The 57,193-nt window shown below is 71.3% G+C and carries 51 protein-coding genes (2 of these 51 only partly in view); 31 read left to right on the top strand and 20 right to left on the bottom strand.

All coding sequences use genetic code 11. The features are described 5' to 3' along the window. Positions 1-458, top strand: partial view of a cysteine--1-D-myo-inosityl 2-amino-2-deoxy-alpha-D-glucopyranoside ligase gene (gene mshC / locus ACIG3E_RS30880; RefSeq protein WP_399622847.1) — the final stretch only. Its footprint begins 772 nt before the window's first position; 458 of the gene's 1,230 nt are visible here — the last part of the coding sequence; its start codon lies off the left edge, out of view; it ends in the stop codon at positions 456-458. Between the two features lie 146 nt (positions 459-604). On the opposite strand, the gene ACIG3E_RS30875 is transcribed toward mshC, so the two are convergent. From ACIG3E_RS30875 to ACIG3E_RS30840, 8 genes are all read right to left on the bottom strand, one after another. Beyond that, complete coding sequence (locus tag ACIG3E_RS30875; RefSeq protein WP_399622846.1) at positions 605-1,309, bottom strand: hypothetical protein; 705 nt, start codon at positions 1,307-1,309, stop codon at positions 605-607. Between the two features lie 74 nt (positions 1,310-1,383). Beyond that, positions 1,384-3,138, bottom strand: coding sequence for a S8 family peptidase (locus ACIG3E_RS30870; protein WP_399622845.1), 1,755 nt, complete (start codon positions 3,136-3,138; stop codon positions 1,384-1,386). Positions 3,139-3,432: 294 nt separating this feature from the next. After that, entirely contained in the window at positions 3,433-4,644 is a 1,212-nt protein-coding gene (locus tag ACIG3E_RS30865) for a PAC2 family protein (RefSeq protein WP_399622844.1), read from the bottom strand. A 158-nt stretch (positions 4,645-4,802) separates the two neighbouring features. Beyond that, positions 4,803-5,474 carry a FadR/GntR family transcriptional regulator gene (locus tag ACIG3E_RS30860; protein ID WP_399622843.1) on the bottom strand — a complete coding sequence of 224 codons (672 nt, stop codon included), beginning with the start codon at positions 5,472-5,474 and terminating at the stop codon, positions 4,803-4,805. A 114-nt stretch (positions 5,475-5,588) separates the two neighbouring features. Then, positions 5,589-6,341 carry a ferredoxin reductase gene (locus tag ACIG3E_RS30855; protein ID WP_399622842.1) on the bottom strand — a complete coding sequence of 251 codons (753 nt, stop codon included), beginning with the start codon at positions 6,339-6,341 and terminating at the stop codon, positions 5,589-5,591. Further along, positions 6,334-6,963 (bottom strand): sulfite oxidase-like oxidoreductase, encoded by a 630-nt coding sequence (locus ACIG3E_RS30850; RefSeq protein ID WP_399622841.1) that lies wholly within the window; start codon positions 6,961-6,963, stop codon positions 6,334-6,336. The genes ACIG3E_RS30855 and ACIG3E_RS30850 overlap by 8 nt, the downstream gene beginning before the upstream one ends. After that, positions 6,960-8,282: an amidohydrolase gene (locus ACIG3E_RS30845; RefSeq protein WP_399622840.1), complete on the bottom strand. Its 1,323-nt coding sequence runs from the start codon at positions 8,280-8,282 to the stop codon at positions 6,960-6,962. The genes ACIG3E_RS30850 and ACIG3E_RS30845 overlap by 4 nt, the downstream gene beginning before the upstream one ends. A 37-nt stretch (positions 8,283-8,319) precedes the next feature. Continuing rightward, complete coding sequence (locus tag ACIG3E_RS30840) at positions 8,320-9,111, bottom strand: purine-nucleoside phosphorylase (protein ID WP_399622839.1); 792 nt, start codon at positions 9,109-9,111, stop codon at positions 8,320-8,322. A 188-nt stretch (positions 9,112-9,299) separates the two neighbouring features. On the opposite strand from ACIG3E_RS30840, the gene mtnA reads away from it, so the two are divergent. After that, positions 9,300-10,343, top strand: coding sequence for an S-methyl-5-thioribose-1-phosphate isomerase (mtnA, locus tag ACIG3E_RS30835; RefSeq protein ID WP_399622838.1), 1,044 nt, complete (start codon positions 9,300-9,302; stop codon positions 10,341-10,343). Positions 10,344-10,355: 12 nt separating this feature from the next. Here mtnA and mtnB read toward each other — a convergent pair whose 3' ends face one another. The 8 genes from mtnB to ACIG3E_RS30795 form a co-directional block, all read right to left on the bottom strand. Further along, positions 10,356-10,949, bottom strand: a complete 594-nt coding sequence (mtnB, locus tag ACIG3E_RS30830; RefSeq protein WP_399622868.1) for a methylthioribulose 1-phosphate dehydratase — start codon at positions 10,947-10,949, stop codon at positions 10,356-10,358. A 56-nt stretch (positions 10,950-11,005) separates the two neighbouring features. Next, complete coding sequence (mtnC, locus tag ACIG3E_RS30825; RefSeq protein WP_399622837.1) at positions 11,006-11,728, bottom strand: acireductone synthase; 723 nt, start codon at positions 11,726-11,728, stop codon at positions 11,006-11,008. After that, positions 11,725-12,318, bottom strand: coding sequence for a 1,2-dihydroxy-3-keto-5-methylthiopentene dioxygenase (locus tag ACIG3E_RS30820; RefSeq protein WP_399622836.1), 594 nt, complete (start codon positions 12,316-12,318; stop codon positions 11,725-11,727). Before ACIG3E_RS30820 ends, mtnC begins: the two co-directional genes overlap by 4 nt. Before the next feature lie 79 nt (positions 12,319-12,397). After that, complete coding sequence (locus ACIG3E_RS30815; RefSeq protein WP_399622835.1) at positions 12,398-13,462, bottom strand: LLM class flavin-dependent oxidoreductase; 1,065 nt, start codon at positions 13,460-13,462, stop codon at positions 12,398-12,400. A gap of 115 nt (positions 13,463-13,577) precedes the next feature. Continuing rightward, complete coding sequence (locus ACIG3E_RS30810; protein WP_399622834.1) at positions 13,578-15,197, bottom strand: FAD-dependent oxidoreductase; 1,620 nt, start codon at positions 15,195-15,197, stop codon at positions 13,578-13,580. A 30-nt stretch (positions 15,198-15,227) separates the two neighbouring features. Next, a complete protein-coding gene (gene glpK, locus ACIG3E_RS30805; protein WP_399622833.1) occupies positions 15,228-16,766 on the bottom strand; it encodes a glycerol kinase GlpK in 1,539 nt (512 codons plus the stop codon). Between the two features lie 46 nt (positions 16,767-16,812). Further along, a complete protein-coding gene (locus ACIG3E_RS30800; protein ID WP_399622832.1) occupies positions 16,813-17,598 on the bottom strand; it encodes an MIP/aquaporin family protein in 786 nt (261 codons plus the stop codon). Between the two features lie 392 nt (positions 17,599-17,990). Continuing rightward, positions 17,991-18,755, bottom strand: a complete 765-nt coding sequence (locus tag ACIG3E_RS30795) for an IclR family transcriptional regulator (protein WP_242715813.1) — start codon at positions 18,753-18,755, stop codon at positions 17,991-17,993. Positions 18,756-19,053: 298 nt separating this feature from the next. Between ACIG3E_RS30795 and metH the strand changes: the two genes are divergently transcribed. From metH to ACIG3E_RS30775, 4 genes are all read left to right on the top strand, one after another. Continuing rightward, positions 19,054-22,584, top strand: a complete 3,531-nt coding sequence (gene metH / locus ACIG3E_RS30790; protein ID WP_399622831.1) for a methionine synthase — start codon at positions 19,054-19,056, stop codon at positions 22,582-22,584. 123 nt (positions 22,585-22,707) lie between these two features. Further along, positions 22,708-23,418, top strand: a complete 711-nt coding sequence (locus tag ACIG3E_RS30785) for an HAD family hydrolase (protein ID WP_399622830.1) — start codon at positions 22,708-22,710, stop codon at positions 23,416-23,418. A 415-nt stretch (positions 23,419-23,833) separates the two neighbouring features. Next, complete coding sequence (locus ACIG3E_RS30780; protein WP_399622829.1) at positions 23,834-25,444, top strand: ABC transporter substrate-binding protein; 1,611 nt, start codon at positions 23,834-23,836, stop codon at positions 25,442-25,444. Between the two features lie 43 nt (positions 25,445-25,487). After that, the gene (locus ACIG3E_RS30775) at positions 25,488-27,065 is read left to right on the top strand and encodes an ABC transporter substrate-binding protein (RefSeq protein WP_399622828.1); all 1,578 of its coding nucleotides are present in this window, start codon (positions 25,488-25,490) and stop codon (positions 27,063-27,065) included. Between the two features lie 98 nt (positions 27,066-27,163). On the opposite strand, the gene ACIG3E_RS30770 is transcribed toward ACIG3E_RS30775, so the two are convergent. Beyond that, on the bottom strand, positions 27,164-27,835 hold the full coding sequence (locus tag ACIG3E_RS30770; protein ID WP_016639462.1) for a response regulator transcription factor: 672 nt from the start codon (positions 27,833-27,835) through the stop codon (positions 27,164-27,166). A gap of 15 nt (positions 27,836-27,850) precedes the next feature. Next, positions 27,851-28,741: a RecB family exonuclease gene (locus tag ACIG3E_RS30765; RefSeq protein ID WP_399622827.1), complete on the bottom strand. Its 891-nt coding sequence runs from the start codon at positions 28,739-28,741 to the stop codon at positions 27,851-27,853. A 131-nt stretch (positions 28,742-28,872) separates the two neighbouring features. On the opposite strand from ACIG3E_RS30765, the gene ACIG3E_RS30760 reads away from it, so the two are divergent. The 3 genes from ACIG3E_RS30760 to ACIG3E_RS30750 all read left to right on the top strand — a co-directional run bounded on the left by ACIG3E_RS30760 (position 28,873) and on the right by ACIG3E_RS30750 (position 32,498). Further along, positions 28,873-30,723 (top strand): site-2 protease family protein, encoded by a 1,851-nt coding sequence (locus ACIG3E_RS30760; RefSeq protein WP_399622826.1) that lies wholly within the window; start codon positions 28,873-28,875, stop codon positions 30,721-30,723. Between the two features lie 56 nt (positions 30,724-30,779). Next, the gene (locus tag ACIG3E_RS30755; RefSeq protein WP_138958700.1) at positions 30,780-31,682 is read left to right on the top strand and encodes a tRNA (adenine-N1)-methyltransferase; all 903 of its coding nucleotides are present in this window, start codon (positions 30,780-30,782) and stop codon (positions 31,680-31,682) included. Positions 31,683-31,913: 231 nt separating this feature from the next. Next, positions 31,914-32,498: a hypothetical protein gene (locus ACIG3E_RS30750; protein WP_399622825.1), complete on the top strand. Its 585-nt coding sequence runs from the start codon at positions 31,914-31,916 to the stop codon at positions 32,496-32,498. Positions 32,499-32,627: 129 nt separating this feature from the next. On the opposite strand, the gene ACIG3E_RS30745 is transcribed toward ACIG3E_RS30750, so the two are convergent. After that, entirely contained in the window at positions 32,628-32,942 is a 315-nt protein-coding gene (locus ACIG3E_RS30745) for a ferredoxin (RefSeq protein WP_138958699.1), read from the bottom strand. A gap of 254 nt (positions 32,943-33,196) precedes the next feature. On the opposite strand from ACIG3E_RS30745, the gene arc reads away from it, so the two are divergent. From arc to prcA, 6 genes are all read left to right on the top strand, one after another. Continuing rightward, positions 33,197-34,963 (top strand): proteasome ATPase, encoded by a 1,767-nt coding sequence (gene arc, locus ACIG3E_RS30740; protein ID WP_399622824.1) that lies wholly within the window; start codon positions 33,197-33,199, stop codon positions 34,961-34,963. A 259-nt stretch (positions 34,964-35,222) separates the two neighbouring features. Then, complete coding sequence (gene dop, locus ACIG3E_RS30735) at positions 35,223-36,734, top strand: depupylase/deamidase Dop (RefSeq protein WP_399622823.1); 1,512 nt, start codon at positions 35,223-35,225, stop codon at positions 36,732-36,734. Between the two features lie 131 nt (positions 36,735-36,865). Beyond that, on the top strand, positions 36,866-37,084 hold the full coding sequence (locus ACIG3E_RS30730; protein WP_006350198.1) for a ubiquitin-like protein Pup: 219 nt from the start codon (positions 36,866-36,868) through the stop codon (positions 37,082-37,084). A gap of 6 nt (positions 37,085-37,090) precedes the next feature. After that, entirely contained in the window at positions 37,091-37,696 is a 606-nt protein-coding gene (locus tag ACIG3E_RS30725; RefSeq protein WP_399622822.1) for an endonuclease VII domain-containing protein, read from the top strand. Next, positions 37,648-38,493 carry a proteasome subunit beta gene (gene prcB, locus ACIG3E_RS30720; protein ID WP_030684327.1) on the top strand — a complete coding sequence of 282 codons (846 nt, stop codon included), beginning with the start codon at positions 37,648-37,650 and terminating at the stop codon, positions 38,491-38,493. The genes ACIG3E_RS30725 and prcB overlap by 49 nt, the downstream gene beginning before the upstream one ends. Positions 38,494-38,541: 48 nt before the next feature. After that, positions 38,542-39,312 (top strand): proteasome subunit alpha, encoded by a 771-nt coding sequence (gene prcA, locus ACIG3E_RS30715; RefSeq protein WP_399622821.1) that lies wholly within the window; start codon positions 38,542-38,544, stop codon positions 39,310-39,312. A 45-nt stretch (positions 39,313-39,357) separates the two neighbouring features. Here prcA and ACIG3E_RS30710 read toward each other — a convergent pair whose 3' ends face one another. Further along, positions 39,358-40,419, bottom strand: a complete 1,062-nt coding sequence (locus ACIG3E_RS30710) for a LacI family DNA-binding transcriptional regulator (RefSeq protein ID WP_399622820.1) — start codon at positions 40,417-40,419, stop codon at positions 39,358-39,360. A gap of 144 nt (positions 40,420-40,563) precedes the next feature. Between ACIG3E_RS30710 and ACIG3E_RS30705 the strand changes: the two genes are divergently transcribed. The 16 genes from ACIG3E_RS30705 to ACIG3E_RS30630 form a co-directional block, all read left to right on the top strand. After that, the gene (locus ACIG3E_RS30705; RefSeq protein ID WP_399622819.1) at positions 40,564-41,838 is read left to right on the top strand and encodes an MFS transporter; all 1,275 of its coding nucleotides are present in this window, start codon (positions 40,564-40,566) and stop codon (positions 41,836-41,838) included. Positions 41,839-41,847: 9 nt separating this feature from the next. Further along, the gene (gene pafA / locus ACIG3E_RS30700) at positions 41,848-43,209 is read left to right on the top strand and encodes a Pup--protein ligase (RefSeq protein WP_138958692.1); all 1,362 of its coding nucleotides are present in this window, start codon (positions 41,848-41,850) and stop codon (positions 43,207-43,209) included. A gap of 174 nt (positions 43,210-43,383) precedes the next feature. Next, positions 43,384-44,376 carry an FKBP-type peptidyl-prolyl cis-trans isomerase gene (locus tag ACIG3E_RS30695; protein WP_399622818.1) on the top strand — a complete coding sequence of 331 codons (993 nt, stop codon included), beginning with the start codon at positions 43,384-43,386 and terminating at the stop codon, positions 44,374-44,376. Between the two features lie 59 nt (positions 44,377-44,435). Beyond that, positions 44,436-44,810 carry an FKBP-type peptidyl-prolyl cis-trans isomerase gene (locus tag ACIG3E_RS30690; protein WP_399622817.1) on the top strand — a complete coding sequence of 125 codons (375 nt, stop codon included), beginning with the start codon at positions 44,436-44,438 and terminating at the stop codon, positions 44,808-44,810. Between the two features lie 254 nt (positions 44,811-45,064). Beyond that, positions 45,065-46,102: a helix-turn-helix transcriptional regulator gene (locus tag ACIG3E_RS30685; protein ID WP_399622816.1), complete on the top strand. Its 1,038-nt coding sequence runs from the start codon at positions 45,065-45,067 to the stop codon at positions 46,100-46,102. A 17-nt stretch (positions 46,103-46,119) separates the two neighbouring features. Next, positions 46,120-47,136, top strand: coding sequence for a helix-turn-helix transcriptional regulator (locus ACIG3E_RS30680; protein ID WP_399622815.1), 1,017 nt, complete (start codon positions 46,120-46,122; stop codon positions 47,134-47,136). 826 nt (positions 47,137-47,962) lie between these two features. Beyond that, a complete protein-coding gene (locus tag ACIG3E_RS30675) occupies positions 47,963-48,205 on the top strand; it encodes a phage terminase large subunit family protein (protein WP_242715765.1) in 243 nt (80 codons plus the stop codon). Between the two features lie 9 nt (positions 48,206-48,214). Beyond that, positions 48,215-48,412: a hypothetical protein gene (locus tag ACIG3E_RS30670; protein WP_399622814.1), complete on the top strand. Its 198-nt coding sequence runs from the start codon at positions 48,215-48,217 to the stop codon at positions 48,410-48,412. Positions 48,413-48,747: 335 nt separating this feature from the next. Beyond that, a complete protein-coding gene (gene tatA, locus ACIG3E_RS30665) occupies positions 48,748-49,035 on the top strand; it encodes a Sec-independent protein translocase subunit TatA (RefSeq protein ID WP_138958688.1) in 288 nt (95 codons plus the stop codon). Between the two features lie 95 nt (positions 49,036-49,130). Beyond that, the gene (gene tatC, locus ACIG3E_RS30660; RefSeq protein WP_399622867.1) at positions 49,131-50,027 is read left to right on the top strand and encodes a twin-arginine translocase subunit TatC; all 897 of its coding nucleotides are present in this window, start codon (positions 49,131-49,133) and stop codon (positions 50,025-50,027) included. 102 nt (positions 50,028-50,129) lie between these two features. Further along, the gene (locus tag ACIG3E_RS30655; protein WP_399622813.1) at positions 50,130-51,020 is read left to right on the top strand and encodes a diacylglycerol kinase; all 891 of its coding nucleotides are present in this window, start codon (positions 50,130-50,132) and stop codon (positions 51,018-51,020) included. Positions 51,021-51,091: 71 nt separating this feature from the next. After that, positions 51,092-53,932, top strand: coding sequence for a DEAD/DEAH box helicase (locus ACIG3E_RS30650; RefSeq protein ID WP_399622812.1), 2,841 nt, complete (start codon positions 51,092-51,094; stop codon positions 53,930-53,932). A 639-nt stretch (positions 53,933-54,571) separates the two neighbouring features. Next, positions 54,572-56,200 (top strand): ATP-binding protein, encoded by a 1,629-nt coding sequence (locus ACIG3E_RS30645; RefSeq protein ID WP_399622811.1) that lies wholly within the window; start codon positions 54,572-54,574, stop codon positions 56,198-56,200. After that, positions 56,197-56,604 carry a roadblock/LC7 domain-containing protein gene (locus ACIG3E_RS30640; protein WP_399622810.1) on the top strand — a complete coding sequence of 136 codons (408 nt, stop codon included), beginning with the start codon at positions 56,197-56,199 and terminating at the stop codon, positions 56,602-56,604. The genes ACIG3E_RS30645 and ACIG3E_RS30640 overlap by 4 nt, the downstream gene beginning before the upstream one ends. Next, positions 56,601-57,020 (top strand): DUF742 domain-containing protein, encoded by a 420-nt coding sequence (locus tag ACIG3E_RS30635; RefSeq protein WP_366789695.1) that lies wholly within the window; start codon positions 56,601-56,603, stop codon positions 57,018-57,020. Before ACIG3E_RS30640 ends, ACIG3E_RS30635 begins: the two co-directional genes overlap by 4 nt. Beyond that, a protein-coding gene (locus ACIG3E_RS30630) for a GTP-binding protein (protein WP_399622809.1) crosses the window boundary here: on the top strand, positions 57,001-57,193 show its start. It continues 437 nt past the right edge of the window; the window shows 193 of its 630 coding nt (coding positions 1-193); the start codon lies at positions 57,001-57,003; its stop codon lies beyond the right edge, outside the window. The genes ACIG3E_RS30635 and ACIG3E_RS30630 overlap by 20 nt, the downstream gene beginning before the upstream one ends.

Here is a 57,193-nt window from a genome sequence, read left to right as displayed (position 1 = left end):
CGTCGCACGCCCAGGCCCTGACCGGGGAGCACCCCTTCGCCAAGGCGTACGTCCACGCCGGGATGGTCGCGCTCGACGGCGCCAAGATGTCCAAGTCCAAGGGCAATCTGGTGTTCGTGTCGAAGCTGCGGCGCGACGGGGTCGACCCCGCCGCCATCCGGCTCGCGCTCCTGTCCCACCACTACCGCGCCGACTGGGAGTGGACCGACCAGGTCCTCCAGGACGCCGTCGAGCGCCTCGGGCGCTGGCGCGCCGCCGTGTCCCGGCCGGACGGGCCGTCCGCCGAGCACCTCGTCGAGGAGCTGCGCGAGGCCCTCGCCAACGACCTGGACGCGCCCGCCGCGCTCGCCGCCGTGGACCGCTGGGCCGCCCGTCAGGACGCCGAGGGCGGCACGGACGAGGGGGCGCCCGGCGTGGTGTCGCGCGCCGTCGACGCCCTGCTCGGCGTGGCCCTGTAAGCACGCTTACGTGGCCCTGTAGGCATGCTTGCGTGGCCTTGTCAGCACACCCGTAGGCCACGCGGACAGACGCGAGCGGCGCCGGGCGGGAAGAACTCCGCCCGGCGCCGCCGTCTCACCGGTGCCTCAGCCGTCCGCCGTACGGATCACCTGGTGATCACGATGGCGAGCAGGATGCCCGGGTTGTTGGTGTCGTAGTAGCCGATGACCGGCTGCCCGTACGCGAACGCCTCCTGCACCTGGTCACGGGTGCGGTCGAGCGGGTTGATGAAGACGCGCCAGTCGCCGTCCACGTGCAGATAGAGCAGCGTGGCCTGGCCGGGCAGCGGCTGGATGACGTCCCAGAAGCTCTCCGCCACGTTGCCCGACAGGGCCTGGGTGGAGATCGTGGGCGCCTGCGCCTGCGGGACCTGCTGCTGGCCGAGCTGCTGGAGCAGCTGCTGGAACGGCTGCTGCTGGCCGAGCTGCTGCATCTGCTGGCGCAGGTGCGGCGGGATCTGCTGGCCCTGGACCTGCTGGCCCATGCCCTGCTGACCCGGCATCTGCTGGCCGATGCCCTGCTGACCGAACGGCTGCTGCTGGCCCATGCCCTGCTGGCCGAACGGCCGCTGCTGGCCGATCTGGCCCTGCTGCCCCATCTGCGGCGGCGCGGTGCTCGGGCCCTGCTGGCCGAAGGGCTGCTGGCCGTACTGCTGCTGCGAGAAGGGCTGCTGCGAGAACGGCTGTTGTTGGGACTGCTGCTGGAACGGCTGCTGCTGGCCGAACGGCTGCTGTTGGCCGTACTGCTGCGAGCCGGAGGGCTGCTGACCGTACTGCTGGCCCAGCTGACTCATTTGCGGGGTGGTGCTCATGCGGGTGCCACCTTCCCTCAATGGTCGGTCCGTTTGCCGTGCTTCGTGCGCTTGCCGTGTGTCTGGCGTGGTGTTCAGCCCGTGACGACCAGGCCGACGACCTCGTCGTCCGAGAACCAGACACGGACGTCGGGAGAACCGCCCGCGAAGGCGGAGTGCACCGCCTGGCGGGTCTCCGGGGTCGGATGGTTCAGGTTGCGCCACTCCCCGGCCACGAAGAGCCGCAGGCGCGGCGGGAGTTCCGGCGGATACGGGAGCAGCTCGTCCCAGTAGCGCTCGGCGCGGCCCGAGCCCACCGCCGACGGCAGCAGCTTGGTGACCGCCGCCTTGATGTCGGGGCGGTTGCCGATCCGCTGCGACGCCGGGCGGCCCGGCGCGTCCTGCTGCGGCGAACCCGTGGCCCGAAGGACCGCACGCGCGCGTGCGGACGTCATCGGCTGCTGGCCCGCCGCCTTGAGCATGCCCTGGAGCGAGACGAGCGCGCCGACCACGATCGGGGACGCCGCCGACGTGCCGGAGAACGTGTCGGTGTACCAGGCGATCTCCTCCACACCGCCCTGGAGGTCGCCCGGCTGGTTCCAGAAGCCGCCGGTCGTCGTGGTCTCGCGGCCCCAGCCCTGCGCGTCGACGCGCGCCCCGTAGTTGGAGAACGCCAGGCGCGAGCGGTCCGGGCCGTGGTCGCGGCCGTGCGTACCGGGCGGCGGCGCGCCCGCGCCGACCAGGACGGCGTCGGACGACGGGTTCGACGGGTTGAACGGGTTGCGCCACCAGGACGGGAACTCGTCCGGACGGCGCTCGTACCGGGCGTCGTCGAGCGACTCGGCGCCGTTGCCCGCCGCCCCGACGACGACGATGCCCTTCGCGGTGGCGTAGCGGACCGCCGCGTAGTCGTCGGGCCACCACTCGACGGCGATGTAGCCGCGCTGGTCGTCGCGGTCCTCGAAGTCGAACCTCGGTCCCGGCCGGTGCAGTTCGATGAGGATGACGTCGCCGGGCGCGAGCCGGTCCGCGGCCGCGTGGATGGTCGCCGCCGTGCCGCTGGGCAGGAAGGACGCGGCCGCCGTCACGGCGTCCGGCACGATGCCGGTGATGCCGAAGGGGCTGCGGTCGCCGCCCAGCACGCCGATCACGGCCGTGCCGTGGTTGCGCCAGGACAGGTCCTGGACCGGGGTGCCGATGACCACGCCCGCGAGCCGCGCGGACAGGTCCTCGTGGCTGAGCTGCCAGGCGCCTTCGATGTCGATGACGGTCACGCCGTCACCGCCGCCGCCGAGCCGCTGCCAGGCCCACTGCGCGTCCACGCCCTCGGGGGCCGGGCGCAGATAGCCCTGGCGGCCGGTGAAGTCGGGGGTGACCGGAGCGCCTTCCTTGCGGCGCCGGCCCTCGTCGGGCTCGCTGCCGCCGCCCTGCCGCCCGATGGCGCCGAGGGTGGCGGGGACGGCACCGGGCTTGACGTACGCCGTGTCGATGCCGGGCAGCGCCGCGATCCGCGCGCGCAGCTCCGGGGCCCGGTCCTCGCTGCCGCGCACCCGGTAGAAGAGGGTCAGGTCGGGCACGTCGTCCAGGGTGCCCGCCGCTGCCGCCTGGAGCCGGTCCTCGCTGCCGAACAGCGGCTCCAGGGTGAGTTGTTCGTCGCTGAGGAACATGTTCAGGGCCGAGAGGTCGGCGCCTGTCGCCGAGCGGACACCGTGCTCCTGGGCGCGCAGCCGGGCCTCCGGCCGTGCGACGACGATGAGTTCCTGCTCGGTCGCCCGATAGGTGAATCCCGCGCCGTCCGGTCCAGGGCCGCTGCCTCCCGGATCGTCGCCCTGCCGCACCTGGTCGGTCATCGCTTCACCGCTCCCTTCGGTTGCCGCACCCCGGGCGTTCGGTCGCTGCACACCCTGCTACCGCTCGGCCGGAACGTCCAGACCCCTTTCCCGCAACTGTGTTTGAACAGAAGTTGATGAGGGAACCGTGTGCAATTCATCGACAATCCCGTGTCACGTCGCAAACCGGCCAAAGGTCGCGAGACGGGTGGGGCGGGAGCACAGGAACGGGAGCGCAGGAAGGGGCGGCACCCACGTGGGTGCCGCCCCTTCCTGCTGCCGGGCGGGCCGGTGCGTCCCGGGGGACGCGGCCGCTCAGTCCTCGGAGGAATCCCCGGGCTCGGCGTCCGGCTCCGCCGGGTCCGGCGCGGTCGTGTCCGCGGCGGCCGGGTCCGAGGCCGTGGTGTCCGCGGCGGTCGGACCGTCCTCCGGCCCGGCGTCCGCGGCGCCGACCGCCTTGTCGCCGGCCTTGTCTTCGACCTCGGCCGTGTCGTCCGCCTCGGCCTTGTCCTCCGGCGACGGCTTCGCCGCGGATCCGGTGCCGGGCTCCGGGCCCGGGTCCGGGCGCGGCTGCGGCTTCGGCGGGCGGGTGCGCTCGCTGGGGGCGTCCCGCAGATAGGCCGCGCCCTCGCCCTCGGACGCCACGCCGCCGACCTGGCCGGGGCCGCCGACCTGGCCCGGGCCGCCCCCGTCGCGCCGCCGCAGATAGCGCTCGAACTCGCGGGCGATGGCTTCGCCCGAGGCCTCCGGCAGCTCCGCGGTGTCCCGCGCCTCCTCCAGGGACTGCACGTACTCGGCGACCTCGCTGTCCTCGGCCGCTAGCTGGTCGACGCCCAGCTGCCAGGCGCGCGCGTCCTCCGTCAGCTCGCCGAGGGGGATCCTGAGGTCGATCAGGTCCTCCAGGCGGTTGAGCAGCGCGAGCGTCGCCTTCGGGTTCGGCGGCTGCGAGACGTAGTGCGGCACGGCCGCCCACAGGCTGACCGCGGGCACGCCCGCGTGCGTGCACGCCTCCTGGAGGATGCCGACGATGCCCGTCGGGCCCTCGTACTTGGTCTCCTCCAGGTCCATGCTGCGCGCCAGGTCCGGATCGGAGGTGACGCCGCTGACCGGGACCGGCCGGGTGTGCGGGGTGTCACCGAGCAGCGCGCCCATGATCACGACCAGTTCGACGCCCAGCTCGTGGGCGAAGCCGAGGAGTTCGTTGCAGAACGAACGCCAGCGCATGGACGGCTCGATGCCCCGGACCAGGACCAGGTCGCGCGGCTTCTCGCCGCCGACACGGACGACCGAGAGCCGGGTCGTCGGCCACGTGATCTTGCGCACGCCGCCGTCCAGCCACACCGTGGGGCGGTTGACCTGGAAGTCGTAGTAGTCCTCGGCGTCCAGTGCCGCGAAGACCTCGCCCTTCCACTCCTTGTCGAGATGCGCGACCGCGGTGGAGGCGGCGTCGCCGGCGTCGTTCCAGCCCTCGAACGCGGCCACCATGACCGGGTCGATCAGCTCGGGTACCCCCTCGAGCTCGATCACCCAGGCCTCCTTCCGACGTTCTCCGCTAAGTACGCCCCAACCTTACGGCGTCCCACGGGGGCCTCCGCAGCCCCCCGGCGGCGCCGAGTGCCGGATCACTGCCCAGGTCAATCGCGCCTCACTCCTGTCGTGCCCGGTTCGGCCGCGGAGCCCGGAGCTCAGAGGGTGGAGCGCAGCCACTGCTCCACGCTCGCGATGTGCACGGTCGCCCAGGACCTGGCGGCTTCCGCGTCCCGGTCGCGCAGGGCGCCGAGGATCGCCCGGTGCTCGTGCAGCGTGCGGCTGACCGCGTCCTCCTGGGTGAGGCCGCGCCAGACGCGGGCCCGCGTCGTCGGCCCGGACAGGCCGTCGAGCAGCGAGCACAGGACGGAGTTCCCCGACCACTGGACGATGCCGCGGTGGAACTCCAGGTCGCAGGCCACCAGCTCCTCCACGGACGGCGCGCTGCCGAGGGCGTCCAACTGCTCGGTCAGGGCGTCCAGTTCCGCCTCGCTGATCCGCGCGGCCGCCATCGCCGTCGCGGCGGGCTCCAGGATGCGGCGTACGGCGAGGAACTCCAGGACCGTGTCGTCGCGGTGGAAGTCGACCACGAAGCTCAGGGCTTCGAGGAGCAGCTGCGGATCGAGGCTGGTGACGTACGTGCCGTCGCCCTGCCGCACGTCGAGGATGCGGATCAGGGAGAGCGCGCGCACCGCCTCGCGCAGCGAGTTGCGGGACAGGCCGAGTTCGGCGGCCAGCTCGCTCTCCTTGGGGAGGCGGTCGCCGGGGCGCAGCGCACCCGAGACGATCATGCCCTTGATCTTTTCGATGGCCTCGTCCGTGACAGCCATGGGGACCTCGCCTCGGTGAAGAGCAGCAGGAACGGACATCGGATGTCCGGTAGGTGAAGAGACATCGGATGTATCGGCTCATTATGTCCCTTGGAGCCTTACGGGGAACGGGGTTCAGCCGAAGCGTTCGATCCTGATCCGGTCCACGGGCTGGCCGCCCTCCACCAGGAGCCGCGAGGCGTGCTCGGCGAAGCCGTTGGAGCCGCAGACGTACGCCTCCCAGCCGCCCTCGGGCCGCCCGGCGCCGAGGTGGGGCGCCAAGTGCCCGGCGGTGAGGCGTCCTTCGGCGCGGGTGAGGATCACGTCCGTCTCGGCCCCGTACTCGTCGGCGTAGAGGAGGTCCGCGCGGGTGCGGGCCGAGACGAGCAGGCGCAGCGGCACGGTCAGGCCCGCCCGCCGGTGGTGGCGGATCATCGACATCAGCGGGACCACGCCGGAGCCCGCGCCGAGCAGCAGCGCGGGCCGGTCGCCGGGCCAGGCGAAGAAGCCGGACAGCGGGCCGCGCACCTCCACGGTGTCGCCCTCCCGCGCGACCGTGTGCAGATGCCCCGAGACCTCGCCGCCCGGCACGTGGTCCAGGGTCAGTTCGATCTCGCCGCTGTCGTCCGGCGCGGAGGCCAGCGAGTAGTGGCGCTGGGCGACGTAGCCGTCCGCGGCGGTCAGGCGCAGCATCAGGTGCTGGCCCGGCAGGTGCCCCTGCCAGTGCGGCACCTTGAGCCGGAAGGTCGCGGCGGCGTGCGTCTCGCGGCGGATCCCGGTGATCAGGGCCTGCTGCCAGTGGGCCGCGGCCTGCTCGCTCACGGCGATGCGCCCGGGCACCGCGAAGGCGGTCGGGGGGACGAACGCCCCCGTGGTGGTCTCAGTCACCGGCGTACCGCTCCTCACGCCACGGGTCGCCCCGGTGGTGATAGCCGTTCTTCTCCCAGAAGCCCGGCTCGTCGTGGTCGAGCAGTTCCAGGCCCGCGATCCACTTGGCGCTCTTCCAGAAGTACAGGTGCGGCACGACGAGCCGGGCGGGCCCGCCGTGCTCGGGCGGCAGCGGCGCCCCGTCGTACTCCCAGGCGATCCAGGCCCGGCCGCCGGTCACGTCGGCGAGCGGCAGGTTCGCGGTGTAGCCGGTGTGGGAGTACGCGACGACGTGCGTGGCGGCGGGCAGCGGGCCGCCCGCCCCGGCGAGGAACGCGTCCAGGCTCACGCCGCCGAAGCGCACGCCGAACTTGGACCAGCTCGTCACGCAGTGGATGTCGCCCCGGTACTCGGACGCGGGCAGCGCGTGCGCCTCCTCCCAGGTCCAGGCGCGCGGGCTCGCCACGAGCCCGCCGACGCGGAACGTCCAGTCGGCGGCCGCGAGCCGGGGCGTGACCTCGGCGGAGAGCACGGGCCAGGTGTCGCGGGCGTCGTACTGGCCCGGGGGCAGGCGCGGGTCGCGGTCGGCGGCGGGGGCGCGGCCGGTGAAGCCGCGGGTCGGGGTGGGGGGCGGGGAGCTCATGACAGGCGCGCGGGTTCGGCCGGGGCCACGGCGTCGGTCAGGGCGCGCAGCACGTGCGGTTCGTCGAGGGTGAGCAGGGCGCGGTCGCGCATCAGGACGCGGCCGTCGACGACGGTGTCGCGCACGTCCGCGCCCGCGGCGGCGTAGGCGAGCGTCCCGTAGGGGTCGTGGCGCGGCGCCAGGTGCGGCCGGTCCAGGCCGACGACGATCAGGTCGGCGCGCTTGCCCGGCTCCAGGGAGCCGAGCCGGTCGCCGAGGCCGAGCGCCCGCGCCGACTCGATGGTGGCCATCCGCACGGCCTGCTCGGCGCCGACCGCCGTCGGGTCGCCGCCCGCCTTGTGGACGAGCGCCGCGAGCCGGACCGCGCCGAGCACGTCGAGCGTGTTGGAGCTCACGGCGCCGTCGGTGCCGATGCCGACCGTGACACCGGCGTCGAGCAGGTCGGGCACGCGGGCGATGCCGCATCCCAGCTTCAGGTTCGACGCCGGGCAGTGCGCGACGGACGTCCCCGTGCGGGCGAGCGCCGCGATCTCCGCGTCGGTCAGCTCGACGGCGTGCGCGAGGAGCGTGTCCGGGCCGAGCACGCCGAGCGAGTCGAGCAGCTCCACCGGGCGCATGCCGTACCGCTCGGCGACCAGGGCCACCTCGGCCGCGTTCTCGGCCGCGTGCAGATGCAGCAGGGCGCCGTGGGCGCGGGCGAGCGCGGTGATCGCGGCGAGCTGGTCGGGCGCCAGGGTGTACGCGGAGTGCGCGAAGAGCACCGGCCTGGTGCCCGGGGCGGCGCTGCGGGCGGCCAGCCAGGCGCCCGCCCAGGCGAGCCGCTCCGCGTACGGGCGGCCGTCCGGCGGCTCTGGCACGTCCATGAACGTCGGGCCGGTGAGCAGCCGCCACCCGGCCTCGCGCGCCACCTCCTCGGCGGCCTCGTGGAACCAGTACATGTCGAGCGCGGTGGTCACCCCGCCGCGCACCGACTCGGCGATCGCCGCGCGCAGGCCCACCGCGACGGTCTCCGGCGTGAGCAGCTCGGCCTCGCGCGGCACGACCCGCTCCAGGAAGCCCTGGAGGGTGACGTCGTCGGCGGTGCCGCGCAGCAGCGTCATCGCCAGGTGGGTGTGCGTGTTGACGAGCCCCGGCAGGACGAGACAGCCGCGCGCGTCGATCTCCTCGGCCGGGGCGTACTGGGCGCGCAGGCGCTCGGCGGGGCCGACGGCCACGATCTCACCGGCGCGCACGGCGACGGCGCCGTCGCTCACCACGGTGCCGGACGCGTCGACGGTCAGGACGTCGCCGCCGTGGACGAGGAGGTCGATGGGGAGCATGTGGTGCGTGTCTCCAGGGTGCTTCCGGCGGGCGGTTCTACCGGTTTTGTCCGGTCTGCGCGGGGACGTCGGCGGCCAACAGGCGCAGCGCGTCCAAGGTTATCCGGGCGCCACGGGCGACTCCGTCGGCGACCTCCGACCGGTGCGGGTCGTAGCCGCCGGTGGCCTCCTCGTCGACCAGCTCGTCGGCGTTCGCGCCGTCCACGACGAGCGCGCCGCCCGCGACCAGGCCGCGCGTCGAGGCGAACACGTACAGGGCGCTCAGCTCCATCTCGATGGCGGCGACGCCCGCCCGCTCGTACGCGTCGGCGGGCAGCGGCAGGAAGCCGGGCTGGAAGGCCGCCCGCGTCCACACCACGCCCCGGTGGTGCGGGGCCCCGGCGGCACGGGCCGCCCGCTGCAGCGCGAGCACCGCCTCGGGCGCCCCGAACGCCGGGTACTCGGCCGGGATCAGCTGCCCCGTCACGCCGTCGTCGCGCACCGCCGCGTCCGCGATCACCAGGTCACCGGCCGCGATGCCGGGCCGGATCGCGCCTGCCGTACCGAGCCGGATGACATGCGTCACACCCGCCTGCGCCAGCTCCTGGAAGAGCAGCAGCGCCCCGGGCGCGCCCACGCCGTGCGAGGCCACGACCACCGGCAACTCCTGCCAGGTCCCGGTGAAGGTGCGGTACTCCCGGCGGTACGCCACCTCCTTCGCGTCGTCGAGGAGCTCGGCGACGGCCGCCGCGCGGGCGGGGTCGCCGACGACGACGGCGTACGGCGGCAGGCCGGTGCGGGGCAGGCCGGTGATGGGCTGCGGGGCGGGGGACGCCGAGGACATGGTCATGCGCGCTCCTGGCTGGGGTCCGGGGGAGCCGAGGTTCCGAGAGCTCCGAGGGCTTCGGGGGAAGTGTGCCGGGAGGCGGGCGCGGCGGCGGCGCCGGGGTGGCCCGACGGCGTCGAACTCACGTTCAGGACGCTCGGGTACGGTGGCCGCGCGAGCCGGACCCGCACCGCCACCGGGAGTTGACCCCCATGAGCAAGGCGAGCACCGAGGACCTCAGGGCCGTCGTCTGGACGGACACCGCGAGCGGCCCCGCGCTCTGTCTCGTCGACCAGACGGCCCTGCCGCACGCCCTGAAGCGCCTCGACGTCCGCACGGTCGACCAACTCGTCGACGCCATCGTGCGGTTGGTGGTCCGCGGCGCGCCCGCGATCGGCGCGGCCGGGGCGTACGGCGTCGCGCTCGCCCTGGTCCAGGGGGAGCGCGAGGGCTGGGACCGCGCGCGGGTCGACGCCGAGGTCGCCCGCGTCCGCGCGGCGCGCCCCACCGCCGTCAACCTCATGGCCTGCGTGGACCGCGTCGCCGCACGCCTCGACGAGGGCCTCGGCGCGGTGCTCGCCGAGGCGGACGCCGTCGTACGGGAAGACCTCGCGGCCAACCACGCCCTCGGCCGACACGGCGCCGACTGGCTCCTCGACCGCCTCGGCCCGGACCGGCCGCTGCGCGTCCTCACCCACTGCAACACCGGCGCGCTCGCCACGGCGGGCTGGGGCACCGCGCTCGGCGTCATCCGGGAGCTGCACCGGCGCGGCCGCCTCGACTCCGTGTACGCCGACGAGACCCGGCCGCTGCTCCAGGGCGCGCGGCTCACCGCCTGGGAGCTCGCCCACGCGGGCATCCCGCACCACGTCCAGGCGGACGCGGCCGCCGCCGGGGTCATCCTGCGCGGCGAGGTCGACGCGGCAGTCGTCGGCGCGGACCGGATCGCCGCGAACGGCGACACCGCGAACAAGGTGGGCACCGTGGGCATAGCCCTCGCCTGCGCGCACGCGGGCATCCCTTTCGTCGTGGCCGCGCCCAGCACGACCGTGGACCTCGCCACGGCGTCCGGGGCCGACATCCCCATCGAACTGCGCGCCGAGGAGGAGGTCCTGGAGTGGGCGGGCGTCCGCACCGCCCCCGCCGGATCGCGCGGCCACAACCCCGCGTTCGACGTCACCCCGGGCTCGCTGGTGACCGCCCTGGTGACGGAGCACGGCGTCCGCGAGGTGGCGAAGGGCGAGCTGCCGGGGTAGCCCCGCGCAGGGTCACCCGACGGCCAGGGCCAGCTCCAGGAGCCACTCCACGACCTCCGTGCGGTGCCGCGCCTGCCGCGGGTCGTCGCCCCAGACGTACAGCCCGTGCCCGGCCACGACCACCGCGGGCATCCCCGGCCGCAGCGCCGCCTCCATACGGTCCGCGAGCTCCGCCATGTCCTGACTGTTCTCGATCACCGGCAGGACCACCGCGACGTCGTGCGTCCGGTGCCCGAGCCCCTTGAGCATCTCCAGGCCCTCGAACTCGATCCCACCCGGCCGCCGCCCGCCCATCGCCACGGACGCCACGGTGTGTACGTGCACGACGGCGCCCGCCCCGGTGAGCCGCACCACGCGCGCGTGCAGCGCGGCCTCGGCCGACGGCCGCCCGGCGCCGACCGCGGCGCCCTCGGCGTCCGTCAGGACCACGTCGGCGGCGGTCAGTTCGCCCTTGTCGAGCCCGCTGGCCGTCACGGCGAGCCGTACGGGATCGCGGGAGACCACGACGGAGAGGTTCCCCGAGGTCCCGCGCATCCAGCCGAAGGAGGCGAACCGCGCGGCCTCCGCCGCGAGCACCGCCCCGGCCTCCCGCACACCGATGTCCAGGCCGGTCCCGGCGGCCGGGCCAGGCCCCGGTGCCCCGCCCACCCGCGACTCCACGCTCACGACGCCACCAGCCCCACCTCGTCGAACGACCCCACTTCCGGATGCCCGCCGACGCCCTCGGCGAAGTACGGCTCCCCGGCCCGGCGCACCCCGACCGTCCGCCACCCCGCCGCCCGGGCCGCGTCCAGCTCGCCGAGCCGGTCGGACAGGAACACCGTGCGGCCGGGCGGCACGCCGACCGCGGCGGTGATGGCCCGGTAGGAGCCGGGGTCCTGCTTGGGCCCCGCGTTCTGCGTGTCGTACCAGCCGCTGACCAGGCCGGTGAGCGACCCGTGCGCCGAGTGCGCGAACCACGCGCGCTGTGCCGCCACCGACCCCGACGAGTACACGTACAGCCGGATCCCGGCCGCGTACCAGCTCCGCAGCCGCGGCACCACGTCGTCGAAGAAGGGCGCGACGAGGTCGCCGCGCGCGAAGCCCTCCGCCCAGACGACGCCCTGGAGCGCCTTCAGCGGCGTGGCCTTGCGGTCCTCGTCGGCCCAGGCGCCGAGGACCTTCTCGATCCGCGCGGCGTCCGCGCCGGGCTCGCCGATCTCCTCGCGGACCTGGGCGACGGCGCGCGCGACGACGGCCTCGTGGGACCGCTCGGCCAGCAGCGCCCCGAACCGCTCCCGGGCGTAGGGGTACATGACGTCCACGACGAACCCGGTGGCGCTCGTGGTGCCCTCGATGTCGAGCACCACCGCGTCCACGGCGCCGGGCCCAAGCCCCACGCTCACCTCGCGGCCCCCGTGTGACCGGCGTGGATCGTGTCGAAGTCCGGGAAGCGCCCGGCGATGTCGCTGCCGGTGAACGCGGCGATCCAGCCGTCCTCCTCGTGGAAGAAGCGGATCGCCGTGAACGAGGGCGACGTGCCCATGTCGAACCAGTGCGCCGTGCCGCGCGGCACCCCGAGCAGATCGCCCTTCTCGCAGTACACGGCGTGCACTTCGCCGCGTACGTGCAGATAGAAGACGCCCGCGCCCGCCACGAAGAAGCGCACCTCGTCATCGTCGTCGTGCGTGTGCTCGGCGAGGAACTTCTCCCGGGCCGCCCGCGCCTTGTCCGGCCAGCCCGGGTCGTCGCTCGGACGCAGCGCGACGACGTCGACGGTGCGGAAGCCCTCCGCCGCGTTCAGCTTGTCGATCTCCGGTCCGTACGCGGCGAGCACGGTGTCGCCGTCCGCGTCGGCCGGTACGTCCGCACGCACCGGCCACCGCTCGTAGCGCACGCCGAGCGGCGCGAGCACCTCGGCGATCTCGACGGGGTCCGACGTGCGCCGGACGACGGTCTCGGGGCCCGCGTCGGGCCAGGTCGTGAGGAGGGTCATCGGTCGCTCCCAAGGGGCGGACTGCGGTGCGGGCGGTGGCCGGACTCCTGTGCGGATCGTAGCCCGGCCCCGGCCGCCGTCACGAGGGGTCCCACAGCCGGGACGGGGCCTCCCTGCGCACCACCGGCGCTATCTCCTCCGCGAACCGCTGGAGGGTCTCGACCTGTTCGGCGCGCGGCAGACCGAACCCGTCGACCGTGATGGACTGCAGGTCGTGCCGGTACACCTCGTGGTAGCCGAGGATCTTGTCGATGATCTGCTGCGGCGAACCGATGAGCTGCGGCCCGTCGGCGATCGCCTCCTCGATGGTGCGGAAGGGCGTGTTGTAGCCCGCCTTGCCCTCCAGGTGCGGCTTGAAGGTCTGGCGCACCTTCGCCTCGTACAGCTCCCGGTAGCGGCTGACGGCCTGCTCCGCGCTGTCGGCGATGAGCAGTCCGCCCGAGCCCGCCGCCACATGGGCGTCGGCGGGGTCGTGGCCGTACGCCTCGAACCGCTCGCGGTAGTGCGCGATCAGCTTCGCGTACGCCGCGCGCGGCTGGATCGCGTTGGCGGTGAACAGCGGATCGCCGTGCTTGGCGGCGAGTTCGGGGGAGTTGAGGGAGGTCGCCGAGCCGTGCCAGACGCGCGGCGGCCCCGCGTACGGGCGCGGCACCGTCGTGACGTTCTTCAGGGCGGGGCGGAACTCGCCCTGCCAGTCGACGTTCTCCTCCCGCCACAGGCGCCGCAGCAGCTCGTACTTCTCCTCCTGGAGGTCCCACTGGCGCGCCTCGTCGAGCCCGAACAGATCGAAGTGGCCCGCCTCGGCGCCCTTGCCGATGACCAGCTCCACGCGTCCGCGCGAGAGCTGGTCGAGCGTCGCGTAGTCCTCGGCGATCCGCACCGGGTCGAGGATCGCGACGACGGTGACGCCGGTCAGGAGCCGGATGCGGGAGGTGCGGGCCGCGAGCGCGCCGAGGACGACCGTCGGGCTCGACGACAGGAAGTCGCCCGCGTGCCGCTCGCCCACGGCGTAGGCGTCGTAGCCGAGCCGCTCCGCCTCGACGCCGACCTCGACGACGTCGGCGATCCGCTCGGCCGCGGGGGCCCGTTCCCCGGTCAGCGGGTGCGGGGAGTGGGAGATGAGGGACAGCACCTGAAACTTCATGCTTCACATGTACGCGCTGAACATTGCGGCGCTGTGGCGGTGGCGTGGCAGGTGTTCCCGGGCACGCGTAAGGGGCGGTCGCCATGGCGACCGCCCCTTACAGATCACTCCTGGGTCAGCTCTTCTTGCCCAGCAGGTCTTCGACCTTGCCGCGGATCTCGTCCGTCGCGAGGCCGCGGATCGTCAGCGTCGTACGGCGGCGCAGCACGTCGTCGGCCGTCTCGGCCCACTCGTGGTCGCGCGCGTAGACGACCTGCGCCCAGATCTCCGGGGCGTCGGGGTGGACGCGCTCGGCGAGCTCCGGGTTCTCGTTCGCCAGGCGGGCGATGTCGAAGGACAGCGAGCCGTAGTGCGTCGCCAGGTGACGGGCGGTGTCCGGCGCCATGCGCGGGCCGGGGGCCGGGCCGTCGACGAGCAGCCGGTGGGCGACCGCGCGCGGGTTGGCGATGCCGGGCAGCGGCAGCTTCTTCGGCAGCGTGGAGATCGGCTCGTAGTCGTCGCCCAGCGGGTGGCCCGGCAGCGACTCCAGCTTCTTCATGATGGTGCGGCCGATGTGGCGGAACGTCGTCCACTTGCCGCCCGCGACCGACAGCATGCCGCCGCGGCCCTCGGTGACGACCGTCTCGCGCTTGGCCTTGGAGGTGTCGCCCGGACCGCCGGGCAGCACCCGCAGACCCGCGAACGAGTACGTGATCAGATCACGGGACAGCTGCTGGTCCCGGATCGAGAACGCGGCCTCGTCGAGGATCTGCGCGGTGTCCTTCTCGGTGACCGAGACGTCGCGCGGGTCGCCCTCGTACTCCTCGTCGGTCGTGCCGAGCAGCAGCATGTCCTCCCACGGCAGGGCGAACGTGATGCGGTACTTGTCGATCGGCGTGGCCAGCGCGGCCTTCCAGGGGGCGGTGCGCTTGAGGACGAGGTGCGCGCCCTTGGACAGGCGGATGGAGGGGGCCGCGTCCGGGTCCTCCATCGCGCGCAGGTGGTCGACCCAGGGGCCGGTGGCGTTCAGGACGAGTCGGGCGTTGACGCCGAACTCGTCGCCGGACTGCCGGTCCTTGAGGTCGGCGCCCGTGACCCGGCCCTTGGTGAAGCGCAGGCCGGTGACCTCGGCGTGGTTGAGGACGACGGCGCCTGCCTCGACGGCCGCGCGGACCGTCATCAGGGCCATGCGGGCGTCGTTCATCTGGTCGTCGCCGTAGACCGCGACGGCCTTCAGGTTGTCGGTGCGCAGCTCCGGCACGTCCTGCGCCGCCTTGGCGGGGGAGAGCAGGTGGCCGACGCCGTCGCCGAACGCGGAGAGCGCCGAGTAGGCGAAGACGCCCGCGCCGAGCTTGGCGGCGCCGTGCGGGCCGCCCTTGTACACCGGCAGGTAGAAGGTGAGCGGGTTGGCGAGGTGCGGTGCCACCTGACGCGACACCGCACGCCGCTCGAAGTGGTTCTCCGCCACCAGCTTCACCGCGCCGGTCTGCAGGTAGCGCAGACCGCCGTGGAGGAGCTTGGAGGAGGCGGAGGAGGTGGCGCCGGCGAAGTCGCCGGCGTCCACCAGGGCCACCCTGAGACCCGACTGCGCGGCGTGCCAGGCGGTGGAGATGCCCAGGATGCCGCCGCCGATCACCAGGAGGTCGTACGCCGCCTTGGAAAGGCGTTCCCGGGTCTCGGCACGGCTCGGGTTGCCGCCGGCCGCCGGCGGCGTCCCGAGTGCCGAGATGACGGGGCCGCTCTCTAGGGTGGTCATGGTTATTGCTCCTCGTCAGCTGAGCTGTGGTCAGCTCTCGTCTTCGAGCCAGCCCATGGTCCGCTCCACGGCCTTGAGCCAGTTCTTGTACTCACGGGCGCGGGTGTCCGCGTCCATGCGGGGGGTCCATTCGGCGGCCCGGCGCCAGTTGGCGCGCAGGTCGTCGGTGGAAGACCAGAAACCGACGGCGAGGCCGGCGGCGTATGCGGCGCCGAGGCAGGTCGTCTCGGCCACCATCGGACGCACCACGGGCGCGTCCAGGAAGTCCGAGAGGGTCTGCATCAGCAGGTTGTTGGAGGTCATGCCGCCGTCGACCTTGAGGGCCGCGAGCTCGACGCCGGAGTCCTTCGTCATGGCGTCGGTGATCTCACGGGTCTGCCAGGCGGTGGCCTCCAGGACGGCGCGCGCGATGTGCGCCTTGGTGACGTACCGGGTGAGACCGGCGATCACACCGCGGGCGTCGGAGCGCCAGTACGGGGCGAACAGGCCGGAGAAGGCCGGGACGAAGTAGGCGCCGCCGTTGTCCTCGACGCTGGAGGCCAGCGTCTCGATCTCGGCGGCGGACTTGATGAGGCCCATCTGGTCGCGCATCCACTGCACCAGGGAGCCGGTGACGGCGATGGAGCCTTCGAGGGCGTAGACCGGCTTGGCGTCGCCGATCTGGTAGCCGACGGTGGTCAGCAGGCCCGAGTAGGAGTTGATGGCCTTCTCACCGGTGTTCATCAGCATGAACGTGCCGGTGCCGTACGTGGACTTGGCCTCGCCCTCGGCGAAACAGGTCTGGCCGAACAGGGCCGCCTGCTGGTCGCCGAGCGCGGAGGCGACCGGGATGCCGCCCAGGAGGTCGCCGAGCTTGCCGCCGGTGACCTCGCCGTAGACCTCGGCGGAGGAGCGGATCTCGGGGAGCATCGGCATCGGCACGCCGATGGACTCGGCGATGCGCTCGTCCCACTCCATGGTGTGCAGGTTCATCAGCATGGTGCGCGAGGCGTTGGTGACGTCGGTGACGTGCTTGCCGCCGTTCACCCCGCCCGTCAGGTTCCAGATGACCCAGGAGTCCATGGTGCCGAAGAGGATGTCGCCCGCCTCGGCGCGCTCGCGCACGCCCTCGACGTTGTCGAGCAGCCAGCGGGCCTTGGGGCCCGCGAAGTAGGAGGCCAGCGGCAGGCCGGTCTCGCGCCGGAAGCGGTCCTGGCCGACGTTGCGCCCGAGCTCCTTGCAGAGCGCGTCGGTGCGGGTGTCCTGCCAGACGACGGCGTTGTACACCGGCTCGCCGGTGTTCTTGTCCCACAGCAGCGTGGTCTCGCGCTGGTTGGTGATGCCGATGGCCTTGATGTCGTCGCGGGTGATGCCGGCCTTCTGGATGGCGCCGGCGACGACTTCCTGGACGTTGGTCCAGATCTCCGTGGCGTTGTGCTCGACCCACCCCGGCTTGGGGAAGATCTGCTCGTGCTCCTTCTGGTCGACGGAGACGATGCGGCCGTCCCGGTCGAAGACGATGCAGCGGCTGGACGTGGTGCCCTGGTCGATCGCCGCGATGAAGGGGCCTGCGGTGTGCGCGTCGGTCACGGTGTGCTCCTGAGGTGCGTCGTGGTCGGGTGGTCGGCGGGTTCGCTCAGAACAGCTTGAAGATGTATGCGGCGAGAGCGCCGCCGATCAGCGGACCGACCACGGGAATCCACGCGTACGACCAGTCGGAGCCACCCTTGTTGGGGAGCGGGAGCAGCGAGTGGACGATGCGGGGGCCGAGGTCACGGACCGGGTTGATGGCGTAGCCGGTGGGGCCGCCGAGCGAGAGGCCGATGCCCACCACGACGAGCGCGGTGATCAGGGCGCCCAGGGTGCCGAGGCCGTTGCCGCCGTCGTTGAGGCCCTGGGTGAGGATCGCCAGGACGAGCACGGTCGTGGCGATGATCTCGGTGATGAGGTTCTGCACGGCGTTCCGGATCTCCGGGCCGGTCGAGAAGATGCCGAGCACGGGACCGGCCGCGGGGGCCGCCTTCTGGTCGACGAGGCCTTCCTCGGCGGGCTGGGCCTTGATGATCTCGGGGTCCGTGAGGTGGGCCTGGAACTGCCCGTAGTACGTCGCCCACACGAGCACGGCGCCGATCATGGCGCCCAGGAGCTGCGAGCCCAGGTAGAGCGGCACATCGCTCCACTTGGTGCCGCCCTCGACGGCGAGGCCGATGGTGACCGCCGGGTTCAGGTGGGCGCCCGAGACGCCACCGGCCAGATAGGCGGCCGTGAGGACCGCGAAGCCCCACCCGAAGGTGATGGCGAGCCAGCCGGCGTCCTTGGCCTTCGAGCGCTTGAGCGTGACGGCGGCGCACACGCCACCGCCCAGCAGAATGAGAACGGCGGTACCGATGGTCTCGCCGAGGAAGATGTCGTGGCTGGACACCCGCGACTCCTTTGTCCTTCGTCCAGGGGAAGCCGAACCCCGGGTCCCTCCGGTGGTCCGCGCCCTCAGGTGAGGGCGTTCTCCGGCCCTTGGCTTGCCCCACTCTAACGCGTAATGCCGTTAGCTGTTCGACAATGCCGACCGGTGGACGCGAGTCTGACTCTGGGGTTACCAGCGCGTCAAGACTTCTGTAATTGAAAACACGATCGTTATTGATCGTTTCGCCCTATCGGTGGGCGACGCGACCGACGACGGGCGAGTGGCACCATCCAGCCCGTCCGGCGTTTGAGGACGAGGCGCGAAGCGCCGACGAACGGGGGGCACGGGGGGGCGGAGCCCCCCGGATCGGGAAGGGGCGGGCCTGGGGCGCCCCGCGAGGCCCCCACCGGAGGTCAGAAGCGGCTGGCGCCCAGGTCCCGCGAGACGGCCCGCGCACAGTCGCGCACCGCGGCGATCAGCTCCGGCCGCAGCTCCCCGTCCGGGCACACCCGCTCGACCGCGCCCGTGACCCCGACCGCCCCCACCGGCATCCGCCGCCGGTCGTAGATGGGCGCGGCCACGGAGGCGATCCCTTCCCAGGTCTCCTCCTCGTCGGTCGCGTACCCGCGCGCCCGCGTGAGGTCGAGGACGCCTTCGAACTCCGCGGGGCCGCAGACCGTCCGGTCCGTGAACGCCCGCCGCTCGGCCTCCAGGGCCTCGCTGTGCGCCACCGGGTCGTACGCCGCGAGCACCTTGCCGAGCGCCGTGGAGTGCAGCGGCTGCATGGCCCCCACCTCCAAGACCTGGCGGCTGTCGTCGGGCCGGAAGACGTGGTGCACGATCAGCACGCCCTGCTGGTGCAGCACGCCCAGATAGACGCTCTCGCCGCTGGAGCGGGCCAGGTCGTCGGTCCACACCAGGGCGCGGGCGCGCAGCTCGTGCACGTCCAGGTAGCTGTTGCCGAGGCGCAGCAGCTCCGCGCCCAGCTGGTAGCGCCCCGACGCCGCGTCCTGCTCCACGAACCCCTCCTGCTGGAGGGTGCGCAGGATGCCGTGGGCCGTGCCCTTGGCCAGACCGAGGGCGGAGGCGATGTCCGAGAGGCCGAGTCGGCGCTCGCCGCCCGCGAGCAGGCGCAGCATCGCCGCGGCCCGTTCGAGCGACTGGATGTTGCGTGCCATCGCAGCCCTTTCCTCCATCCCGTTCCCGCACCCCTGTGTGCCGGGCACTCGTTCCGCGGCTACCTGCCGAACGGGGTCGCCGTTCGGCAATGCTGAACACTATCGGTCGTTGCCGACCTCTGGCTAAGGGTGCGCACCGCCTTGTCGCGCGGCGAGCCCCTCGACGGCGATTTCCAGCCACGCGTCCGTCCCGTGGAATGCCCTCACACCAGAACGCCCGTCCCAGCTACGCTGACCGGGTGCGCCTTCCACGGGAAGCCGCAAAGCCGACAGCCGTCGCACTCCAGGGAGCTCATTCATGGCCTCGTCGCCGACCCCCTCATCCGTTTCCGCCGCGGAGACCTCCGCCGGGAACCGAGCCGACGCCCTCCGCGAGGCGCTCGCCACCCGCGTGGTGGTCGCCGACGGCGCGATGGGCACGATGCTGCAGGCACAGGACCCCAGCCTCGAGGACTTCCAGAACCTCGAAGGCTGCAACGAGGTCCTGAACATCACCCGCCCCGACATCGTCCGCTCCGTGCACCAGGAGTACTTCGCCGCGGGCGTCGACTGCGTGGAGACCAACACCTTCGGCGCGAACCACGCCGCCCTCGCCGAGTACGACATCCCCGAGCGCGTCTTCGAGCTCTCCGAGGCCGGTGCCCGCATCGCCCGCGAGGTCGCCGACGAGTTCACCGCGAGCACCGGCCAGCAGCGCTGGGTGCTCGGCTCCATGGGCCCCGGCACCAAGCTGCCCACCCTCGGCCACGCCCCGTACCGACTGCTGCGCGACGCCTACCAGCAGAACGCCGAAGGCATGATCGCGGGCGGCGCCGACGCGCTCCTGGTGGAGACCACCCAGGACCTGCTCCAGACCAAGTCGGCCCTGCTCGGCGCCCGCCGCGCCCTGCAGGCCACCGGGGCGAACCTGCCGCTGATCTGCTCCGTCACCGTGGAGACGACCGGCACGATGCTCCTCGGCTCGGAGATCGGCGCCGCACTCACCGCCCTGGAGCCCCTCGGCATCGACATGATCGGCCTCAACTGCGCGACCGGCCCGGCCGAGATGAGCGAGCACCTGCGCTATCTGGCCCGCCACTCGCGCGTGCCGCTCGCCTGCATGCCCAACGCGGGCCTGCCCGTCCTCGGCAAGGACGGCGCCCACTACCCGCTGTCGCCCGCCGAGCTGGCCGACGCCCAGGAGACGTTCGTCAGCGAGTACGGCCTGTCCCTCATCGGCGGCTGCTGCGGCACCACGCCCGAGCACCTGCGCCAGGTCGTCGAGCGCGTGCGCGGACTCACCCCGACCGCGCGCGACCCGCACCCCGAGCCCGGCGCCGCCTCGCTCTACCAGACTGTCCCGTTCCGCCAGGACACGTCGTACCTCGCGATCGGCGAGCGCACCAACGCCAACGGCTCCAAGAAGTTCCGCGAGGCCATGCTGGAGGCCCGCTGGGACGACTGCGTGGAGATGGCCCGCGACCAGATCCGCGAGGGCGCCCACATGCTCGACCTGTGCGTCGACTACGTGGGCCGCGACGGCGTGGCGGACATGCAGGAGCTCGCCGGACGCTTCGCCACCGCCTCCACGCTGCCCATCGTCCTGGACTCCACCGAGGTCGACGTCATCCAGGCGGGCCTGGAGAAGCTGGGCGGCCGCGCCGTCATCAACTCCGTGAACTACGAGGACGGCGACGGCCCCGAGTCCCGCTTCGCCAAGGTCACCGAGCTGGCCCAGGAGCACGGCGCCGCCCTGATCGCCCTCACCATCGACGAGGAGGGCCAGGCCCGCACCCCCGAGAAGAAGGTCGAGATCGCCGAACGGCTCATCGACGACCTCACCGGGAACTGGGGCATCCTGGAGTCGGACATCCTCATCGACACCCTGACCTTCACCATCTGCACCGGTCAGGAGGAGTCCCGCAAGGACGGCATCGCCACCATCGAGGCGATCCGCGAGCTCAAGCGGCGCCACCCGGACGTCCAGACCACGCTCGGCCTGTCCAACATCTCCTTCGGCCTCAACCCGGCCGCCCGCATCCTGCTGAACTCCGTCTTCCTGGACGAGTGCGTCAAGGCCGGCCTCGACTCCGCGATCGTGCACGCCTCGAAGATCCTGCCGATCGCGCGCTTCAGCGAGGAGGAGGTCACCACCGCCCTCGACCTGATCTACGACCGCCGCGCCGAGGGCTACGACCCGCTGCAGAAGCTGATGGCGCTCTTCGAGGGCGCCACCGCCAAGTCCCTCAAGGCGGGCAAGGCCGAGGAGCTGGCCGCCCTGCCGCTGGACGAGCGCCTCCAGCGCCGCATCATCGACGGCGAGAAGAACGGCCTGGAGGCCGACCTCGACGAGGCCCTCCAGACCCGCAAGGCCCTCGACATCGTCAACGACACCCTCCTGGAGGGCATGAAGGTCGTCGGCGAGCTGTTCGGATCCGGCCAGATGCAGCTGCCGTTCGTACTCCAGTCCGCCGAGGTCATGAAGACGGCCGTCGCCCACCTCGAACCGCACATGGAGAAGTCCGACGCCGAGGGCAAGGGCACCATCGTCCTCGCCACCGTGCGCGGCGACGTCCACGACATCGGCAAGAACCTCGTCGACATCATCCTGTCCAACAACGGCTACAACGTGGTCAACCTCGGCATCAAGCAGCCCGTGGCCGCGATCCTCGACGCCGCACAGGAGCACAAGGCCGACGTCATCGGCATGTCCGGCCTCCTGGTCAAGTCCACCGTGATCATGAAGGAGAACCTGGAGGAGCTCAACCAGCGCCAGATGGCCGCGGACTACCCGGTCATCCTCGGCGGCGCCGCCCTCACCCGCGCCTACGTCGAACAGGACCTGCACGAGATCTACGAGGGCGAGGTCCGCTACGCCCGCGACGCCTTCGAGGGCCTGCGCCTGATGGACGCCCTCATCGCGGTCAAGCGCGGCGTGCCCGGCGCGACCCTGCCCGAGCTCAAGCAGCGCCGCGTGCCCAAGCGCGACACACCCGCCGTCGAGGTCAAGGAGCCCGAGGGCCCGGCCCGCTCCGACGTCGCCATCGACAACCCCGTGCCCACGCCGCCGTTCTGGGGCACCCGCGTCATCAAGGGCATCCAGCTCAAGGAGTACGCCTCCTGGCTGGATGAGGGCGCCCTGTTCAAGGGCCAGTGGGGCCTGAAGCAGGCCCGCACCGGCGACGGACCGACGTACGAGGAGCTCGCCGAGACCGAGGGCAGGCCCCGGCTGCGCGGCCTCCTCGACGACCTGCAGACCAAGAGCCTGCTCGAAGCCGCCGTCGTCTACGGCTACTTCCCGTGCGTCTCCAAGGGAGACGACCTGATCATCCTCGACGAGCAGGGCAACGAGCGCACCCGCTTCTCCTTCCCGCGCCAGCGCCGCGGCCGCCACCTGTGCCTCGCGGACTTCTTCCGCCCCGAGGAGTCCGGCGAGACCGACGTCGTGGGCCTCCAGGTCGTCACCGTCGGCTCGAAGATCGGCGAGGCCACCGCCGAGCTGTTCGCCGCCGACTCCTACCGCGACTACCTGGAACTGCACGGCCTGTCCGTGCAGTTGGCCGAGGCCCTCGCCGAGTACTGGCACGCGCGCGTGCGCGCCGAGCTGGGCTTCGGCGGCGAGGACCCCGCCGACGTCGAGGACATGTTCGCGCTCAAGTACCGCGGCGCGCGCTTCTCGCTCGGCTACGGCGCCTGCCCCGACCTGGAGGACCGCGCGAAGATCGCCGAGCTCCTGCGGCCCGAGCGCATCGGCGTCCAGCTCTCCGAGGAGTTCCAGCTCCACCCCGAGCAGTCCACGGACGCCATCGTGCTCCACCACCCGGAAGCGAAGTACTTCAACGCTCGCTGAAGTCGCTCCGCCCCGGCCGTAACCCAAGAGCACTCACACCGGACGAGTCGTACACTGGTCGGTCCAGTACAGGCCGGTCCCCTTCCGGGGACCGGCCTTCTCGTCCCTCATGGAGGTGTACGGATGACCAGTACGGTTCCCGCATTCGGAACACGAACGGCCGAAGGCTCAGCCCTACAGGCCGTTCTCGTGGACATGGACGGAACGCTCGTCGACACCGAGGGCTTCTGGTGGGACGCCGAGGTCGAGGTGTTCGCCGCGCTCGGCCACCGGCTCGACGAGGCCTGGCGCGACGTCGTCGTGGGCGGCCCCATGACCCGCAGCGCGGGCTTCCTCATCGAGGCCACCGGCGCCGACATCACCCTCGACGAGCTGACGGTCCTGCTCAACGACGGCTTCGAGGACCGCATCAGCCGCGCCCTGCCGCTGATGCCGGGCGCCGCCAGACTCCTCGCCGAGCTCTCCGCCCACGAGGTGCCGACGGCCCTGGTCTCCGCCTCGCACCGGCGCATCATCGACCGCGTCCTCGGCTCCATCGGCGCCCACCACTTCGCCCTGACCATCGCGGGCGACGAGGTGGCCCGCACCAAGCCGCACCCCGACCCGTATCTGCTCGCCGCCTCGGGGCTCGGCGTCGACCCGGCCCGCTGCGCGGTCATCGAGGACACCGCGACCGGCGTGGCCGCCGCCGAGGCCGCGGGCTGCCGCGTGGTGGCCGTGCCGTCCGTCGCGCCCATCGGCCCGGCCGCGGGCCGCACCGTCGTACCCTCGCTCGAACACGTCGACCTGTCGTTCCTGCACGGCCTGATGAGCACGCCCGCCACGCGCCGCTGACCGCCCCGGGCCGCCCCGGAGCCGAGCGTCTCCGGGGCTGCGGAGAACCGGCCAACCACCGGCCCATGGCTGAAAAGCCCAGACAGCGCGCCCAGTTGAAAGTGTGACCTTTCCCACTGGTAAGAGGGTCGACAGCCGTGCCGACTTGTGCAGAAGGGGTGGTGTACCCCTGTGGGGACATGCCCTTGTGTCCCGATTGGCCCGGCCGTGCACGAAACCTTCCACTGTCGCGTTATCGGTGCGTCCACACCCCGTATCCCTGCGTGATGGCAGCCCAACTCCGGTCTCCGTCAACGCCCCTAAGGGTGCGGACTAATCTCGTCGCGAGAACATCGCCGCCACCCCCCGTGCCCCTATCAACCCCACCCCGCCGTTGCCGGAAACACGGGATCAAGAGCTCTGGAGAACGTCCAGCATGAACCGCAAGACTTTGGTGCTGCCGGCCCTGATAGGTCTGCTCGCCCCCGCGCTTGCCGCGTGTGGCGGTTCGGGCAGCGGGGACGGCGACGACCCCATCGCAGCGGGCACCACCGACCGGTTCACGGCCTCCAAAGAGGTACCGGCCCCGTTCGACCCGGCGTACGCCTACGACGCCGGGTCCTGGAACGTCCTGCGCCAGACCCTCCAGACGCTGATGGCCCTGCCGCGCGGGGGCGGCGGCGAGCCGGAGCCCGAGGCGGCACAGAAGTGCGGCTTCACCGACACCGGCAACGAGCGCTACGCCTGCACCCTGCGCAAGGACCTCAAGTTCGCCGACGGCAAGCCGCTGACCGCCGCCGACGTGAAGTTCTCCATTGAGCGCGTACGCGACATGAAGGTCACCAACCCCAGCGGCTCCGCCCAGCTCGTGTCCAACGTCGAGACCATCGAGGTCCAGGGCGAGCGCGGCGTCGTCTTCCATCTGAAGACCCCCGACGCGACCTTCCCGTACAAGCTCGCCACGCCGACCGCGGGCATCGTCAGCCCCGACCACTACAGCAAGGGCAAGCTGCGCGACGGCTTCGCCCTCGACGGCTCCGGGCCGTACACCGTCAAGCAGGAAGTGAAGAACCACGAGCTGGTCAAGGCCGTCTTCACCAAGAACCCGAACTACAAGGGCTCCTTCTCCCCGCAGAACAAGAAGGTCGAGCTGCGCACCTTCGCCACCACCACCGCCATGGGCAAGGCGCTGGAGGACGGCGACATCGACCTGATGACCCGCACCATGTCGCCGGAGCAGATCAAGCAGCTCGACGTGAACCCGGGCAAGAACCTCGACCTCGTCGACATGCCCGGCCTGGAGATCCGCTACCTCGCCTTCAACACCGACGCGAAGAGCGTGAAGGACAAGGCGGTCCGCCAGGCCATGGCCCAGGTCATCGACCGCGGCGCGCTCGTGAGCAAGGTCTACGGCTCCACCGCCGACCCGCTGTACTCCCTGGTGCCGACCACCATCACCGGCCACTCCAACTCCTTCTTCAACCGCTACAGCGAGCCCAGCGTCAAGAAGGCCAAGGACCTGCTCGCCGGAGCGGGCATCGACACGCCGGTGAAGCTGACGCTGCACTACACCACCGACCACTACGGCCCGGCCACGAAGAAGGAGTTCGAGGTCCTGAGCCAGCAGCTCAACGACAGCGGCCTCTTCGACGTCAAGGTCAAGGGCGACGTCTGGAACACCTTCCGCGCCGCCGCGCAGCACGGCAAGTACGACGTCTACGGCATGGGCTGGTTCCCCGACTTCCCGGACGCCGACAACTTCCTGGCGCCGTTCCTCGCCGAGGACAACTTCCTCAGCTCGCCCTACCGCAACCGGACCATCAACAACGAACTGATCCCCACCTCACGCCGCGAGGCCGACCGCCTCAGCGCCGCCAAGAGCATCGAGCGGATCCAGGACATCGTGGCCGAGGACGTCCCGGTGCTCCCGCTGTGGCAGGGCAAGCAGTACATCGCCGCCCGTGACGACATCACGGGCGTCGAATGGGCTCTCAACTCCTCCTCCAACCTGCAGTTGTGGGAGCTCGCCCGCGGTGTGGGCGACTGATCGACGCCCCACACGCCGACAGAAACAACGACAAGGCACGCAAGTGAAAATCCGTAACCCGTGGCTGGCCCTCCCCCTCTCCTCGGGCCTGGCCGCCGCCCTGCTGACCGGCTGTGGCTCCGAGTCCTCCGGATCGGCCGACGACAGCGACTCCGTGGTCGTCGGCATGTCCGACGACGTCGTCGCCACCGACCCGGCCTCCGGTTACGACCCGGGCTCCTGGCTCCTGTTCAACAACGTCTTCCAGTCGCTCCTGAGCTTCCCCAAGGGCGCCACCGAACCGGAGCCCGAGGCCGCCAAGAAGTGCGGCTTCACCGACCAGCAGACCAAGGTCTACACCTGCACGCTGCGCCAGGGCCTGAAGTTCAGCAACGGCAACGCCCTCACCTCGAAGGACGTCAAGTTCTCCTTCGACCGCATGATGAACATCAACGACGGCAAGGGCCCGGCGCTGATGTTCCCGATGCTCGACCGCGTCGAGACGCCCAACGCCAAGACGGTCGTCTTCAAGCTGAAGGTCCCCGACGCGACCTTCCCCAGCAAGATCGCCTCCGGCGCGGGCTCCATCGTCGACCACCGCGAGTACCCGGCGAACAAGCTCCGCGCCGACGGCGAGGCCATCGGCTCCGGCCCCTACAAGCTGGACTCCTTCAGCAAGGACGAGGCCGTCTTCGCCGTCAACGACAGCTACCACGGCTCCGTCAAGCCGAAGAACGAAGGCGTCACGCTCCGCTTCTTCCACGGCGACCGCAAGGCCCTCAAGCAGGCGATCACCGACGAGAAGATCGACGTCGCCTACCGAGGCCTCGCCGCCGCGGACATCTCCGACATCCAGCAGGACAACGACCGCAAGCTCCAGGTCGTCGAGGGCACCAGCGCCGAGGTCCAGCACCTGGTCTTCAACGTCAAGGACCCGGTCGTGGGCAAGCCCGGCGTGCGCAAGGCCATCGCCTACCTGCTCGACCGCGAGGCGCTCGTCGACCAGGTGTACCAGGGCACGGCGACGCCGCTGTACTCGATCGTCCCGGCCGGCATCGGCGGCCACAACACCGCGTTCTTCGACACCTACGGCGCCCGTCCGCAGCGCGACAAGGCGTCCGCGGCCCTCCGCCAGGCCGGCTACGACGGCAAGGTCCGCCTCACCCTGTGGTCCACGCCGTCCCGCTACGGCCCGGCCACCGACCAGGAGCTGCGCGCCATAGCCAAGCAGCTCAACGCCAGCGGTCTGTTCGAGGCGGACGTGAAGTCCGTCGAGTTCGAGCAGTACGAGAAGGACATCAAGGCCGGCAAGTACGGCGTGTACGTCAAGGGCTGGGTGCCGGACTACCCGGATCCGGACAACTTCACGCAGCCGTTCTTCGGCAAGGGCAACGTCCTGTCGAACCGCTACGACAACGACACGATCACCGAGAAGATCATCCCGGCGACGGCCGCGCAGAGCGACCGCACCTCGACCGACAAGGACTACGGCCGACTCCAGGACCTCGTCGCCACCGAGGTCCCCCTCCTCCCGGTCTGGCAGGCCAAGCAGTACGCCGTCGTCCGCGAGAACGTCTACGGCGTGGAGTCCTGCCTCGACGCGTCGACCGTGTTCCGCTTCTGGGAGCTGAGCAAGGACTAGCAGAAACGATGCGGCCCCCGCTTCCTTCCGGAAGCAGGGGCCGCATCGTCATGTCCCGGCCGACCCGTGGTGACCGCTTGCACCCCGGGCCGCGGCGGCTACTGGGCCCCGGGCCGCACCAGACCGCTCTCGTACGCGTACACCGCGGCCTGCACCCGGTCGCGCAGCCCCAGCTTCGTCAGCACGTGCCCCACGTGGGTCTTCACGGTCGTCTCGCTCACGAACAGATCCGCCGCGATCTCCGCGTTGGACAGCCCCCGGGCCACCAGCTTGAGAACCTCCACCTCGCGCTCGGTCAGCGTGTGCAGCGTGTCCGGCACCGGCTCGTCGCCCGAGGGCAGATGCCCCGCGTACTTGTCGAGCAGCCGCCGCGTGATGCTCGGCGCCAGCATGGCCTCACCGGCCGCCACCACCCTGATGGCCTGCACCAGCTCGTTCGCCGGAGCGTCCTTCAGGAGGAAGCCGCTCGCCCCCGCGCGCAGCGCCTCCACCACGTACTCGTCGAGGTCGAACGTGGTGAGGACGAGCACCTTCGCCGGGCCGTCCCGGCCGGGCCCGGTGATCTGCCGGGTGGCCTCCACCCCGTCCATCCGCGGCATGCGGATGTCCATCAGGACCACGTCGGGCTGCAGCGCCCGCACCTGGTCCAGAGCCTGTAGGCCGTCTCCGGCCTCGCCGACGACCGCGATGTCCTGCTCGGCCTCCAGGATCATCCGGAAACCGGTGCGCAACAGCGGCTGGTCGTCGACCAGTAGGACGCGGATGGCCACGTAACTCTCCTTCGCCTAGCCCGGGCCCATTCTGCCCTGCTCGCCGCCGCCCGACTCGGGCGGCCTCACCGCGAGCGGATACGGCGGGGGAGTGCCGCCGAATTCCGGGCAGACGGCCCTGTGGTCACACCAGCCGCACAGCTTCGTCGGCCGCGGCCGCCAGTCGCCCGACTCCGTCGCCGCGACGATGGCCTCCCACAGCGCGAGCAGCTTGCGCTCGACCCGCTCCAGATCCGCGGGCACCGGGTCATACGTGATCACGTCGCCGCTGCCCAGATACACCAGCTGGAGGCGGCGCGGCAGCACGCCCTTCAGGCGCCACACCACCAGGGCGTAGAACTTCATCTGGAACAGCGCGCCCTCCGCGTACTCCGGGCGGGGCGCCTTGCCCGTCTTGTAGTCCACGATCCGGACCTCGCCCGTGGGCGCGACGTCCACCCGGTCGATGATCCCGCGCAGCTTCAGGCCGGACTCCAGCTCCGCCTGCACGAACAGCTCCCGCTCCGCGGGCTCCAGCCGCGTGGGGTCCTCCAGCGTGAACCACCGCTCGACCAGGCGCTCCGCGTCCGCGAGCCAGCGCGCGAGCCGCTCGCCCTCCGCGTCGTCCGCGAACAGCTCCGCCAGCTCCGGCTTCGCCTCCCGCAGCCGGTCCCACTGCCCCGGCACCAGGGCCTTGGCGCGCGGCGCGGTCCGCTCCGCCGCGGGCGCGTCGAAGAGCCTCTCCAGGACCGCGTGCACCAGCGTGCCGCGCGTGGCCGCCTCGCTCGGCTTCTCCGGCAGCTTGTCGATCACCCGGAAGCGATAGAGCAGCGGACACTGCATGAAGTCGCTGGCGCGCGAGGGTGACAGCGAGGCCGGGCGCGCGGCGGTCGCGGACGCCGCGGCGGCGTCGGTCCTGGTCTCCATGACCCCAGACCCTACGACCCACCACTGACAACGGCCGCATACCATCGACGACAGACCCTCTCGCCCTGCATGATCGTGCGTGCACCCGCGCCCACGGCAGGAGCGGGGGACGCTTCGAACGAGGGGACACCGTGGACGAAAGCGGCGGGAGCGGCAGGCCGCAGTCCGACAGCACGCCCGAGCGCGACCCGGCGGGCGCGCATCCGGCACGCCCGCGGACGGACGGTCCCGAGCCGACACCGGACCCCACGGCCGGGGCCCCGGAGCGTATGACGGAGGGCCCGGCTCCGGAGCGCACGGCCTCGGAGCGTACGACGGAGGGCCCGGCCCGGGAGCGTACGAGCGGCACCGAGCCCTGGGACCCCCCGACGGACGACACCCCTGAGGAGCCTTCGAACCAACCGGTTCCGCAGCCCTCGGAGCGCGCGACCCCTGAACCGCCCAGAGCCGAGCCCGAACCCGCGACCCCCGAGCCCGCGACGCCGAAGCCCGAGCCTTCCGAGCCCACGGCTCCGCAGCGCGTGACCTCGGACCCCGAGGCGCCCGAGCCCGAGGCTTCCGAGCCCGCGGTGTCGAACGAGGTCGCCGGGTCTGCGGCCCCTGAGCCCGACGCCTTCGAAGCCCCGGCGGCCCCCGCCGCCCCGGCGCCAGAGCCCGAGCCCTCGGAGCCCAGGGCCCCCGAGCCCGGCACCACCCGTGCCCCGGAGCCCACCCCCGCGGAGGCCCCCGAACGCCCCGCGCCCACGCCGCCCCGCGTGGACATCGCCAAGCCGCGCCCCGCGGCGAGCGGCGGCCGTGCCGGGGGTGACCCGGCGAAGGAGCAGCCCAAGAATCCCGGCGGCGGTCTCCTCATGGGCCGCCCCTTCGGGGTGCCCGTCTACGTGGCGCCCAGCTGGTTCCTCGTCGCCGCCCTCATCACCTGGGTCTTCGGCGACCAGCTGGACCGCGTCCTGCCCGAGCTCGGCGGCGCCCGCTACCTGGTCTCGCTGTTCTTCGCCGTCGCCTTCTACGCCTCCGTGCTCGTGCACGAACTCGCCCACACCGTCGCCGCCCTCCGCTTCAAGCTGCCGGTGCGCCGCATCCAGCTCCAGTTCTTCGGCGGCGTCAGCGAGATCGAAAAGGAGTCCGAGACCCCCGGCCGCGAATTCGTCCTCGCCTTCGTCGGCCCCCTGCTCTCCCTCGTACTCGCCGGTGTCTTCTACGTCGCCATGCGCGCCGTGGAACCCGACACCGTGCCCGGCGTCCTCATCGCGGGCCTGATGATCTCCAACCTCATCGTGGCGATCTTCAACCTGCTGCCCGGCCTGCCCCTGGACGGCGGCCGCATGCTCCGCGCCGTCGTCTGGAAGATCACCGGCAGGCCCATGAGCGGCACCGTCGCCGCCGCCTGGGTCGGCCGCGCCCTCGCCATCGCCGTCCTCGTCGGACTCCCCGTCCTCAACCAGTCCGGCGCGCTCGGCGGCGACGACCAAGACCTCGGCGGCATGGACACCGTCACCGACGCCCTGCTCGCCGCGATCCTCGCCGCCATCATCTGGACCGGCGCGGGCAACAGCCTGCGCATGGCCCGCCTCCGCGAGCACCTGCCCGAGCTGCGCGCCCGCGCCCTGACCCGCCGCGCCGTCCCCGTGGAGACCGACACCCCGCTGTCCGAGGCCCTGCGCCGGGCCAACGCCGCCGGAGCCCGCGCCCTCGTCGTCGTCGACACCGACGGCGACCCCATGGCCGTCGTCCGCGAGGCCGCCATCGTCGGCGTCCCCGAACACCGCCGCCCCTGGGTCACGGTCAGCGGCCTCGCCCAGGACATCACCGAGGGCATGCGCGTCCCCGCCGACCTCGCGGGCGAGGAACTCCTCGACCGGCTGCGCGCCACCCCCGCCACCGAGTACCTCGTCGTCGAGACCTCCGGCGAGATCTACGGAGTCCTCTCCGCCGCCGACGTCGAGCGCGCCTTCGTCAAGGCCATGGCCCGCCCCACCTGAGCCGCCCCGCCCCGCCGGTGGTCGGCGGCACCCGCCACGGCCGGTAGGCTGGTCACATGTCCGAACCGACCGGTGCCGCCCGCCGTCGCGGGCCCTTCAAGGTCGGGGACCAGGTCCAGCTCACCGACCCCAAGGGACGCCACTACACGTTCACGCTCGAAGCCGGGAAGAACTTCCACACCCACAAGGGTTCCTTCCCGCACGACGAGCTGATCGGCGCGCCCGAGGGCAGTGTTGTCCGCACCACGGGGAACGTCGCGTACCTCGCGCTGCGCCCCCTGCTCCCCGACTACGTCCTGTCCATGCCCCGCGGCGCCGCCGTGGTCTACCCCAAGGACGCGGGGCAGATCCTGGCCTTCGCCGACATCTTCCCCGGCGCCCGCGTCGTCGAGGCCGGGGTGGGCTCCGGGTCGCTCAGCGCCTTCCTGCTGCGCGCCATCGGCGACCAGGGCATGCTGCACTCCTACGAGCGCCGCGAGGACTTCGCCGAGATCGCCCAGCAGAACGTGGAGCGCTACTTCGGCGGGCCCCACCCCGCCTGGCAGCTCACCGTCGGCGACCTCCAGGACAACCTGTCCGACACCGAGGTCGACCGCGTCATCCTCGACATGCTCGCCCCCTGGGAGTGCCTGGAGGCCGTCTCCAAGGCGCTCGTCCCCGGCGGCATCCTGTGCGCGTACGTCGCCACGACCACGCAGCTGGCCCGCACCGTCGAGTCCATCCGTGAGCTCGGCGGCTTCAACGAGCCGACCGCCTGGGAATCGATGATCCGCAACTGGCACATCGAGGGCCTGGCCGTCCGCCCCGACCACCGCATGATCGGGCACACCGGCTTCCTGCTCACCGCCCGCCGCCTCGCGGACGGCGTCGAGCCGCCCATGCGCCGCCGCCGCCCCGCCAAGGGCGCCTACGGCGAGGACTACAGCGGTCCGAACGCCGACGGCGGCAACCCCCGCTGATCCACCGGCCCCCACGGGCCGCACGGCGGCACCACGGCGGCCGCACCCGCCGTTACCAACGCACCGGCGCCGCCGCCGAGTTCCCGAAGTAGCACGGGAACTCGGCGGCGGCGCCGTCCTGTTGAGCGCCCGCGACCAGGCCGTACCCCGGTGTTCCGCGCCCCTGTGAGGTGTGACACGATGCTGGCCATCCCACCACCACCGGCACAGCCCTCACAGGAGACACTCCTCGTGCAGCACCCCGCCGTCCCGGAACTGGCTCACGCGGTGAACCAGCCGTGGGCCACGCGCCCCATCCACTGGGTCGCCACCGCGGCCGCCCTCGCCGCCGTCGTCGCGGCCTCCGCCTTCCTGGGCCCCGACCCGGCCACCGCCGCCCCGACGCGCACCCAAACGGAATCCAAGGCCGCCGCCCCCGCGCCCGACCCCGCCGCCGTCGCGTACCCCCTGAACTGCGGCACCGCCAAGCCCGTTGTGGCCCAGAAGGCCACCGGTGACCTCGACGGCGACGGCCGCCCCGAAGCGGTCGCCGCCGTCCACTGCAGGGCGGGCTCCGGCACCCCGCCCGACGGCGTCTACGTGCTCACCAGGTCCCGCCAGGGCACCCCGCGCATCGTGGCCACCCTCGTCGACCCCAAGGACCGCATCACCGCCCAGGACCTGCGCGTGCGCGGCACCACCGTCTCCGCGACGCTCCTCGGCTACTCCTCGCCCGACGTGCCCCGCTGCTGCCCCGACCGGCGCGACGCGACCAAGTGGCGCTGGAAGAACGGCGCGTTCACCCGCTCGACAAGCGGCGAGGCACGCAGCGTGTGAACGGCCGGGCCCGGCACCACCGGCCCCGCCCGACGACACCCGGACACAACGAAGAGGGCCCGCACCCGCCTCACACGGCGGATACGGGCCCAGGTGACACGCGATCGCTAACACAGCGAAACTATTCGGTCACTCTGCGTCCGGACCATAGACCTCGACCTTGTCCGAAACCCGACGTACGTGAATACAGTCCCCAGGGCACTCCTTCGCCGAGTCCACCACGTCCCGCAACAGCGGAAGCGGAACCGGCGTCGACGCCCCAGGAGCCTGCAACAGCTCGTCGTCCGCATCCTTCACATACGCCAGACCGTCAATGTCCAGCTCGAAGACCTCAGGCGCGTACTGAGCGCAGATCCCGTCCCCGGTACACAGATCCTGATCGATCCAGACCTCGAGGGAGTCCTGCCCCTCACCGACGGTCCGAGCGTCGTGCCCCACGGTCATCTCTCCTGCCGAAACTGCGCCAGGCCCGGCCGACTTTGCAGCAAGTCCGGCCACCCCTGACGGGTGTTGAACAGTTCGACCCTACAACCGGCAGCTTTCCGATGTTGTTCGGTGGGTATTCCCCTGGCGTGAGGGAGAGCGCAAGGGTGAAGATCGGACACACCCCCACCGTCTTTGTGATCTAGGGGTTTCAATCAGCACCCACCCAGGTAGGGTCAGGAAGCGTCCAGCTCCCCTTGGAGGAGGTGAGGACCGTGGCAGCCCACGACGACGACATCAACCGCGGCATCCGGCCGGGGCGAGGGTCTGAAGACCCAGCCGGTCAGGTTGCCTATCTCGAGCAGGAAATCGCCGTCCTGCGACGCAAGCTCGCCGACTCTCCGCGGCACACGAGGATTCTCGAAGAGCGGATCGTCGAGCTGCAGACCAACCTGGCCGGCGTATCCGCACAGAACGAACGGCTCGCCAACACGCTCCGCGAGGCCCGCGACCAGATCGTGGCCCTCAAGGAAGAAGTCGACCGGCTCGCACAGCCGCCGGCAGGCTTCGGAGTCTTCCTCACGGCGAATGAGGACGGCACCGCCGACATCTTCACCGGCGGCCGCAAACTCCGCGTGAACGTCAGCCCAAGCGTCGAGCTCGACGAGCTCAGGCGCGGCCAGGAAGTCATGCTCAACGAAGCGCTCAACGTGGTCGAGGCCATGGAATTCGAGCGCGTCGGAGACATCGTCACCCTCAAGGAGATCCTCGAGGACGGTGAACGGGCCCTCGTGCTCGGACACACCGACGAAGAGCGGGTGGTCAGGCTCGCCGAGCCACTCCTGGACGTCACCATCCGCCCCGGAGACGCCCTCCTGCTCGAACCCCGCTCCGGCTACGTCTACGAAGTCGTACCGAAGAGCGAAGTAGAGGAACTGGTCCTCGAAGAAGTCCCGGACATCAGCTACGACAAGATCGGCGGCCTCGGCGGCCAGATCGAGATGATCCGCGACGCCGTCGAGCTCCCCTACCTCTACCCCGACCTCTTCAAAGAGCACGAACTCAGGCCGCCCAAGGGCGTCCTCCTCTACGGCCCGCCCGGCTGCGGCAAGACACTCATCGCCAAGGCCGTCGCCAACTCCCTTGCCAAAAAGGTCGCCGAGGTCACCGGCCAGCCCGCCGGCAAGAGCTACTTCCTCAACATCAAGGGACCCGAGCTCCTCAACAAGTACGTCGGCGAGACCGAGCGCCACATCCGCCTGGTCTTCCAGCGAGCCCGGGAGAAGGCGAGCGAAGGCACCCCCGTCATCGTCTTCTTCGACGAGATGGAATCCCTCTTCCGCACCCGAGGCAGCGGCGTCAGCTCCGACGTGGAGAACACCATCGTCCCGCAGCTGCTCGCCGAGATCGACGGCGTGGAAGGCCTGGAGAACGTCATCGTCATCGGCGCCTCCAACCGCGAGGACATGATCGACCCCGCCATCCTGCGCCCCGGACGCCTCGACGTGAAGATCAAGATCGAGCGCCCGGACGCCGAAGCGGCCAAGGACATCTTCGCCAAGTACCTCACCCAGCGCCTCCCGCTGCACGGCGACGACCTCGCCGAGCACGGCAGCGACAAGGCCGCCACGGTGCACGCGATGATCCAGTCCGTCGTCGAGCAGATGTACGCCGAATCCGAAGAGAACCGCTTCCTCGAAGTCACCTATGCCAACGGCGACAAGGAAGTCCTCTACTTCAAGGACTTCAACTCCGGCGCCATGATCGAAAACATCGTCGGCCGCGCCAAGAAGATGGCCATCAAGGCCTTCCTCGAACAGAACCAAAAGGGCCTCAGGGTCGCTCACCTCCTCCAGGCTTGCATCGACGAGTTCAAGGAGAACGAGGACCTGCCCAACACCACCAACCCGGACGACTGGGCCCGCATCTCCGGAAAGAAGGGCGAGCGGATCGTATACATCCGCACCCTCGTCACCGGAAAGCAGGGCGCCGACACCGGACGCTCCATCGACACGGTGGCGAACACCGGTCAGTACCTGTAGGAAACAGGGCGGCTGCGGGTGCCCTCCACGGGTACCCGCAGCCGACTGTTTTCCGCCGCTCGCGGACACCTCGCGGCCGCGTCCGCGACCCAGCGAGAGCAAAGCAGAAAATGATCTCCCCACCAGCGCAGAGGCGTTCTAGGCTCTTTCCTACCGCCGAGTCGCGCAGTGCGGGGACGGGCACCGCACACGCACCGGAGCACCAGCGGTACTTGAGCTGCGCCCCCGACCGAGGGCGCCGCCGGGCAAGGAGGGCCGCATGACCGTACGGCGAGTAATGGGCATCGAGACGGAGTACGGAATCTCCGTCCCCGGCCACCCCAACGCCAATGCCATGCTCACCTCGTCCCAGATCGTCAACGCCTACGCCGCGGCGATGCACCGGGCGCGACGCGCCCGCTGGGACTTCGAGGAGGAGAACCCGCTGCGGGACGCACGGGGCTTCGACCTCGCCCGCGAAGCCGCCGACGCCAGCCAGCTCACCGACGAGGACATCGGCCTCGCCAACGTCATCCTCACCAACGGGGCACGCCTCTACGTCGACCACGCGCACCCCGAGTACAGCGCGCCCGAGGTCACCAACCCCCGCGACGCCGTCCTCTGGGACAAGGCCGGCGAGCGCATCATGGCCGAGGCCGCCGAGCGCGCGGCCCAGCTCCCCGGCGCCCAGCCCATCCACCTCTACAAGAACAACACCGACAACAAGGGCGCCTCCTACGGCACGCACGAGAACTACCTGATGAAGCGGGAGACCCCCTTCTCGGACATCGTGCGCCACCTCACGCCCTTCTTCGTCTCCCGCCAGGTCGTCACCGGCGCGGGCCGCGTCGGCATCGGCCAGGACGGCCACGAGCACGGGTTCCAGCTCAGCCAGCGCGCCGACTACTTCGAGGTCGAGGTCGGCCTGGAGACCACCCTCAAGCGGCCCATCATCAACACCCGCGACGAGCCCCACGCCGACGCCGAGAAGTACCGCCGCCTCCATGTGATCATCGGCGACGCGAACCTCTCGGAGATCTCCACCTATCTGAAGCTCGGCACCACCTCCCTCGTCCTTGCCATGATCGAGGACGCCTTCATCGCCGTGGACCTCGCCGTGGACCAGCCCGTCCGCACCCTCCACCAGGTCTCCCACGACCCGTCCCTCCAGCGACTGATCACGCTCCGTAGCGGCCGCACCCTGACAGCCGTACAACTCCAGATGGAGTACTTCGAGCTGGCCCGCAAGTACGTCGAAGAGCGCTACGGAGCCGACGCCGACGACCAGACCAAGGACGTCCTGGCCCGCTGGGAGGACGTGCTCAACCGTCTGGAGCACGACCCCATGAGCCTCTCCGGAGAGCTCGACTGGGTCGCCAAGCGGGAACTCATGGAGGGCTACCGCCGCCGTGACGCCCTCGACTGGGACGCCGCCCGGCTGCACCTGGTCGACCTCCAGTACGCCGACGTGCGGTCCGAGAAGGGCCTCTATAACCGCCTCGTGGCCCGCGGCAAGATGAAGCGGCTCCTGGACGAGTCCGACGTCGAGCGCGCCCGCACCAAGCCCCCCGAGGACACCCGCGCCTACTTCCGCGGCCGCTGCCTGGAGCAGTACGCCGACGACGTCGCGGCGGCCTCCTGGGACTCGGTGATCTTCGACCTTCCCGGCCGGGACTCCCTCCAGCGGGTCCCGACCCTGGAGCCCCTTCGCGGAACGCGCAATCACGTGAAGGAGCTGCTCGACCGGTGTCGCACGGCGGAAGATCTGGTCCGCGTGCTCTCCGGAGGCTGAACCGCGGCTGAAAGCGCGACGGCCGGGGAATCACAGAGGTGGGCCCCGCACGTTCCACGAAGTGCGGGGCCGATGTCGGACCCGGATTGTAGGGTCTGATCAAGAACGTCTAACCGAGCGGGGTGAGGTAGATGGCGACCAAGGACACCGGCGGCGGACAGCAGAAGGCGACGCGCTCCACCGAGGAGGTCGAGGAGCAGACCCAGGACGCGCAGGCATCCGAGGACCTCAAGGAGCGCCAGGAAAAGCTGAGCGACGACGTCGACTCGGTACTTGACGAAATTGACGATGTACTCGAAGAAAATGCCGAGGACTTCGTGCGAAGTTTCGTGCAAAAAGGTGGGGAATAGGATGTAATGTCCGATTCGGGAGTGGAAAAGCGATGTGCGGGCTGTAAGCGAATATTGCCCACGGCTTCATTCGCTCGCGACAAGAATCGGCGTGATGGTCTCCAGACGCGATGCCGGGAGTGCGTGGCGGAATACAGTGCCGCGCACTATCGGCGCCGCATGGCCGCCCTCGGCAAAGAGGTCGCAGAGAAAGTGGACGTGCCTCCGGGGCACAAGCTCTGCCGGACCCGCAACGAGATCAAGCCCCACAGTGAGTGGCATCGCAACGCGACGGCCTCTGACGGCCTGTCCACGCGCTGCAAGGCGTGTCGGGCCATCCAGGGGCGGGCGGGCCACCTCAAGCGTCAATACGGCCTCACCGAAGCGCAGCGCGACGAGATGATCGCCGAGCAGAAGTGGCTCTGCGTGATCTGCCTCAAGAGGGATCCCGCGCACGTGGATCACTGTCACGAGACGGGTAAGGTCCGTGGCGTACTGTGCTTCAACTGCAATTCGGCCATCGGCAAGTTGGGAGACGATCCCGACGCCCTCCGTCGGGCCATCAGCTACTTGGAAGGAAACCCGTGGAAGCCAACACTCGTAGCACCGGGCGTCTACCGGCTGCCTTCCTGACGCCTGGGTCCTCGTCCTTCGTGGACTTCCTCGCCTCGCACCAGCCGGAAATGCTCCCGGGCAAGCGGACGTTGCCCCCGACGCAGGGCGTGATCGAGGCGCCGCACGGCACGACCATCGTGGCGACGACGTTCCCCGGTGGCGTGGTGCTCGCCGGTGACCGCCGGGCGACGATGGGGAACGTCATCGCGCAGCGTGACATCGAGAAGGTCTTCCCGGCGGACGAGTACTCGGCGGTGGGCATCGCCGGTACGGCCGGTCTGGCCGTGGAGATGGTCAAGCTGTTCCAGCTGGAGCTTGAGCACTTCGAGAAGGTCGAGGGCGCCCAGCTCTCCCTGGAGGGCAAGGCGAACCGCCTGTCGACCATGATCCGGAGCAATCTGGGCATGGCGATGCAGGGCCTGGCCGTGGTCCCGTTGTTCGCGGGGTATGACGTGGACCGGGAGCGGGGCCGGATCTTCTCGTACGACGTGACGGGTGGTCGCAGCGAGGAGCACGGCTTCGCGGCGACGGGTTCCGGTTCGGTGTTCGCGCGCGGCTCCATGAAGAAGCTGTACCGCGACGACCTGACGGAGGAGCAGGCGACGACGCTGGTCGTGCAGGCGCTGTACGACGCGGCGGACGACGATTCCGCGACCGGCGGCCCGGATGTGGCGCGCCGGATCTATCCCATCGTGACGGTGATCTCCGAGGAGGGCTTCCGGAGGCTGTCGGAGGAGGAGTCCTCCGCGATCGCGCGCTCGATTCTGGAGCGGCGTCTTGAGCAGCCGGACGGGCCCCGCGCAGCACTGCTCTGAGTACTCCGTTGTTGTTGTGAAGTTTTGACAGAAAGGGACGGATAGCCGGTGTCGACGCCGTTCTATGTCTCACCCCAGCAGGCCATGGCCGACCGGGCGGAGTATGCCCGTAAGGGCATCGCTCGCGGTCGCAGTCTGGTTGTGCTGCAGTACGCCGATGGCATTGTGTTCGTCGGTGAGAACCCGTCCCGTGCGCTGCACAAGTTCAGCGAGATCTACGACCGGATCGGTTTCGCCGCGGCTGGCAAGTACAACGAGTACGAGAACCTCCGCATTGGCGGTGTCCGCTATGCGGATCTGCGGGGATATACGTATGACCGTGACGATGTGACGGCCCGTGGTCTGGCGAACGTGTACGCGCAGACGTTGGGCACGATTTTCTCGTCCAATGCGGAGAAGCCGTACGAGGTGGAGCTGGTCGTCGCGGAGGTCGGTACGACTCCGGACGGGGACCAGATCTATCGGCTGCCGCACGACGGCTCGATCGTGGACGAGCACGGCTCAGTCGCGGTGGGCGGCAATGCGGAGCAGATCAGTACGTATTTGGATCAGCGGCACCGGGACGGGATGACCCTCGCGGAGGCGCTGAAGCTGGCGGTGCAGTCGCTGTCGCGGGATACGAACGGCAGTGAGCGGGAGATTCCGGCGGAGCGGCTTGAGGTGGCGGTTCTGGACCGGACGCGTCCGCAGCAGCGCAAGTTCAAGCGGATCGTGGGCGGCCAGTTGGAGCGGTTGCTCGGTGGTGAGGCCGTGGCGTCTGCGGACGCGGAGGCCGATGCCGAGTCGGATGAGGGCTCCGAGGGCGGTTCCCAGGAGTAGCAGGAGCGGTCCGCGGCTCAGCGGAGGGCCCCGTGTCCCGGTGCGTCAGCGCCGGGGTGCGGGGCTCTGTGCTGTGGAGCCGCGGACGACGAGCTGGACGGGCAGAGGTGCGGGTTCGGGGGTGCGGCCGTCGAGGACGTCGAGGAGGGTGGCCATGGCCCGTTCGCCGAAGTCCTCGGCGGGCAGCCGGACGGTGGTGAGTTCGGGTTCGACGGCGGTGGCGAGGGTGAGGTCGTCGAAGCCGGTGACGCTGAGGTCGTCGGGGACGTGCAGGCCGAGTCGGCGTGCGGCTTTGCAGGCGCCTGCGGCGAGGACGTCGTCGTCGCAGATGATCGCGGTGGGCCGGGGGCCGGGCGCGGTGAGGGCGGCTTCGGTGGCGGTGCGGGCCTCGTCGATCGTGATGGCGGCCTTGATGGTGCGGTGGTGTGCGCCGGTGCCGTGCAGGGTGGTGGCGAGGGTGTGGCGGCGTACGTCGAAGGTCCAGGAGTCGATGTCCGCGGTGAGGTGGAGCAGGTCGCGGTGGCCGAGGGTGAGGAGGTGTTCGGTGACCTGGCGGGTGCCGTCGGCGATGTCGAGGTTGACGGTGGCGGCGCCGAGGCTGTGGGCGGGGTCGCTGTCGAGCATGACGAGGGGGAGGGCGTCGCCGCGGAGGGTGGCGAGGGCGTCGGAGGCCATGGAGGAGGCGAGGACGCCGTCGAGGGCGGCGCGGGCGGAGTCGAAGGGGTCGCTGACGCGGGGGGTCTGGGTGGTGGAGCCGCTGGGGCCGACGCTGTCGGGGGAGGGGTAGAGGACGACGCTGAAGCCGTGGCGGGCGGCGACGCGGGCGGCGCCGGTGTGCAGTCGGGCGAAGAACTCGTTGGTGAGGGCGGGGACGACGAGGAGCGCGGTGCGGGTGCGGCCGAGGCGGAGGTTGCGGGCGGCGAGGTTGGGGCGGTAGCCGAGTTCGCGGGCGGCGGCGCGGACGCGTTCGGCGGTGCGTTCGGCGACGCGGCCCTGCCACTTCTCGCCGAGGACCAGGGAGACGGTGGCCTGGGAGACGCCGGCTGCGCGGGCGACGTCGCGGCTGGTGGGGCGGGGGGCCGTGGTGTCGTGCTGGGGCCTTGCCACGGACGTCTCCTGGTGTGGGTGGTCGCCGCTGTGGGGCGGAGTACTTGGTGGACTGTGAACAGCGCTCATGGTACGTATGACCCGCGAAGTTATACGTAACACTTGAGGCGCTGTGGCGCACGGGCGGGCGAGGAGAGCTCTCTGATGGCTTCCGGTTACGGCGAGATCCTGCGCGCGCGGTACGCGACGCGGCTGCTCGCGGGCACACTTGTGGGGCGTTTGCCCAATGCGACGGCGGCGATCGCCATCGTCCTCTTCGTCCGGGCGGAGGGTGGGACGTACAGCCTGGCGGGTGCGCTCGCGGCGGTGTACGGGGTGGCGACGGCGGTGGGTCAGCCCCTGCTGGGGCGGCTGGTGGACTTGTACGGGCAGCCGCGGGTGATGCTGCCGTCGGCGGTGGCGTCGGCGCTCGGCATGGCGCTCTTCGCGGTCGCGGGGCCGCACGCGCCGGTCGCCGCGTATCTCGCGATGGTGATCGCCGGTGTGTTCACGCCGCCTCTGGAGGGCGGTCTGCGGGCGCTGTGGCCGGACGTGCTCGGCAAGGAGGAGCAGGTCCACACGGCGTACGCGATGGACGCGGTGGCGCAGGAAGTGATGTTCACCGTCGGTCCGTTGCTGGTGACGGGCATCGTGTCGCTGTGGTCGGCGCAGGCGGCGCTCCTGGTGGTGAACGTCATCGGGGTGCTCGGCGCGCTGTCGGTGGTGGTGTCGCGGCCCTCGCGCGCGTGGCGCTCGGCGCCCCGGGAGGCGCACTGGCTCGGGGCCCTGCGCTCGCCGGGGCTGCTCGCGCTCCTCGGCGCGTTCCTGTGTGTGGGGACGGCGCTGGGGGCGATCACGGTGGCGGGCGTCAGCTACGCGGACGCGCACGGCGGTGACGCGGTCTACGGCTGGATGATGGCGGGCCTGGGCCTGGGCGCTCTGCTGGGGGGCGTGGTCTATGGGGCGCGGCAGTGGGGCGGGGTGCCGGAGCGGCGCCTGGTGGTTCTGGTGGCGCTGCTCGCGGTCTTCTATCTGCCGCTGGTGCTGACGCCGGGTGCGGTGGGGATGGTGGTGCTGACGTCGTTGGCGGGGGTGTTCCTCGCGCCGGCGCTCGCGTGCGCGTTCATCGTGGTGGATCGGCACGCTCCGCGGGGCACGGTGACGGAGGCGTTCTCGTGGCTGGTGACGACGTTCACGGTGGGGACGGCGGTGGGGACGGCGGCTGGTGGGCCGGTGGTGGAGCGGGGCGGCACGGAGTGGGGTTTCGCGGTGCCGGGCCTCGCGGGAGCGGCCGCTGTGGTGGTGCTGTTGTGTACCAGGAGGGTGCTCGTGGTGCGTGGTGCGGGTGTGGTCGTCGCGGCCGAGGCGGGTGTGGGCTCTTCGGAAACTGATCGAAACGGTACTGTCGAACCCGGTTTCAGTGCGGGGCATCGGGCGTAATGTTCTGGCATGGACCGCCGCATTTTCGGGCTGGAGAACGAGTACGGTGTCACGTGCACGTTCAGGGGACAGCGCCGTCTGTCGCCTGACGAAGTGGCGCGCTACCTCTTCCGCCGTGTTGTGTCATGGGGCCGCAGCAGCAACGTCTTTCTGCGGAACGGCGCCCGCCTGTATCTCGACGTGGGCTCACACCCGGAATACGCGACACCCGAGTGTGACAACGTGACCGAGCTGGTCACCCACGACAAGGCTGGCGAGCGCATTCTGGAAGGCCTGCTCGTCGACGCCGAGCGCCGCCTGCACGAGGAGGGAATCGCGGGCGACGTCTATCTGTTCAAGAACAACACCGACTCGGCGGGAAACTCATATGGTTGCCATGAGAACTATCTCGTGGCGCGGCACGGTGAGTTCTCGCGTCTCGCGGACATCCTGATTCCGTTCCTCGTCACCCGGCAGTTGCTGTGCGGTGCGGGCAAGGTGCTGCAGACGCCGCGGGGCGCTGTCTACTGCGTGAGCCAGCGGGCGGAGCACATCTGGGAGGGCGTGTCGTCGGCGACGACGCGGTCCCGCCCCATCATCAACACGCGTGACGAGCCGCACGCGGACGCCGAGCGCTACCGCCGCCTGCACGTGATCGTCGGCGATTCGAACATGTCGGAGACGACGATGCTCCTGAAGGTCGGCGCGACCGACCTGGTGCTGCGCATGATCGAGGCGGGCACGGTGATGCGGGACCTGACCCTGGAGAATCCGATCCGGGCGATCCGCGAGGTCAGCCACGACACGACGGGCCGCCGCAAGGTGCGCCTCGCCAGCGGCCGGGAGGCCTCGGCGCTGGAGGTCCAGCGTGAGTACTACGAGAAGGCGGTGGACTTCGTCGAGCGGCGCGGCATCCGCACGGGCACGGTCGAGCGCGTCCTGGAGCTGTGGGGTCGCACCCTGGACTCGATCGAGTCCGAGGACCTGGACCGCATCGCCACGGAGATCGACTGGGTGATGAAGTACAAGCTCATCGAGCGCTACCGGGCGAAGAACAACATGACGATGTCGCACCCGAGGGTCGCCCAGATAGACCTCGCGTACCACGACATCCACCGCCGTCGGGGCCTGTACTACCTCTTGGAGCGCAAGGGGCAAGCGGCCCGGATCTGCAATGACTTGAAGATCTTCGAGGGCAAGTCGGTGCCGCCGCAGACGACCCGGGCGCGGCTGCGTGGCGACTTCATCCGCCGGGCCCAGGAGCAGCGCCGGGACTTCACGGTCGACTGGGTGCACCTGAAGCTGAACGACCAGGCGCAGCGCACGGTGTTGTGCAAGGACCCGTTCCGTTCGGTGGACGACCGGGTGGAGAAGCTCATCGCCGGGATGTGAGGGTTCGGCGGGCCGGGTCCGCCGCCGTTCGGCCGGTCCGTGGGGCCGGTGAGACGTCAGTGCGTGGCGGGAACGCAACGCGGGGCGCCGCACGTTCCTCGTGCGGTGCCCTTCTCACTGCGTAGAGTTGCGCGCACGCCAACTGACAAGATCGAACGATACGAGGCCCCCACCGTGCGCCGACGCTCACTCCTCCTGGCCGTTCCGGCCGGCCTGCTGACCCTGGCCGGATGTGGTGACGACAAGTCCGACAAGGCCAAGTCCAAGGACAGCAGCTCCCCGACGAACTCCGCGCCTCCCAAGGGCAAGATCGTCGACGGCCCTGTGCCCGAGATCACGAAGGGCACGAAGTTCGGTGAGAAGCCGACGGTGGCCAAGGGGTCCGGCAAGCCGTCCACTGACCTCGCGGTGAAGACGATCATCGCGGGCAAGGGCGTCGAGGTCGCCAAGGGCGACTATCTCCAGGCCCACTACCTGGGTCAGATCTGGGACACCGCGAAGGTCTTCGACAACTCCTACGACCGCAAGGCGCCCACGATCTTCCCGATCGGCGTCGGCCAGGTCATCCCCGGCTGGGACCAGGGTCTGGTCGGCAAGAAGGTCGACAGCCGCGTCGAGCTCGCCATCCCCCCGGTCCTCGGCTACGGCAAGGAGGGCAACAAGCAGGCGGGCATCAAGGGCACGGACACCCTGGTCTTCGTCGTCGACATCGTGAACACGTACGGGCCGAAGAGCTCCGCCAAGGGCGACGACGTCGCGCAGGACAACAAGGACCTGCCGAAGGTCGGGACGAACACCGACGGCAAGGCCCCCAAGGTCGACGTGCCGAAGACGGCCGCCCCCAAGAAGGTCGTGGCGAGCTACGTCATCGAGGGCAAGGGGGACGAGGTCAAGGAGAGCGACACGCTCCTGTGCCAGTACAAGGGCGTCCTGTGGGCGGACGGCAAGGAGTTCGACTCCTCGTACAAGAGCGGTCAGCTCGCGCAGTTCCAGCTCGCTCAGGTCATCCCGGGCTGGCGTCAGGGTCTGACCGGCAAGAAGGTGGGCAGCCGCGTCCTGGTCGTCGTCCCGCCGAAGGACGGGTACGCGGACAAGCCGCCGCAGAACAGCCCCATCAAGAAGGACTCCACGCTCGTCTTCTCGGTGGACATCCTCGCGAAGATGTGAGGCCGCGGGATGGCAGACTGTCCCGGTTGTCCTTACCGCTATGAGCAGGAGCTAGTCACGTGAACATCGACAAGCCCGAGATCGACTTCCCCGAGGGCGAGGCCCCCACCGAGCTGGAGATCGTCGACCTGTGGGAGGGCGACGGCGCGGTGGCCAAGGCGGGCGACTTCGTCAAGGTCCACTACGTGGGCGTGTCCTTCTCCTCCGGTGAGGAGTTCGACGCCTCCTGGAACCGCGGCAACCCGCTGGAGTTCCAGCTCGGTGCCGGTCAGGTCATCGCGGGCTGGGACCAGGGCGTGCAGGGCATGAAGGTCGGCGGGCGCCGCAGGCTGACGATCCCGGCGCACCTGGCGTACGGCGACCGTGGTGCCGGTGGCGGCCGCATCGCCCCGGGCGAGACGCTGATCTTCGTCTGTGACCTCGTCTCCGTCTGAGACGGCTGACCCGGCCGCGGCGGCTCGTGCCGTGCGGTCGGAGGTGTCCGCGGGGGCCCGTGCCGGTGTCGGCACGGGCCCCCGCGGTGTCTTCCGCCACCGTCGGCGGACGGCCGCCGGGGCGTGCGCCGTGCCCTCGGCTTTTGCCACGACACGCCGTGGCGGTACGGTCATCGTTCGGAAGCACTGGTGAGCGGGGCACCTGGGGCGGCGGGCGGTCGTCCACCGGGGAGCACGGCCGAGAAAGGGCGTCGATGGCCATTGCCAAGGCCGAGCGGCTGATGAGTCTGGCGCTGTGCCTGCTCGGGACGAGGCGTCCGCTCAGCAAGCGTGAGCTTCGGGAGTCGATCGAGGCGTACGTCGAGGCGTTCGGGCCGGGGCGGGGCGCCGCCTTCGGGCCCGGGCGGGGTGGCGCCGGGTCCGGCAAGGGCGCGGCTGCCGGGCCGGGGGCGGCCGCCGAGGAGTCCTTCAACCGCATGTTCGAGCGCGACAAGGACGATCTGCGGGAGCTGGGCCTCGTCATCGAGACGGTGGAGAACCTGGACGGCGAGACGGGTTATCTCGCCCGTCGGGACAGCAACCGGCTGCCGCCGATCACGCTGGACGCCGAAGAGGCCGCGGCGCTCGGCGTGGCCGCGAAGGTGTGGCAGCAGGCGAGGCTCGCCGGTGCCGCGAGCGGCGCGCTGCACAAGCTGCGGGCGGCCGGGCTGCCCGAGGGTGTCGATCCGTACGAGGCGCACGGCGCCCTGGAGCCGCGGATTCCCGTGCACGAGGCGGCGTTCGAACCGCTGATGCTGGCGTGCCGTGACCGCAGGCCGGTCGTCTTCGACTACCGCAAGGCGACGGCGGCCCGGCCCGAGCAGCGCCACGTCGAGCCGTGGGCGCTCGAGTGCTGGCGCGGCCACTGGTATCTGGCGGGCTGGGACCGGGACCGCGAGGACGAGCGGGTCTTCCGGCTCTCCCGCATCACGGGCAAGGTCCGCTCGCGGGCGGGCGGGTTCAGGGCCGAGGTGCCCGACGTGGTGACCGTGCGGGAGACCGTGGCGAGCTGGGCGGGCGAGAAGGCGGACCGCACCGCGCTGATCCGGCTGCGCAAGGGCGCGGGCTATCCGCTGCGCGCCCGGGCCGTGGGCACGCGGGCGCTGGACGGCGACTGGGACGAGCTGGAGATTCCGTACGGGCACGGGCTCGATGCCTGGCTGGTGGAGTTCGGGCCCGACGTGGTGGTGCTTGAGCCCGCCGAGCTGCGGGCCGACGTGGTGGACCGGCTGCGTGCCGTGGCCAAGGGCTGAGGGGACGAGAGCGAGCAATGGCCGCGAACGCCATCGACCAGACCCGGCGGATGCTGTCCCTGGTGACGTATCTGCGCGAGCGCCCCGGGGCGCGCGTCGCGGACGTCGCGCGGGCCTTCGGCATCAGCGAGGACGAGCTGATCTCCGACCTGGACGTCCTGCCGCTGTGCGGGACCAGCTTCCGCGGGGGTGACCTGCTCGACATCGACACGGACGGCGACCGCATCTGGTGGCACAACCCGGACGCGCTGGGGGCGGACGCGGCGGAGCCGCTGCGGCTCGCCGCCGACGAGGCGACGGCGCTGCTCGTGGCGGCGCGCGCGGTGGCGACGCTGCCGGGGCTGCGCGAGAGCGACCGCCTCGCCCTGCTGCGCGCCACCGCGAAGCTGGAGGCGGCGGCCGGTGAGGCGGCCGGTGCCAGCTCGCGGCTCTCGGTGACGTTCGAGTCCGAGGGCGGGGTCTTCGCCGATGTGGACCGGGCGATCTCGGAGCGGCGCAGGCTGTGGATCCGCTACTACTCGCCCGCGCGCGACGAGCTGACCGAGCGCGAGATCGACCCGATCCGGCTGGTGAGCGTCGGCCACACCTATGTGGAGGCGTGGTGCCGCCGCTCCGAGGCGCGGCGCACCTTCCGGCTCGACCGGGTCGCCGAGATCAAGGTCCTGGACGAGCCGTCCGCGCCGCCGGAGATCGAGCTGCGGGACCTGTCGGAGGCGTTGGTGCAGCCCGCCGCCGAGGATCCCGAGGTGGTCGTGGAGGTGGGTCCCGGGGGCCGCTGGGTCGCGGAGTACTACCCGCACGACAGTGCGGAGGAGCTGCCCGACGGCGGTCTGCGCATCACCCTGCGCACCCCCGACCCGGCGTCGCTGCGGCGTCTGGCGCTGCGCCTGGGCGGCGACGGCCGCATCGTCTCGCCGCGGGACCTGGCGGACAGCGCCCGTGAGGCCGCCCGGGAGGCGCTGGCCGCGTACGACGGTCTGCCGTGCGAGCCCGTCGCGCCGGGTTCCGGCGCGTCGGGTGAGCGTGGGGCGTGAGGGCGCGCGGCACGGTGAAGGGGCGTGCGGGGGCGGATCGTCCGGAAGCCGGTGCCCGTGGCGGGTGTTCCACCGGGGCGCGGACGCCGGTCGGCGGTGGCTGTGACTGGGGCCGGGGGAGCGGTGCTGCCCGGCGGGGGCGTGCGGTTCGGCCTGGGGGCGCGGGTGCGGTGACGCCCAAGGGCGCGGACGGGGTGGTGCCGAGGGGCGTGGGCGCGGTGGCGCCCGGGGGCACGGACGGGGTGGTGCCGAGGGGTGCGGGCGCGGTGACGCCCAGGGCCCCGGACGAGGTGGCGCTGCCGGGCGCGGGCGCGGTTCGGACCAGGGGTGTGGGCGCGATGGCGTCGGGGGCCGTGGGCGCGGTGGCGCCGAGGGGCGTGGGCGCGGTTTGGCCCAGGGGTGCGGACGTGGTGGCGCCGAGGGCCGTGGGCGCGGTGGCGCCGAGAGCCCCGGGCGCGGGGTGGGTTTCGTTCTCGGTAGGGCGTGACCGAGCGTCGTCGGGTGGGCTCGCGCCCGGGCCTGACCGTGGGTCATCGGGCCAGTTCGGGCCGGGGCGCGACCCGGCGGCCCGACGCGACCCCTCTGCCGTGTGCGACCGCGTGCCCGGGCGTGACCGTGCGCCGGGGCACGACCGTGCGCCGAAGCGGTGGTGCGGGCCGAGGTGCGACCGTGTGCCGACGCACACCGGTGAGGTGCGACGCGGGACGGGGCCGCGGCGGACCGGAGCGAGGCCGCAGCGCCCGCGCGGGGCTGCGGGGGAACCCGCGCGGTGGAGTGTGGAGAGCGCGGAGAACAGAGCCGAGGAGACCTGCACAGTATGTCACTGATGCCCCTTACGTCCCGCCCGGTGGCCGTCCTCTTCAAGGCCGCCTGCCCCGACTGCCGCGCGCGCTTCGAACTGGCGGCGGGCGCGCTGCGGTTGGCGATCGGCGCCAGCCGCCGCACCACCTTCTACTCCTTCACCTGCCCCGAGTGCGGCACCGCCGTGCGCAAGCCCGCGGGGGAGCGCATCGTCGAACTCCTCACCGGCGGCGGGGTGCGGACGCTGCGCCTGCACTCCACCGTCTAGGCTCGACGCATGTTCTGGGCGATGCTGGCGGTGACCATGGGATTCTGCGGTCTCGCCGTTCTGGGTGTGTTCGCGATCAAGGTCTTCGTGGAGGCCCAGCGGCTCGGGCGGCAAGTGACCGAGACCACACGGCGGATCAACCGCGCGGCCGAGGACCTGGAGCGGGCGGCGGCCGGTGTGGCCCGCGCGAGCCGGGACGTCGGCTGAGCGCACGCGGACGGCAGCGCACGCAGACGGCAGCGCACGCAGACGGCGGGGCGCGCGGACGTCGGGCGGGCGCGGGGAGACACCGGGCCGGACCGCGGGGCGACTTGCCGAGGTGGCCGTCGCCCAACGTCATGCGGCCTGCCGCCTTCCCCGACCCTCCGGGTACGCTGCTGAAGTGGTCCGAAATGTGAGGCGCGGACCGCAACTGGGAGTATGCACGGGGATTGCCCCGCGTTTACTGCAGGGGGTTACGATCGCTGCCAAGCCCGGTGGTCGGACGACTGTCCGACAGCCGGTCCCGAAATCTGACGCCTCGGTGAAGAAGGTAGACAGCTATGGGTAGGCTCGGCCCCACCGAGATCATCCTGATCCTCGTCATCCTGGTCCTGCTCTTCGGTGCGAAGAAGCTCCCGGACATGGCCCGGTCCCTCGGCAAGTCGGCGCGCATCCTCAAGAGCGAGGCCAAGGCGATGAAGTCGGACGGCAAGCAGGACGAGGCCGCCCCGGCCGACCCGCCCGCCGACACGACCGCTCCGCAGCAGCGCACCATCCAGGCGGCTCCCGGCGATGTGAGCAGCTCCCGTCCGGTCGCCGAGCCGACCGACCACACGACGAAGCGCTGACCCAAGGCCGGCCCCGGCGGTCGGCCTGCCGCACGAGATGAGGACGTGGGTTGCTCAAGTCTGCCCGCAAGAAGGAGAGGGACCCCGAGGGGCGGATGCCTCTCGCGGACCATTTGCGTGAGCTCCGCAACCGGCTCGCGAAGGGAATGCTGGCGATCGTCGTCGTGTCGATCATCGCCGCGTTCTACAGCGAGGAACTCATGGAGTTCCTCTCCGACCCCGTGCCGCGCTGCGAGGACGGCAAGCCCACCACGGGCGGCGTCTGCGCCAAGGTCGCGTACATGGACCTGCTCTCGCCGTTCACCACGACGGTGAAGGTCTCCCTCATGGTCGGTGTCGTGGTGGCCAGCCCCATCTGGCTCTACCAGCTCTGGGCCTTCGTCGCGCCCGGTCTGCACAAGCACGAGCGCAAGTACACCTACGCCTTCGTCGCCGCGGCCGTGCCGCTGTTCTTCGGCGGCGCCTGGCTGGCGTACGAGATCATGCCCATCAGCATGCGGGTGCTGCTGAGCATCACTCCGGACGGCTCGGAGAACATCCTGCCGATGGACAAGATCCTGGACTTCAGCGTCCGGATGGTCCTGGTCTTCGGAGTCTCCTTCGAACTGCCCCTGCTGCTCGTCATGTTGAACATGACGGGCATCGTCACCGGACGCCGCATGCTCACCTGGTGGCGCGGTGTCGTGATGGGCGTGTTCGTCTTCGGCGCCGTGGCGACGCCGACGACCGACCCGTTCGGCATGATCGCCCTCGCGGGCCCCATCGTGGTCCTGTACTTCCTGGCCGTCGGCTTCTCCCTCCTCAACGACAAGCGTCGCCGCCGCGCCGACCCGGACGCGGAGCTGGACGACGACGAGGCCTCCGAGCTCGACCTCACGCCCCAGCCGGTGGACGACAGCGAGCCCGTCCCCGCCGCCAGGGCCGTGCCGGAGCAGGTGAACGGCGACAGCGGCCGCTCACCGAAGTACAACGGCTACGACGACGTCACCTGACCCCCGGCGCCATCGCCGAGCGCGGCAGAGCACAGGGGCCGGACGCCCACCGCGTCCGGCCCCTTCTGGTTGCCGGGCGGCGCGCTGTGTAGGGTCCGCCCAGTGACCAGCGAGATCACCCTCTTCGTGAATCCCACCGCGGGCCGGGGCCGCGGCGCGCACGCCGCCCAGCCCGCCGCCGCGGCGCTGCGCGCGTCCGGCTTCTCGGTGCGCACCGTCATCGGCGAGGACGCCGGGGACGCGCTGCGCCGGGCCCGCGCCGCCGTCGACGGCGGCACCGGGGCGCTCATAGCCGTCGGCGGCGACGGCATGGCGAGCCTCGCCCTCCAGGCCGTCGCCGGGACCCGTACCCCGCTCGGCGTGATCGCCGTGGGCACGGGCAACGACTTCGCGCGCGCCCTCGGCCTGCCCGTGCGCGCGCCCGCGGCCGCCGGGGCGCTGGTCGCCGACGCGCTCAAGGGCGCCCGGACGCGGGACGTCGACCTCGGCCGGGTGGGGGAGACCTGGTTCGGCACGGTCCTCGCCTCCGGCTTCGACTCGCGGGTCAACGACCGCGGCAACCGCATGCGGTGGCCCACCGGACGCTTCAAGTACGACCTGGCGATGGTCGCCGAACTGGCTGCCCTCAAGCCCATCCCGTACCGCCTGACCCTCGACGGCGGCGAGGTGCGCGAGGTCGAGGCCACGCTGGTCGCGGTCGGCAACGGCTCCTCGTACGGGGGCGGCATGCGGATCTGCGCCGGGGCCGACATGGGCGACGGCCTCTTCGACGTCACGGTCGTCGGCGCCTGCAGCCGCACCACGCTCCTGACGGTGTTCCCGCGGGTCTACAGAGGAACGCATCTGGGCCATCCCCAGGTCACCGTGCACCGGGCCGCGAAGGTCGAGCTCGCGGCCGCGGGCGTCACCGCGTACGCCGACGGGGAGCGGCTAGGGGCGCTGCCCGTGACGGCGGAGTGCGTCCCCGCTGCCGTCCGGGTCCTCGGCCCCTGAAGGGCGGCTCCCGACCGGGAGCCACGCCCCTGACCTGGGGTTCTTCCGTCGGACCCGATAATGATCGTCCGATGTCAGCGGTGGCCGGTAGGCTCGAAAGCACGATGACAGAGGACCTCTCACCGGCCGAGCGATATGCGGCAGCGCGGCAGCGCGCTGCCGAGCAGGCCACCGCACTCGCGTCCTTCCGCGGGATGTACGAATTCGGCCTCGACCCCTTCCAGATCGAGGCCTGTCAGGCACTCGAGGCGGGCAAGGGCGTGCTGGTCGCCGCGCCCACGGGCTCCGGCAAGACGATCGTCGGCGAGTTCGCCGTGCACCTCGCCCTCCAGCAGGGCAAGAAGTGCTTCTACACCACGCCGATCAAGGCGCTCTCCAACCAGAAGTACGCCGACCTCGCCAAGCGCTACGGCGCGGAGCGCGTCGGCCTGCTCACCGGTGACAACAGCGTCAACTCCGAGGCGCCGGTGGTCGTCATGACCACCGAGGTCCTGCGGAACATGCTGTACGCGGGCTCCCAGTCCCTGCTCGGCCTCGGCTATGTGGTCATGGACGAGGTGCACTACCTCTCGGACCGCTTCCGCGGCGCCGTCTGGGAGGAAGTGATCATCCACCTGCCGGAGTCGGTCACCCTGGTCTCCCTCTCGGCCACGGTGTCGAACGCCGAGGAGTTCGGCGACTGGCTCGACACGGTCCGGGGCGACACCGAAGTGATCGTCTCCGAGCACCGGCCGGTGCCGCTGTTCCAGCACGTCCTCGCCGGGCGGCGGATGTACGACCTCTTCGAGGAGGAGGGCCGCCGCAAGACGGTCAACCCCGACCTGACCCGCATGGCCCGCATGGAGGCCAGCCGGGGGTACAACCCGCGCGAGCGCCGCAAGGGCAAGATGGTCCGCGAGGCCGACCGCGAGCGCGAGCGCCGCCAGCGGTCCCGGATCTGGACGCCCTCGCGCCCCGAAGTCATCGAGCGGCTCGACGCCGAGGGCCTGCTGCCCGCCATCACGTTCATCTTCAGCCGCGCGGGCTGCGAGGCCGCCGTCCAGCAGTGCCTGTACGCGGGCCTGCGGCTGAACGACGACACGGCGCGCCTGGCGGTCCGCGAACTGGTCGAGGAGCGCACGGCCTCCATTCCGAACGAGGACCTGCACGTCCTCGGGTACTACGAGTGGCTGGAGGCCCTGGAGCGCGGCATCGCCGCCCACCACGCGGGCATGCTGCCCACCTTCAAGGAGGTCGTGGAGGAGCTGTTCGTCCGCGGTCTGGTCAAGGCCGTCTTCGCCACGGAGACCCTCGCCCTCGGCATCAACATGCCCGCGCGCAGCGTCGTCCTGGAAAAGCTCGTGAAGTGGAACGGCGAGCAGCACGCCGACATCACCCCGGGCGAGTACACCCAGCTGACCGGCCGTGCCGGGCGCCGGGGCATCGACGTCGAGGGCCACGCGGTGGTGCTCTGGCAGCGCGCCATGAGCCCCGAGCACCTGGCGGGCCTCGCGGGCACGCGCACCTATCCGCTGCGCTCCAGCTTCAAGCCGTCGTACAACATGGCGGTGAATCTGGTCGCGCAGTTCGGCCGCCACCGCTCGCGCGAGCTGCTTGAGACGTCCTTCGCGCAGTTCCAGGCCGACCGCTCGGTCGTCGGCATCTCCCGCCAGGTGCAGCGCAACGAGGAGGGTCTGGAGGGCTACAAGGCCTCCATGACCTGCCACCTCGGCGACTTCGAGGAGTACGCGCGGCTGCGCAGGGAGCTCAAGGACCGCGAGACCGAGCTGGCCAAGCAGGGGGTCGTGCAGCGCAGGGCCGCCGCCGCGGCCGCCCTGGAGAAGCTCAAGCCGGGCGACGTGATCCACGTGCCGACGGGCAAGTACGCGGGCCTCGCCCTGGTCCTCGACCCCGGCCTGCCCGCCGGGCGGGCCAACGGCCACCGCGGCTTCGACCACCAGGACGGCCCGCGCCCCCTGGTGCTCACCGCCGAGCGGCAGGTCAAGCGGCTCGCGGTGATGGACTTCCCGGTGCCGGTGGAGCCCGTGGAGCGGATGCGCATCCCCAAGTCGTTCAACGCCCGCTCCCCGCAGTCCCGGCGCGACCTGGCATCGGCGCTGCGCACCAAGGCCGGGCACATCGCGCCCGAGCGGCACCGCAAGGGCCGCGCGGCCGCCGCCGACGACCGGGAGATCGCCCGGTTGCGCGCCGAGCTGCGCGCCCACCCCTGCCACGGCTGCGACGAGCGCGAGGACCACGCCCGCTGGGCCGAGCGCTACCACCGCCTCAAGCGCGACACGCACCAGCTGGAGCGCCGCATCGAGGGCCGGACGAACACCGTCGCGCGCACCTTCGACCGCATCGTCGCCCTCCTCACCGAGCTGGACTATCTGCGCGGCGACGAGGTCACCGAGCACGGCAAGCGCCTCGCCCGGCTGTACGGCGAGCTGGACCTGCTGGCGAGCGAGTGTCTGCGCGCCAAGGTGTGGGAGGGCCTCGACCCCGCCGAACTGGCCGCGTGCGTCTCGGCGCTGGTGTACGAGGCGCGGCTCAGCGACGACGCGCTCGCGCCCAAGCTGCCCTCCGGCAAGGCCAAGGCCGCGCTCGGCGAGACGGTCCGCATCTGGGGCCGCCTGGACGCGCTCGAGGAGGAGTTCCGGATCAGCCAGACCGAGGGCGTCGGCCAGCGCGAGCCGGACCTGGGCTTCGCCTGGGCGGCGTACATGTGGGCGAGCGGCAAGGGGCTCGACGAGGTGCTGCGCGAGGCGGAGATGCCCGCCGGTGACTTCGTGCGCTGGTGCAAGCAGGTCATCGACGTGCTCGGGCAGATCTCCGCGGCGGCTTCCAGCGAGGGCGGCACGGTCGCGCGGAACGCCCGCAAGGCGGTCGACCAGCTGCTGCGCGGAGTGGTGGCGTACAGCTCCGTCGGCTGAGCGCGGCGCCGTCCGCGCGGACGGTGAGTGAAGGGTGTGGCCCCCGCCGGGTGACTCGGCGGGGGCCACGCGCGTACCGGCCGGGGCCGTCGTGGGCGCCGGGGGTTGACGTCGGCCTCGCACACGCGGGGGAGGGCCGGGGTCGTACAGGCGGTCGGGGTGCGGCGGTGGGCGGGGCGGCGGCGCTCGCACGCCGCCGTTCGACGGCCTCACCACATGCGTTCGACTGATCGCGATGCGTGTAAATAGAGCTGAGTGTAGGCGTGTTGGCGGGCGCTCGCAGAGGGTTGCCGAATATGACTCCAGCGTGATGCGAGCGGACTAAGCTCGCCCGGAGCGCGGCGAGTTGAACGAGTTGCGACAGATTCGCGCACTTGTTCGCGCTTCATGGCTGTTAGTTCGATATTTCGCTGTCGCGTATGCGGCGAAACCCCTACGTACCACCTTCACCTACAGAACTCCCCACGCACTCCCCCCACATGGCGAACTCCCCGCGCACCACGTCGTTTTTCCAGGTACTACCTGAACCCCCGCGCACCACCAGATTTCCCAGGCATCACCCGAACCCCACGCACCACCCCGCGCACATCCCCCTTCCCCCCAACTTCCTCCCCCAAGACGAGTGTTCAGAGGGCATACATGGTGAGTGTTCAATCGCCTCCCGGTGGCCGAGAAGTCCCCTACGCACGCGTGCTGCTGCTGCCCGCCATGGTGATGGCCGCGGCGACCGGAGCCGCCGTCGCCGCCGTCGCGGCCCCGGCCCGGACCGCCGTGGCCTGGTGCGGAGCCGTCGCCACCCTCGCGGTGATCGCCGTCGGCGCCGAGGCCGCACGCCGCGCCCGTACCATCCGGGAGCTGCGCAGGAGTCACGCGGAGCGGGTCGCCCACCTGGAGCGGCGCATCGCGGCCATCGACGAGGACACCGAACGACTCGGCCAGGAGCTGCTGCCCGAGACCCTCTACCGGGTCCGGCAGGGCGAGGCTCCCTCTGAGGTCGTCCGCCACGTCATCGACGGCGACGAGACCAACCGCCGTCTGCCGCGCTCGCAGCGCGTGCTGCTGCGCTCCATCCTGGACATCCTGGACCGCGAGGAGGCGATGCGCGAGAACGCCCAGCGCGCCTTCGTCAACATCGCCCGCCGCGTGCAGTCCATCGTCCACCAACAGGCCGCGGAACTCCGTGAGATGGAGGAGTTCCACGGCCGCAACCCCGAGGTCTTCGACGACCTGCTGCGCATCGACCACGGCACGGCCCTCATCGGCCGCCTCGCCGACTCGATCACGGTCCTCGGCGGGGCCCGGCCCGGTCGGCAGTGGCCCAAGCCCGTCCCGCTGTTCAGCGTGTTGCGCGGCGCCATGTCCCGCATCCTGGAGTACCAGCGCGTCGATCTGCACTCCATCGCCAACGTCGCCATCCACGGCACCAAGGTCGAGCCGCTCATCCACGCCTGCGCCGAACTCCTCGACAACGCCACCCGCTACTCCCCGCCGCAGACCCGCGTGCACGTCACCGCGGTCGAGGTGCAGACGGGCATCGCCGTCGAGATCGAGGACGGCGGCGTCAGCCTCAGCGAGGAGGCCCGCGGCCGCGCCGAGCGCATGCTCGAACAGGCCCAGCAGGGCATGGACCTGAACGACCTCGGCGAGACCCCGCGGCTCGGCATGGCGGTCGTGGGACGGCTCTCGCAGATGTACAACATGCAGGTCTCCCTGCGGCAGTCCGCCTACGGCGGCGTGCGCGCCGTCCTGATCGTGCCGCGCGACATGCTCACCACCGCGCCCGCGCACGGCCTCGCGCACGGCATCGGCGCCTCCGCGGTACCGCGCGTCAACGCCGACGGCACGGTCATCGAGGAGGCCCGCGACATCCGGCGCAAGAAGCCGCGCAAGGTCACCACCGTGCCGCGCCCCTCCATGCCGCTCAGCGCGTCCATGGAGGACGAGATCCCCGAAGTCACCGAGTGGACGGCCAACGGCCTTCCCCAGCGCAGGAGTCGAGTCAAGATGCCCCTCAGCCAGCGCTACGCGCAGGAGGCGGAGGCACAGCGGCGCGCCGAGGCGGCCATGGCCGCCGCGCCCCCGCAGGCCGTCAGCCCCCCCGTCCAGAAGGAGGAGCCCGAGCCCGGTCTGTGGATCGAGGCCTTCATGAAGGGCGTCAACGGCGAGGACACGGCCGACCGGCCGGACGACCCGGCGCCCCCGCAGCAGCACCGCACCGAGAACGACCACGGCAGCACCGACCACGCCGACGAGGGGGGCTGGAAGTGATCCAGCAGCGGGCCAACTTCGACTGGATGCTCAAGGAGCTCGCCGACGGCGTGCACGGCACCCGGCAGATCGTGGTGCTCTCCGCCGACGGCCTGCGCATCGCGCGCCACGGCGGCGACCCGGACGGCGCCGACCGCCTCGCCGCCGCCTGCGCCGGACTGCAGAGCCTCGCCGCGGCCGTCGCCACCGAGATCCCGGAGAGCGACGGCAAGATGCGCATGGTCATCATCGAGGTCAACGGCGGCTACTTCTACATGATGGCCGCGGGCGCGGGAGCCTTTCTGGCCGTGCTCGCCGACGAGACCGTGGACGCGGGCCTGGTCGGCAACCGCATGCGGGACCTCGTCGTGCGCATCGGCGCCCACCTGACGAGCCCGCCGCGGCGAGACGGGCAGGCCGTATGACGCATCCGCAAGACCCCCCGTACGACGATCCCCACGACCCCCGCTTCCAGGCCGAGGTCACCGCGCAGCGGGAGCGCCGCAGCCAGGACCCCGCCGCCAACCCGGCGCGGCTCTACATCCTCACCGGCGAGGACTCCGAGCGGGCACCGCTCGACCTGGTCACGCTGATCGTCGCCAAAGGACAGCCGTCGCCCACGGCGCAGCCGGAGCACTCCGCCCTGCTGCGCCTGTGCCGGACCCCGCTGTCCGTGGCGGAGCTCTCGGCCTACCTGGTGCTGCCGTTCAGCGTGGTGACCGTGCTCCTCACGGAGCTGCTCGCGGCGGACTTAGTGCAGGCGCGCGCTCCGCTGGTGCGCTCCGCGCTCCCCGACCGTTCCCTCCTCGAAGCGGTGATGCATGGACTTCAAAAGCTCTGACACGCTCACCTCCGGCCCCCATGCCGGGCCGCGCGAGCAGGACGTGCTGCCCGCCTCGGCCGCCGCCGCGGTGAAGATCGTCATCGTGGGCGGCTTCGGGGTCGGCAAGACCACGATGGTGGGCTCCGTCAGCGAGATCCGCCCGCTGACCACCGAAGAGACCATGACGCAGG

Source organism: Streptomyces sp. NPDC053474 (assembly GCF_044544845.1).
Classification (GTDB): Bacteria; Actinomycetota; Actinomycetes; order Streptomycetales; family Streptomycetaceae; genus Streptomyces.
Note: the sequence above shows the minus strand (reverse complement) of the source record. Positions and strands in the feature narration are given on the sequence as shown.

What these genes read in the sequence shown, in the direction of transcription:
- ACIG3E_RS30875 (WP_399622846.1), bottom strand. Translation starts at nt 1,309, where the DNA reads ATGAGCACCACCCCGCAAATGAGTCAGCTGGGCCAGCAGTACGGTCAG.
- ACIG3E_RS30870 (WP_399622845.1), bottom strand. Translation starts at nt 3,138, where the DNA reads ATGACCGACCAGGTGCGGCAGGGCGACGATCCGGGAGGCAGCGGCCCT.
- ACIG3E_RS30860 (WP_399622843.1), bottom strand. Translation starts at nt 5,474, where the DNA reads ATGGCTGTCACGGACGAGGCCATCGAAAAGATCAAGGGCATGATCGTC.
- ACIG3E_RS30850 (WP_399622841.1), bottom strand. Translation starts at nt 6,963, where the DNA reads ATGAGCTCCCCGCCCCCCACCCCGACCCGCGGCTTCACCGGCCGCGCC.
- ACIG3E_RS30845 (WP_399622840.1), bottom strand. Translation starts at nt 8,282, where the DNA reads ATGCTCCCCATCGACCTCCTCGTCCACGGCGGCGACGTCCTGACCGTC.
- ACIG3E_RS30840 (WP_399622839.1), bottom strand. Translation starts at nt 9,111, where the DNA reads ATGACCATGTCCTCGGCGTCCCCCGCCCCGCAGCCCATCACCGGCCTG.
- mtnA (WP_399622838.1), top strand. Translation starts at nt 9,300, where the DNA reads ATGAGCAAGGCGAGCACCGAGGACCTCAGGGCCGTCGTCTGGACGGAC.
- ACIG3E_RS30820 (WP_399622836.1), bottom strand. Translation starts at nt 12,318, where the DNA reads ATGACCCTCCTCACGACCTGGCCCGACGCGGGCCCCGAGACCGTCGTC.
- ACIG3E_RS30815 (WP_399622835.1), bottom strand. Translation starts at nt 13,462, where the DNA reads ATGAAGTTTCAGGTGCTGTCCCTCATCTCCCACTCCCCGCACCCGCTG.
- ACIG3E_RS30810 (WP_399622834.1), bottom strand. Translation starts at nt 15,197, where the DNA reads ATGACCACCCTAGAGAGCGGCCCCGTCATCTCGGCACTCGGGACGCCG.
- ACIG3E_RS30795 (WP_242715813.1), bottom strand. Translation starts at nt 18,755, where the DNA reads ATGGCACGCAACATCCAGTCGCTCGAACGGGCCGCGGCGATGCTGCGC.
- metH (WP_399622831.1), top strand. Translation starts at nt 19,054, where the DNA reads ATGGCCTCGTCGCCGACCCCCTCATCCGTTTCCGCCGCGGAGACCTCC.
- ACIG3E_RS30785 (WP_399622830.1), top strand. Translation starts at nt 22,708, where the DNA reads ATGACCAGTACGGTTCCCGCATTCGGAACACGAACGGCCGAAGGCTCA.
- ACIG3E_RS30780 (WP_399622829.1), top strand. Translation starts at nt 23,834, where the DNA reads ATGAACCGCAAGACTTTGGTGCTGCCGGCCCTGATAGGTCTGCTCGCC.
- ACIG3E_RS30765 (WP_399622827.1), bottom strand. Translation starts at nt 28,741, where the DNA reads ATGGAGACCAGGACCGACGCCGCCGCGGCGTCCGCGACCGCCGCGCGC.
- ACIG3E_RS30755 (WP_138958700.1), top strand. Translation starts at nt 30,780, where the DNA reads ATGTCCGAACCGACCGGTGCCGCCCGCCGTCGCGGGCCCTTCAAGGTC.
- ACIG3E_RS30745 (WP_138958699.1), bottom strand. Translation starts at nt 32,942, where the DNA reads ATGACCGTGGGGCACGACGCTCGGACCGTCGGTGAGGGGCAGGACTCC.
- dop (WP_399622823.1), top strand. Translation starts at nt 35,223, where the DNA reads ATGACCGTACGGCGAGTAATGGGCATCGAGACGGAGTACGGAATCTCC.
- ACIG3E_RS30730 (WP_006350198.1), top strand. Translation starts at nt 36,866, where the DNA reads ATGGCGACCAAGGACACCGGCGGCGGACAGCAGAAGGCGACGCGCTCC.
- ACIG3E_RS30725 (WP_399622822.1), top strand. Translation starts at nt 37,091, where the DNA reads ATGTCCGATTCGGGAGTGGAAAAGCGATGTGCGGGCTGTAAGCGAATA.
- ACIG3E_RS30705 (WP_399622819.1), top strand. Translation starts at nt 40,564, where the DNA reads ATGGCTTCCGGTTACGGCGAGATCCTGCGCGCGCGGTACGCGACGCGG.
- pafA (WP_138958692.1), top strand. Translation starts at nt 41,848, where the DNA reads ATGGACCGCCGCATTTTCGGGCTGGAGAACGAGTACGGTGTCACGTGC.
- ACIG3E_RS30685 (WP_399622816.1), top strand. Translation starts at nt 45,065, where the DNA reads ATGGCCATTGCCAAGGCCGAGCGGCTGATGAGTCTGGCGCTGTGCCTG.
- ACIG3E_RS30680 (WP_399622815.1), top strand. Translation starts at nt 46,120, where the DNA reads ATGGCCGCGAACGCCATCGACCAGACCCGGCGGATGCTGTCCCTGGTG.
- ACIG3E_RS30675 (WP_242715765.1), top strand. Translation starts at nt 47,963, where the DNA reads ATGCCCCTTACGTCCCGCCCGGTGGCCGTCCTCTTCAAGGCCGCCTGC.
- ACIG3E_RS30670 (WP_399622814.1), top strand. Translation starts at nt 48,215, where the DNA reads ATGTTCTGGGCGATGCTGGCGGTGACCATGGGATTCTGCGGTCTCGCC.
- tatA (WP_138958688.1), top strand. Translation starts at nt 48,748, where the DNA reads ATGGGTAGGCTCGGCCCCACCGAGATCATCCTGATCCTCGTCATCCTG.
- tatC (WP_399622867.1), top strand. Translation starts at nt 49,131, where the DNA reads ATGCCTCTCGCGGACCATTTGCGTGAGCTCCGCAACCGGCTCGCGAAG.
- ACIG3E_RS30650 (WP_399622812.1), top strand. Translation starts at nt 51,092, where the DNA reads ATGTCAGCGGTGGCCGGTAGGCTCGAAAGCACGATGACAGAGGACCTC.
- ACIG3E_RS30645 (WP_399622811.1), top strand. Translation starts at nt 54,572, where the DNA reads ATGGTGAGTGTTCAATCGCCTCCCGGTGGCCGAGAAGTCCCCTACGCA.
- ACIG3E_RS30635 (WP_366789695.1), top strand. Translation starts at nt 56,601, where the DNA reads ATGACGCATCCGCAAGACCCCCCGTACGACGATCCCCACGACCCCCGC.